General features: G+C 60.1%; 49 protein-coding genes and 1 pseudogene (1 of these 50 cut by a window edge). 23 read left to right on the top strand and 27 right to left on the bottom strand.

All coding sequences use genetic code 11. From position 1 onward, the window contains the following. On the bottom strand, positions 1-452 hold the 5' end (the start) of the coding sequence (locus M9827_RS19225; RefSeq protein ID WP_250606651.1) for an autotransporter assembly complex protein TamA. The gene continues 1,276 nt to the left of window position 1, outside the view; the window shows 452 of its 1,728 coding nt (coding positions 1-452); the start codon lies at positions 450-452; its stop codon lies beyond the left edge, outside the window. 66 nt (positions 453-518) lie between these two features. Beyond that, positions 519-1,169 carry a GNAT family N-acetyltransferase gene (locus tag M9827_RS19220; protein ID WP_250606650.1) on the bottom strand — a complete coding sequence of 217 codons (651 nt, stop codon included), beginning with the start codon at positions 1,167-1,169 and terminating at the stop codon, positions 519-521. Between the two features lie 324 nt (positions 1,170-1,493). On the opposite strand from M9827_RS19220, the gene xthA reads away from it, so the two are divergent. Together xthA and M9827_RS19210 are read left to right on the top strand one after the other, a co-directional pair. Then, a complete protein-coding gene (gene xthA / locus M9827_RS19215; protein WP_150693888.1) occupies positions 1,494-2,306 on the top strand; it encodes an exodeoxyribonuclease III in 813 nt (270 codons plus the stop codon). A 163-nt stretch (positions 2,307-2,469) separates the two neighbouring features. Next, entirely contained in the window at positions 2,470-3,804 is a 1,335-nt protein-coding gene (locus tag M9827_RS19210; protein ID WP_250606649.1) for a substrate-binding domain-containing protein, read from the top strand. A 145-nt stretch (positions 3,805-3,949) separates the two neighbouring features. Here M9827_RS19210 and M9827_RS19205 read toward each other — a convergent pair whose 3' ends face one another. After that, entirely contained in the window at positions 3,950-5,179 is a 1,230-nt protein-coding gene (locus M9827_RS19205; protein ID WP_134178261.1) for an acyl-CoA dehydrogenase, read from the bottom strand. A 172-nt stretch (positions 5,180-5,351) separates the two neighbouring features. Between M9827_RS19205 and M9827_RS19200 the strand changes: the two genes are divergently transcribed. The 3 genes from M9827_RS19200 (at position 5,352) to M9827_RS19190 (ending at position 7,886) form a co-directional block, all read left to right on the top strand. Continuing rightward, a complete protein-coding gene (locus M9827_RS19200; RefSeq protein ID WP_007917233.1) occupies positions 5,352-6,287 on the top strand; it encodes a LysR family transcriptional regulator in 936 nt (311 codons plus the stop codon). A gap of 151 nt (positions 6,288-6,438) precedes the next feature. Further along, positions 6,439-6,840, top strand: coding sequence for a MerR family transcriptional regulator (locus M9827_RS19195; RefSeq protein WP_064117756.1), 402 nt, complete (start codon positions 6,439-6,441; stop codon positions 6,838-6,840). Positions 6,841-6,986: 146 nt separating this feature from the next. Further along, positions 6,987-7,886, top strand: coding sequence for a hydroxymethylglutaryl-CoA lyase (locus tag M9827_RS19190; protein ID WP_250606647.1), 900 nt, complete (start codon positions 6,987-6,989; stop codon positions 7,884-7,886). A 665-nt stretch (positions 7,887-8,551) separates the two neighbouring features. On the opposite strand, the gene M9827_RS19185 is transcribed toward M9827_RS19190, so the two are convergent. Beyond that, complete coding sequence (locus M9827_RS19185; RefSeq protein ID WP_250606645.1) at positions 8,552-10,249, bottom strand: AMP-binding protein; 1,698 nt, start codon at positions 10,247-10,249, stop codon at positions 8,552-8,554. Positions 10,250-10,544: 295 nt separating this feature from the next. Between M9827_RS19185 and M9827_RS19180 the strand changes: the two genes are divergently transcribed. The 4 genes from M9827_RS19180 to M9827_RS19165 are packed head-to-tail and all read left to right on the top strand — an operon-like array spanning position 10,545 to position 16,106. Continuing rightward, positions 10,545-11,708 carry an isovaleryl-CoA dehydrogenase gene (locus M9827_RS19180; RefSeq protein WP_250606643.1) on the top strand — a complete coding sequence of 388 codons (1,164 nt, stop codon included), beginning with the start codon at positions 10,545-10,547 and terminating at the stop codon, positions 11,706-11,708. 12 nt (positions 11,709-11,720) lie between these two features. Further along, positions 11,721-13,328 (top strand): carboxyl transferase domain-containing protein, encoded by a 1,608-nt coding sequence (locus M9827_RS19175; protein WP_250606642.1) that lies wholly within the window; start codon positions 11,721-11,723, stop codon positions 13,326-13,328. A gap of 13 nt (positions 13,329-13,341) precedes the next feature. Then, positions 13,342-14,157, top strand: coding sequence for a gamma-carboxygeranoyl-CoA hydratase (locus tag M9827_RS19170; RefSeq protein ID WP_250606641.1), 816 nt, complete (start codon positions 13,342-13,344; stop codon positions 14,155-14,157). Further along, positions 14,157-16,106, top strand: coding sequence for an acetyl/propionyl/methylcrotonyl-CoA carboxylase subunit alpha (locus M9827_RS19165; RefSeq protein WP_250606640.1), 1,950 nt, complete (start codon positions 14,157-14,159; stop codon positions 16,104-16,106). Before M9827_RS19170 ends, M9827_RS19165 begins: the two co-directional genes overlap by 1 nt. A 39-nt stretch (positions 16,107-16,145) precedes the next feature. On the opposite strand, the gene M9827_RS19160 is transcribed toward M9827_RS19165, so the two are convergent. Further along, positions 16,146-16,805 (bottom strand): LexA family protein, encoded by a 660-nt coding sequence (locus tag M9827_RS19160; protein WP_250606639.1) that lies wholly within the window; start codon positions 16,803-16,805, stop codon positions 16,146-16,148. Positions 16,806-16,934: 129 nt separating this feature from the next. Here M9827_RS19160 and M9827_RS19155 point away from each other — a divergent pair, with 129 nt between their 5' ends. The 3 genes from M9827_RS19155 to M9827_RS19145 all read left to right on the top strand — a co-directional run bounded on the left by M9827_RS19155 (position 16,935) and on the right by M9827_RS19145 (position 20,245). Continuing rightward, positions 16,935-17,273, top strand: coding sequence for a DUF6124 family protein (locus M9827_RS19155; protein WP_250606638.1), 339 nt, complete (start codon positions 16,935-16,937; stop codon positions 17,271-17,273). A gap of 479 nt (positions 17,274-17,752) precedes the next feature. Continuing rightward, positions 17,753-18,904 carry a M14 family metallopeptidase gene (locus M9827_RS19150; protein WP_250606636.1) on the top strand — a complete coding sequence of 384 codons (1,152 nt, stop codon included), beginning with the start codon at positions 17,753-17,755 and terminating at the stop codon, positions 18,902-18,904. 147 nt (positions 18,905-19,051) lie between these two features. Beyond that, complete coding sequence (locus M9827_RS19145) at positions 19,052-20,245, top strand: MFS transporter (protein WP_250606634.1); 1,194 nt, start codon at positions 19,052-19,054, stop codon at positions 20,243-20,245. On the opposite strand, the gene M9827_RS19140 is transcribed toward M9827_RS19145, so the two are convergent. Further along, complete coding sequence (locus M9827_RS19140) at positions 20,242-20,787, bottom strand: cytochrome b (protein ID WP_250606633.1); 546 nt, start codon at positions 20,785-20,787, stop codon at positions 20,242-20,244. The two genes, M9827_RS19145 and M9827_RS19140, sit on opposite strands and share 4 nt — an antisense overlap. Beyond that, on the bottom strand, positions 20,784-21,890 hold the full coding sequence (locus M9827_RS19135) for a catalase family peroxidase (protein ID WP_250606632.1): 1,107 nt from the start codon (positions 21,888-21,890) through the stop codon (positions 20,784-20,786). The genes M9827_RS19140 and M9827_RS19135 overlap by 4 nt, the downstream gene beginning before the upstream one ends. A gap of 157 nt (positions 21,891-22,047) precedes the next feature. On the opposite strand from M9827_RS19135, the gene M9827_RS19130 reads away from it, so the two are divergent. Beyond that, the gene (locus M9827_RS19130; protein WP_250606630.1) at positions 22,048-22,554 is read left to right on the top strand and encodes a sigma-70 family RNA polymerase sigma factor; all 507 of its coding nucleotides are present in this window, start codon (positions 22,048-22,050) and stop codon (positions 22,552-22,554) included. Then, complete coding sequence (locus tag M9827_RS19125; protein WP_250606629.1) at positions 22,551-23,306, top strand: anti-sigma factor family protein; 756 nt, start codon at positions 22,551-22,553, stop codon at positions 23,304-23,306. The genes M9827_RS19130 and M9827_RS19125 overlap by 4 nt, the downstream gene beginning before the upstream one ends. 123 nt (positions 23,307-23,429) lie before the next feature. Here M9827_RS19125 and M9827_RS19120 read toward each other — a convergent pair whose 3' ends face one another. From M9827_RS19120 to M9827_RS19090, 7 genes are all read right to left on the bottom strand, one after another. Beyond that, entirely contained in the window at positions 23,430-24,401 is a 972-nt protein-coding gene (locus M9827_RS19120; protein ID WP_250606628.1) for a Csu type fimbrial protein, read from the bottom strand. Further along, entirely contained in the window at positions 24,398-26,755 is a 2,358-nt protein-coding gene (locus tag M9827_RS19115) for a fimbria/pilus outer membrane usher protein (RefSeq protein WP_250606626.1), read from the bottom strand. Before M9827_RS19115 ends, M9827_RS19120 begins: the two co-directional genes overlap by 4 nt. An 80-nt stretch (positions 26,756-26,835) precedes the next feature. After that, positions 26,836-27,624: a fimbrial biogenesis chaperone gene (locus M9827_RS19110; RefSeq protein WP_250606624.1), complete on the bottom strand. Its 789-nt coding sequence runs from the start codon at positions 27,622-27,624 to the stop codon at positions 26,836-26,838. Positions 27,625-27,657: 33 nt separating this feature from the next. Further along, on the bottom strand, positions 27,658-28,158 hold the full coding sequence (locus tag M9827_RS19105; RefSeq protein WP_250606622.1) for a Csu type fimbrial protein: 501 nt from the start codon (positions 28,156-28,158) through the stop codon (positions 27,658-27,660). Positions 28,159-28,162: 4 nt separating this feature from the next. Continuing rightward, entirely contained in the window at positions 28,163-28,699 is a 537-nt protein-coding gene (locus tag M9827_RS19100) for a Csu type fimbrial protein (protein ID WP_250606621.1), read from the bottom strand. Between the two features lie 20 nt (positions 28,700-28,719). Next, positions 28,720-29,253 carry a Csu type fimbrial protein gene (locus M9827_RS19095; RefSeq protein ID WP_250606620.1) on the bottom strand — a complete coding sequence of 178 codons (534 nt, stop codon included), beginning with the start codon at positions 29,251-29,253 and terminating at the stop codon, positions 28,720-28,722. Between the two features lie 99 nt (positions 29,254-29,352). Next, positions 29,353-29,874 carry a Csu type fimbrial protein gene (locus tag M9827_RS19090; protein WP_250606619.1) on the bottom strand — a complete coding sequence of 174 codons (522 nt, stop codon included), beginning with the start codon at positions 29,872-29,874 and terminating at the stop codon, positions 29,353-29,355. 287 nt (positions 29,875-30,161) lie between these two features. Between M9827_RS19090 and zapE the strand changes: the two genes are divergently transcribed. Both zapE and M9827_RS19080 read left to right on the top strand, forming a co-directional pair. After that, positions 30,162-31,292, top strand: coding sequence for a cell division protein ZapE (gene zapE, locus M9827_RS19085; protein WP_250606618.1), 1,131 nt, complete (start codon positions 30,162-30,164; stop codon positions 31,290-31,292). Between the two features lie 216 nt (positions 31,293-31,508). Next, complete coding sequence (locus tag M9827_RS19080) at positions 31,509-32,822, top strand: leucine-rich repeat-containing protein kinase family protein (RefSeq protein ID WP_250606616.1); 1,314 nt, start codon at positions 31,509-31,511, stop codon at positions 32,820-32,822. Between the two features lie 112 nt (positions 32,823-32,934). On the opposite strand, the gene M9827_RS19075 is transcribed toward M9827_RS19080, so the two are convergent. Next, entirely contained in the window at positions 32,935-33,639 is a 705-nt protein-coding gene (locus M9827_RS19075; RefSeq protein WP_123450896.1) for a YebC/PmpR family DNA-binding transcriptional regulator, read from the bottom strand. 221 nt (positions 33,640-33,860) lie between these two features. On the opposite strand from M9827_RS19075, the gene M9827_RS19070 reads away from it, so the two are divergent. Continuing rightward, a complete protein-coding gene (locus tag M9827_RS19070) occupies positions 33,861-35,252 on the top strand; it encodes a type VI secretion system Vgr family protein (RefSeq protein WP_250606615.1) in 1,392 nt (463 codons plus the stop codon). Between the two features lie 91 nt (positions 35,253-35,343). Here the strand turns inward: M9827_RS19070 and M9827_RS19065 are convergent, their stop codons facing one another. Together M9827_RS19065 and M9827_RS19060 are read right to left on the bottom strand one after the other, a co-directional pair. After that, positions 35,344-36,735 (bottom strand): FAD-dependent oxidoreductase, encoded by a 1,392-nt coding sequence (locus M9827_RS19065; RefSeq protein WP_250606614.1) that lies wholly within the window; start codon positions 36,733-36,735, stop codon positions 35,344-35,346. Positions 36,736-36,807: 72 nt separating this feature from the next. Beyond that, positions 36,808-38,133, bottom strand: coding sequence for an MFS transporter (locus M9827_RS19060; protein ID WP_250606613.1), 1,326 nt, complete (start codon positions 38,131-38,133; stop codon positions 36,808-36,810). Between the two features lie 281 nt (positions 38,134-38,414). Between M9827_RS19060 and M9827_RS19055 the strand changes: the two genes are divergently transcribed. Further along, positions 38,415-39,287, top strand: a complete 873-nt coding sequence (locus M9827_RS19055) for a LysR family transcriptional regulator (protein WP_250606612.1) — start codon at positions 38,415-38,417, stop codon at positions 39,285-39,287. Between the two features lie 122 nt (positions 39,288-39,409). Here M9827_RS19055 and M9827_RS19050 read toward each other — a convergent pair whose 3' ends face one another. Next, entirely contained in the window at positions 39,410-40,270 is an 861-nt protein-coding gene (locus tag M9827_RS19050) for a LysR substrate-binding domain-containing protein (RefSeq protein WP_250606610.1), read from the bottom strand. Positions 40,271-40,382: 112 nt separating this feature from the next. Here M9827_RS19050 and M9827_RS19045 point away from each other — a divergent pair, with 112 nt between their 5' ends. Next, positions 40,383-41,492 carry a 2-aminoethylphosphonate--pyruvate transaminase gene (locus tag M9827_RS19045; protein ID WP_250606608.1) on the top strand — a complete coding sequence of 370 codons (1,110 nt, stop codon included), beginning with the start codon at positions 40,383-40,385 and terminating at the stop codon, positions 41,490-41,492. Between the two features lie 144 nt (positions 41,493-41,636). Then, positions 41,637-42,464: a phosphonoacetaldehyde hydrolase gene (gene phnX / locus M9827_RS19040; protein ID WP_250606607.1), complete on the top strand. Its 828-nt coding sequence runs from the start codon at positions 41,637-41,639 to the stop codon at positions 42,462-42,464. A gap of 89 nt (positions 42,465-42,553) precedes the next feature. Here phnX and M9827_RS27765 read toward each other — a convergent pair whose 3' ends face one another. Continuing rightward, positions 42,554-43,210, bottom strand: coding sequence for a hypothetical protein (locus M9827_RS27765; RefSeq protein ID WP_284676931.1), 657 nt, complete (start codon positions 43,208-43,210; stop codon positions 42,554-42,556). A 386-nt stretch (positions 43,211-43,596) separates the two neighbouring features. Between M9827_RS27765 and M9827_RS19025 the strand changes: the two genes are divergently transcribed. Then, on the top strand, positions 43,597-44,145 hold the full coding sequence (locus tag M9827_RS19025; protein WP_250606605.1) for a cytochrome b: 549 nt from the start codon (positions 43,597-43,599) through the stop codon (positions 44,143-44,145). A 3-nt stretch (positions 44,146-44,148) separates the two neighbouring features. Here M9827_RS19025 and M9827_RS19020 read toward each other — a convergent pair whose 3' ends face one another. Further along, the gene (locus M9827_RS19020; RefSeq protein WP_250606604.1) at positions 44,149-45,075 is read right to left on the bottom strand and encodes a 1-aminocyclopropane-1-carboxylate deaminase/D-cysteine desulfhydrase; all 927 of its coding nucleotides are present in this window, start codon (positions 45,073-45,075) and stop codon (positions 44,149-44,151) included. A 221-nt stretch (positions 45,076-45,296) separates the two neighbouring features. Continuing rightward, entirely contained in the window at positions 45,297-47,336 is a 2,040-nt protein-coding gene (locus M9827_RS19015) for an NADPH-dependent 2,4-dienoyl-CoA reductase (protein ID WP_250606603.1), read from the bottom strand. A gap of 208 nt (positions 47,337-47,544) precedes the next feature. Between M9827_RS19015 and M9827_RS19010 the strand changes: the two genes are divergently transcribed. Next, positions 47,545-48,675 (top strand): carbon-nitrogen hydrolase family protein, encoded by a 1,131-nt coding sequence (locus tag M9827_RS19010; protein ID WP_250606602.1) that lies wholly within the window; start codon positions 47,545-47,547, stop codon positions 48,673-48,675. A gap of 3 nt (positions 48,676-48,678) precedes the next feature. Beyond that, entirely contained in the window at positions 48,679-49,719 is a 1,041-nt protein-coding gene (locus M9827_RS19005; protein ID WP_250606601.1) for an AraC family transcriptional regulator, read from the top strand. Positions 49,720-50,130: 411 nt separating this feature from the next. Here the strand turns inward: M9827_RS19005 and M9827_RS19000 are convergent, their stop codons facing one another. The 6 genes and pseudogenes from M9827_RS19000 to clpX all read right to left on the bottom strand — a co-directional run bounded on the left by M9827_RS19000 (position 50,131) and on the right by clpX (position 57,671). Next, positions 50,131-51,009: a DUF2242 domain-containing protein gene (locus tag M9827_RS19000; RefSeq protein ID WP_250606600.1), complete on the bottom strand. Its 879-nt coding sequence runs from the start codon at positions 51,007-51,009 to the stop codon at positions 50,131-50,133. A 92-nt stretch (positions 51,010-51,101) separates the two neighbouring features. Further along, positions 51,102-51,200: pseudogene (locus M9827_RS28015) on the bottom strand (LysR family transcriptional regulator); the annotation flags it as partial. A gap of 106 nt (positions 51,201-51,306) precedes the next feature. Next, positions 51,307-53,178, bottom strand: a complete 1,872-nt coding sequence (locus tag M9827_RS18995) for a SurA N-terminal domain-containing protein (protein ID WP_250606599.1) — start codon at positions 53,176-53,178, stop codon at positions 51,307-51,309. Between the two features lie 228 nt (positions 53,179-53,406). Next, entirely contained in the window at positions 53,407-53,679 is a 273-nt protein-coding gene (locus tag M9827_RS18990) for an HU family DNA-binding protein (RefSeq protein ID WP_003183171.1), read from the bottom strand. 148 nt (positions 53,680-53,827) lie between these two features. Further along, the gene (gene lon, locus M9827_RS18985) at positions 53,828-56,224 is read right to left on the bottom strand and encodes an endopeptidase La (RefSeq protein WP_007917325.1); all 2,397 of its coding nucleotides are present in this window, start codon (positions 56,222-56,224) and stop codon (positions 53,828-53,830) included. A 163-nt stretch (positions 56,225-56,387) separates the two neighbouring features. Further along, positions 56,388-57,671: an ATP-dependent Clp protease ATP-binding subunit ClpX gene (clpX, locus tag M9827_RS18980; protein WP_016775335.1), complete on the bottom strand. Its 1,284-nt coding sequence runs from the start codon at positions 57,669-57,671 to the stop codon at positions 56,388-56,390.

The raw sequence follows: 57,671 nt of genomic DNA, 5'->3' as shown, positions 1-57,671 counted from the left end.
TGATTCTGAATAAGTCTTTTGGCGTCTTCGTAACGGCCATGGTTGAGCACCGCGCCGGACTTGAGCGCGTCGCTTCTCGGTACACGAAAGGATTTGAGGGAGGCCGCCGGGCCGTCGACACGGATGGTGACGTTGCGCAGGTGAATCGGCTCGCCGGGATCGATGTTCAACACCAGGCGCGGTTTGTCGCCGCCCTTGACGTCACTTTCGATCTGCGGCTGGTAGTAGCCCAACGCCTGCGCCGCTTTGCGCGCCTGCTCTTCAGCACCGCGACTGAAGCGCTGCAGGGCTTCTTCGTCACGGTCGCCGAGGCTGCCGATATAGCCTTCTATATTGGCTTTAAGTTCATCGTTGGACGGTTTGATCCGCACGTCCAATTCACTTTGCGCCAGCGCCGCGCAGCTGGTTAACAGCATGAGCACGCCACTGGTAAATCTTCCTGGAAACTTCATAGGCGCGGATGCTATCACGGGCTTGGGAGCGTGATAGAACAGGAAATTTCCCAAGAAGTTCGATTGTTATGCTGTTGCAGTTTGTAACACCTGCGGATTGGCGTGGAAAAACACGTGTTCGCGCACCGGCCCGACCGCAACTTCGCCGATCTCTTCGTATCCCTGCCTTTTATAGAATTCCAGGTAACGCGGGTTGCCAGTGTCGAGCACCACGCCTTGCGAGGTTTCGTCGACAGCACACCAATTGTGGACCGCCGTGAGCAATTGTTCGCCGAAGTGTTTGCCCTGAAATTGTGGGTGAATGCCCAGCAGCGGCAGCATGTGCACGGAATCGCTGGGCACGCAGGCGGCGACGGCATCGTGGTATTCCAGATAGCGGCGGGTGCAGCGGAAACCGGTGCTGAGCACCATGCGCAGGCGCCACGCCCAACTTTCGGTGATGCCCAGGCGCCGTTGCGGCGGCGCGATCAGGGCGATGCCGATCAGGCGATCGTTGACCAACAAGCCGATGGCGGGCAGGTCCTGGAGAAAATGCTGTTTGACCAGCTCGCGCACCGTGGCGCGTACGCGCTGTTCGTAGCCGGGACGTTCAGCTTCGAACAGGTAGCCGAAGGTCGGCTCGTGGCGATAGGCCTGATACAGCAACGAGCGGGCTTCGCGGGAATAACCGCGGTCGAGCATGTGGATGTCGGCAACGGCGGTCTGGCTTTCAGGCATTGCAGTGATTCTCCCCGGGGGCGCGTTCAAATGGCGGCGCTCTTGTTGGTACGAACCTTGGGCGGATGTGGTGGTTCCCCTGACAGGTTAGACCAGCCTCGGATCTTCATCGACTGGGAGGGCCTCATCGCTGGCAAGCCAGCTCCCACAGTGTCTGCGTCGTTCAAAACATTTACATACACCACAGAAACCTGTGGGAGCTGGCTTGCCAGCGATTGGGGCCGGGACAGGTGCTACAAATCCCACAGGCCAAAATGATTTCTCTCACACTGGCCCATCTCCCCCATGTCAGCTAGCATCGCCCTTTTGCCAGGACTGCCGACCATGAAGATCGTTTCCTTCAACATCAACGGACTGCGGGCCCGTCCGCATCAGCTGGCAGCGCTGATCGAAAAACACCAGCCGGACGTGATCGGCCTGCAGGAAACCAAGGTCCACGACGACCAGTTCCCGCTCGAAGAAGTCCGCGCCCTCGGCTACCACGTGCATTTCCACGGCCAGAAAGGCCATTACGGCGTGGCCATGCTCTCGCGCAAGGAACCCATCGCCATCCACAAAGGTTTCGCCACCGACGAAGAAGACGCCCAGCGTCGCTTTATCTGGGGCACCTTCGCCGACGCCAATGGCGTGCCGGTGACCATCATGAATGGCTATTTCCCCCAGGGTGAAAGCCGCGACCACCCGACCAAATTCCCCGCCAAGCAGCGTTTCTACAGCGATCTGCAAGCGCTGCTGGAAAGCCAGTTCCATAACGAACAACCGCTGGTGGTGATGGGCGATGTGAACATTTCCCCGGAAGACTGCGACATCGGTATCGGCCCGGACAACATGAAGCGCTGGCTGAAAACCGGTAAGTGCAGCTTCCTGCCGGAAGAGCGCGAGTGGATGGCACGCCTGAAGAACTGGGGCCTGACCGACAGCTACCGTCACCTGAATCCGGACGTGACCGATATGTTCAGCTGGTTCGACTACCGCAGCCGTGGCTTTGAAGATGAGCCGAAACGTGGCCTGCGCATCGATGTGATTCTGGCGTCCCATGGTTTGTTGCCGCGAGTGAAGGCCGCCGGTGTCGACTATGAATTGCGCGGAATGGAAAAGCCGTCCGACCATGCGCCGATCTGGCTTGAACTCAGCTGATATCAGCCAGGATCAAAAGATCGCAGCCTTCGGCAGCTCCTACATTTGGAATGCGTTCCCCTGTAGGAGCTGCCGAAGGCTGCGATCTTTTGGCCTGTCATTTTTTGGTCATGCGCCTGACTTAATCTCCCCGGCAATCCCCTTGGCTTGATTCGGTGCCGGCATGATCCTGCGTGTTTTGTGCGTTTTTCTCTTGAGTGCCTGGCTGACGGTTTCTGCCGCCGCCCTGCCCCTTCCTGAAAACGGCCCGGCATTGCGTATTCAGGGTTCCAACACCATCGGCGCCGAACTCGGCCCGGCACTCGTTGAAGGCCTGCTGCAAGCGCAAGGCCTGCTGAAAATCCACCGCGAAACCCCCGACACCGCCAACGAACTGCGCATCGTCGGCCAGACCGGCGAAGGTCAACGCGTGGTCGTTGAAGTCGCCGCCCACGGCTCCAGCACCGGTTTCTCCGCGTTGAAAAATGCCAGCGCCGACCTGGCCGCGTCTTCCCGCGAGATCAAGGACAGTGAGCTGCAGACTCTGCAATCACTGGGCGATCTGAAAAGCCCCGCCGCCGAACAAGTCATCGCCATCGATGGCCTGGCGATCATCCTTCATCCCGACAATCCGCTACAGCAACTCGACACCGAGCAACTGGCGCGGATCTTTGCCGGCGAGGTGAAAACCTGGGAAGACCTCGGCGGTCGTGGCGGTGCGATTCATTTATATGCACGGGATGATCAATCCGGCACCTACGACACGTTTAAGGAATTGGTCCTCAGCCGGCGTGGGAAAAGTCTGAACAGCGCCGCGAAAAGGTTTGAGTCCAGCGAACAATTATCCGACGCCGTCAGCGCGGATCCGCAAGGCATCGGTTTCATCGGTTTGCCTTATGTGCGCCAAGCCAAAGCCGTGGCGATTGCCGATGGCGCATCGCAATCCATGCTGCCGCTCAACAGCCTGATCGCTACCGAAGACTATCCACTGTCGCGACGCTTGTTCTTCTATCTGCCACCCGAAAGCAACAATCCTTGGGCGAAGGCGTTGGTGACGTTCGCGCAAAGTCGTCAGGGCCAGGCGATCGTCGCGGCCAACGGTTTTATCAGTCAGACCGTGCAGGCCATAAGCGTTGCGCCGAATGCGCTGATGCCTGAGGGCTATCAATCCCTCAGCCGTCACGCCCAGCGTCTGACGGTGAATTTCCGCTTCGAGGAAGGCAGTGCGACGCTCGATAACAAGGCACGTCAGGATCTGGCGCGGGTGTTCGACTATATAAAGCGCCACGACAAGACCGAACGGGCGGTGACGCTGGTGGGTTTTGGAGACGCCAAGGACGACCCGGCGCGGGCGGATTTGCTCTCGAAGCTGCGGGCGATGGCGGTACGACGGGAGTTGGTCAAGAACGGCGTGGTGTTGCGTGAGGTTCGTGGCTTCGGCGCGTTGATGCCGGTGGCGGCGAACAATGCGGATGAGGGCAGGATCAAGAATCGGCGGGTTGAGGTTTGGGTGTATTGAGTCTGATGTTGATGTGTTGCACCTGCTGACGCCATCGCTGGCAAGCCAGCTCCCACAGATTTCTCTGGTGTTCACAAAATTTGTGTTCACTGGAGATCCCTGTGGGAGCTGGCTTGCCAGCGATGAACGCTAACGCGGTGCTGAATCAGCGCTCGCTACGCAGCATTTCCTTCGGCACATACTTGCCGATCTCGAATTTACCGATCGCCGCGCGGTGCACTTCGTCCGGGCCGTCGGCCAGGCGCAGGGTGCGCTGCATGGCGTACATGTAGGCCAGCGGGAAATCGTTCGACACCCCGGCCCCGCCATGCATCTGGATGGCCCGGTCGATCACCCGCAGCGCGACGTTCGGCGCAACGACTTTGATCTGCGCGATCTCGCTCTTCGCCACTTTGTTACCGACGGTGTCCATCATGTACGCCGCTTTCAACGTCAGCAGACGCGCCATGTCGATTTCCATCCGCGAGTCGGCGATCTTGTCGACGTTACCGCCCAGACGCGCCAGCGGCTTACCGAACGCCGTGCGGCTCACCGCCCGTTTGCACATCAATTCCAGCGCACGCTCAGCCATGCCGATCGAGCGCATGCAGTGGTGAATCCGGCCCGGGCCAAGACGACCTTGCGCAATTTCAAAGCCGCGTCCTTCACCCAGAAGTACGTTTTCGTACGGCACACGTACGTTGTCGAACAGGACTTCGGCGTGGCCGTGAGGTGCGTCGTCGTAACCGAATACCGGCAATGGACGGACGATTTTCACCCCGGGGGTGTCGACCGGCACAAGGATCATCGAGTGCTGCGCATGGCGCGGTGCATCGGGATTGCTCAGGCCCATGAAAATCAGGATTTTGCAGCGCGGATCGCAGGCGCCGGAGGTCCACCATTTTTTGCCGTTGATGACCCACTCGTCACCATCACGCACGGCGCGGGCGGCCATGTTGGTCGCGTCGGACGAAGCCACATCGGGTTCGGTCATGGCGAATGCCGAGCGGATTTCGCCACGCAACAGCGGTTCGAGCCAGCGCTGTTTCTGTTCTTCGTTGGCGTAGCGCACCAGCACTTCCATGTTGCCGGTATCCGGCGCCGAGCAGTTGAACGGCTCCGGGCCGAGCAGCGAGCGGCCCATGATTTCTGCCAATGGCGCGTATTCGAGGTTGGTCAGGCCGGCACCGAGTTCCGACTCAGGCAGAAACAAATTCCACAAGCCTTCGGCCTTGGCCTTGGCTTTGAGTTCTTCCATGATCGCCGTCGGCTGCCAGCGATCGCCTTCGGCAACCTGGCGTTCGAACACGGCTTCAGCCGGGTAAACGTAAGTGTCCATGAACGCGGTCACGCGCTCACGCAGTTCTTGCACCTTGGGCGAATAAGCGAAATCCATGATCAATTACCTTCTTGGGCAGAGGTTGTTCAAGTCATGCAATCGATGCTAGAACAGCGCTGATAATTTACCTAGCCTATTCTCGGCGTGTATAAACATTCATCACCGATATATGATCGGCTGATTGCCAGCCCTTAAAAACACCGCCCTTAATAACAAGAGAAGCCGCGTTATGAATCTGAGTAAGGTCGACCTCAACCTTTTCATCGTCTTCGACGCGATCTACACCGAAGCCAACCTGACCCGCGCCGGGCAGATTGTCGGCATCACCCAGCCTGCGGTATCCAACGCTCTGGCACGGTTGCGCGAGACTTTCAACGACCCGCTGTTTGTGCGCACGGCTCAGGGCATGGTGCCGACGCCAATGGCGCAGAACATCATCGGCCCGGTGCGCAACGCCCTGTCGTTGCTGCGTGTGTCGGTTCAGGAAAGCCGCATTTTCAACCCGGCGCAAGCGGTCAAGACCTACCGCATCAGCATGACCGACCTCACCGAGGCGGTGATTCTGCCGCCGCTGTTCCAGCGCCTGCGCCGTCTGGCGCCGACGGTGATCATCGAAAGCTTCTTGTCCAAGCGCCGCGAGACCACCAAAGAACTGGCCGCCGGGCGTCTGGATTTCGCCGTGGATGCGCCACTCAACACCGACCCGCAGGTGCGCCACGTCAAGCTGATGGAAGACCGTTACGTATGTGCGATGCGCAAGGGCCATCCGATGGCGGGCAAGGAAAAACTCTCGCTGGATGATTATCTGTCGCTGACCCATATCCATATTTCCAGCCGCCGCAGTGGCCTGGGTTATGTCGATCTGGCGCTGGGCAAAATGGGCATTCAACGCAAGATCGCCCTGCGTTCGCAGCACTATTTGATGGCCTCGCAAGTGATGCAGCAGACCGACATGGTCATGACCGTGCCGGAACGCTTTGCCCGTCGCCATGAACTGCAGGCGTTTAACCTGCCGGTGAATGATGTGCCGCCAGTGGAGACACATCTGTATTGGCATGAAAGCACTGACCAGGATCCGGCGAATCGCTGGATGCGCGAGCAGATGATCGAGTTGTGCCAACAGGTGACGGCGCAGGAGAAGAAGCTGGATAAGCAGGTGGTGTAAGGAAAGATCAAAAGATCGCAGCCTTCGGCAGCTCCTGCATTTGGAATCTATCCCCCCTGTAGGAGCTGCCGAAGGCTGCGATCCTTTTCTTGCTTGACGTAAACGTCAACCTACCATTAGCTTAGCGCCAAGACCTTTTTCGAGCGCTTCCATGAGCAGCCAGACTTACAGCATTTCCGACCTCGCTCGCGAGCTGGACATCACTACCCGGGCGATCCGTTTTTATGAAGAGCAAGGCCTGCTCAGCCCTGAGCGCCGAGGCCAGGAACGCATCTATTCACCGCGCGACAAGGTCAGCCTGAAGTTGATCCTGCGCGGCAAGCGCATCGGTTTCTCGCTGGCCGAATGCCGTGAACTGATCGAACTTTACGACCCGTCCAGCGGTAACACCAAACAGCTCAACAGCATGCTGGCGAAAATCAGCGAACGCCGCGAACAGCTTGAGCAGCAGTTGCTCGACATTGAGCAGATGAAACTCGAGCTCGATACCGCCGAAGAGCGCTGCGTGCAGGCGCTGGAGCAGACGCTCAAGAGCCAGCAGGCCGTTCAGTAACAACCCCATTCCCTGTGGGAGCGAGACTGCTCGCGAATGCAATTTGTCATTCGACATCTATGGTGATTGACCCGGCGCATTCGCGAGCAGGCTCGCTCCCACAGGGGGATATCCGCAGATTTCAGATAACTACAGCAGGTCAGCCCATGTCCCTCCCCTCCCAAGTACGCCTGATCGAAGTTGGCCCGCGCGATGGCCTGCAGAACGAAGCCCAACCGATCAGCGTCGCCGACAAGGTGCAACTGGTCGACGCCCTCAGCGCTGCCGGCCTTGGCTATATAGAAGTCGGCAGTTTCGTTTCACCGAAATGGGTGCCACAGATGGCCGGTTCCGCCGAAGTGTTCGCGCAGATCCAGCGCAAACCCGGCGTGACCTACGGCGCGCTGGCGCCAAATCTGCGTGGCTTTGAAGATGCGATTGCTGCCGGGGTCAAGGAAGTCGCGGTGTTCGCCGCCGCCTCCGAAGCGTTCTCGCAGCGCAACATCAACTGCTCGATCAGCGAAAGCCTGGCGCGCTTCGCACCGATCATGGAAGCGGCGCAACAGCACGGCGTTACCGTGCGCGGTTACGTGTCGTGTGTGCTCGGTTGCCCGTACGAAGGCACGGTCGCGCCGGAGCAAGTGGCGATGGTCGCCCGTGAGCTGTACTCAATGGGCTGTTACGAAGTTTCGTTGGGCGACACCATCGGTACCGGCACCGCAGGCGCGACCCGTCGCTTGTTTGAAGTGGTGTCGGCGCAGGTACCACGGGACAAACTCGCCGGGCACTTTCACGACACCTACGGCCAGGCCATGGCCAATATTTACGCCAGCCTGCTCGAAGGTATTTCGGTCTTCGACAGCTCTATCGCAGGCCTCGGCGGCTGCCCGTACGCCAAAGGCGCGAGCGGTAACGTTGCCACCGAAGACGTGGTGTACCTGCTCAACGGCCTGGGCATCGAGACCGGCATCGACCTGGACGCCTTGATTGCTGCGGGCCAGCAGATCAGCGCGGTGCTCGGTCGCCCGAGCGGTTCGCGCGTGGCCAAGGCTCGCAGCGCACAGTGAGGGGGGAAGGTGTTACCGCTGTGTCCGGAATGTGGGTTCAAGCGAGTAACACGGAAACAAATTGTCTGGTTTCGACAGGGTTGAAATTCGCCTGAATTTTTAAAGCATTGATTTTAAAGGTTTTTTAGAAGTTGGCACGGCTTCTGCTATCTCTATGGCATAACAAGAATAAAAAGCAGCAAACCAATAAAAATAAGACGTACCGACTCTGACATAACAAAAACAACACGGCAGAGACGCAGCTAACAGATTTTTTTGGAGAAGGTGTGCTTTTCAGGGTGCTCTCAGGAGTGACCCGCAACCGGGCAGAGAATAATAAAACTACCTTCAGGTAGCTCCCGAATCGGTTGGATCGCTTGGCGAGAAAGTAGATCAGCGCTCAAAAAAATACGTTTGCTCTTGACCCCGGATGGGGGTCGCCAAAAACAGCGGTAAAGGGCCACGGTTGCCAAAAACAACAACAGACCGACCCTCAATAATAAAAAAGAGCACGCGACGACAAAATTAAAGGGGAGCTTCGGCTCCCCTTTGTGCTTTCTGTGATTCTTCAATTCCCCCGAACCCCTGTGGGAGCTGGCTTGCCAGCGATTGCGGTAGATCATTCAACATTGATGCTGGCTGACCCGACGCCATCGCTGGCAAGCCAGCTCCCACAGTGTTTGTGTTCACCGCTCGATTGTTTTCAGCTCTTCGATGCTAATTTCGCGCATCCTGAATTTCTGGATCTTGCCCGTTACCGTCATCGGAAACTCTTCAACGAATTTGAAGTGCCGTGGCGTCTTGAAGTGCGCGATGCGCTCCTTGCACCAGGTTTGCAACTCCAGTTCGGAGGCGCTGTGGCCGGGGTGGAATTTGATCCAGGCAACAATCTCCTCACCGTAACGCGAACACGGAATGCCGATCACCTGCACATCCGCCACCGCCGGATGGGTGAAGAAAAACTCCTCCAGCTCACGCGGATAAATGTTCTCGCCACCGCGAATGATCATGTCCTTGTTACGCCCGGCGATGTTGACGTAGCCCTCCTCGTTCATGCTCGCCAGGTCGCCGGTGTGCATCCAGCCCGCGTCATCAATCGCTTCGGCGGTGGCCTGCGGATTGTTCCAGTAGCCGAGCATCACACTGTAGCCACGGGTGCACAGTTCGCCGATGGTGCCGCGCGGCACCAGGTTGCCGGCCTCGTCGATGATCTTGCTTTCCAGTTGCGGCTGGGTGCGGCCGACGGTGGTCACGCGCAGTTCCAGCTCATCGTTCGGCCCGGTCTGCAGCGACACAGGACTGGTTTCCGTCATGCCGTAGGCGATCTGCACCTCATTCATGTGCATCTCGCTGATGACCCGACGCATCACTTCGATCGGACACGTCGCGCCGGCCATGATCCCGGTGCGCAGGCTCGACAGATCGAATTCGCCGCGTTGTGGCTGGTCGAGCATGGCGATGAACATGGTCGGCACGCCGTACAGGCCCGTGGCTTTTTCCTCAGCGACGGTTTGCAGGGTCTGCAACGGATCGAAGGCATCGTTGGGGTAAATCATCGTGCTGCCGTGGGTAATGCAACCGAGGTTGCCCATGACCATGCCAAAGCAGTGGTACAGCGGCACCGGGATCACCAGGCGATCGCGCGGGGTCAGGCCGATGCTTTCGCCGACCATGTAACCGTTGTTGAGGATGTTGTAGTGGCTGAGTGTCGCGCCCTTGGGGAAACCGGTGGTGCCGGAGGTGTACTGAATGTTCACCGCTTGGTCGAAGTGCAGGCTGTCGCCGCGTTCGCGCAATTGTTCGGCGGAGATGCTGGTGGCCAGATCGGCCAGTTGCGACCACGGCAGAAAACCTGACGGCGGTTGCGCGTCGAGGCTGATCACCCCGCGCAATTCCGGCAGGCGCTCGCTGCGCAATTGGCCGATGGATTGCTCGGCCAGTTCCGGCACCAATCCTTGCAACATGCCGTGGTAATTGGAGGACTTGAATGCCCCGGCGCAAACCAGCCATTGGCAGCCGGATTGCTTGAGCACGTATTCGAGTTCGGAGCTGCGATAGGCCGGGTTGATGTTGACCAGGATCACGCCGATTTTCGCCGTCGCGACTTGAGTGATGCACCACTGCGCGCAGTTCGGCGCCCAGATCCCGAGCCGATCCCCCGCCTGCAAACCCAGGGCAAGCAGCGCTCTGGCGTGCAGGTCCACCGCATCGGCCAGCTGTCGCCAGGAATAGCGCAGTTGCTGATGGCGCACGACGAGCGCTTCGCCGTCAGGGTATTGCGCGGCGGTGTGATCGAACTGCTGCCCGATGGTCATCGCCAGCAAGGCTTTGTCCTGAGAACCGCGGGTGTAACTGCGCTGCGGGTTTGCACTGGGTTGATCCATGACGACCCCTATTGTCTTTATTAGTGGGTTTGCCGGATTTGACCCTGTGGGAGCGAGCCTGCTCGCGAAGAGGCCAGCGAATTCAACATCCACGTTGACTGATCTGACGCTTTCGCGAGCAGGCTCGCTCCCACGAGGTCTGCTCCGTTTCAATCTTGAACTGCCCCTACTCTCGCTCAAGTTGACGTTAACGTAAAGGGTGATTGACAGCCATTCGTCACAGGCTTACGTTAACGTAAAGGTGAGAGCCGAGTGACCGCTCTCCCCACCCTACAAAAAAGCCAAAAGGTGACCCATGAGCTATCCATCCCTGAACTTCGCCCTCGGTGAAACCATCGACATGCTGCGCGATCAGGTTCAGTCCTTTGTCGCCAAGGAGATTGCCCCGCGCGCGGCGCAGATCGACAGCGACAACCTGTTCCCCGCCGACATGTGGCGCAAATTCGGTGACATGGGCCTGCTTGGCATCACCGTGCCGGAAGAGTACGGCGGCGCGGGCCTGGGTTACCTGGCGCATGTGGTGGCAATGGAGGAAATCAGCCGTGGTTCGGCTTCGGTCGCCCTGTCCTACGGAGCCCACTCCAATCTTTGTGTCAACCAGATCAACCGCAACGGCAACCACGAACAGAAATCCAGATACCTGCCCAAGCTGATCAGCGGCGAACACGTCGGCGCCCTCGCCATGAGCGAGCCGAATGCCGGTTCCGACGTGGTCTCGATGAAACTGCGCGCTGACAAACGCGGCGACCGTTTCGTCCTCAACGGCAGCAAAACCTGGATCACCAACGGCCCCGACGCCAACACCTACGTGATCTACGCCAAGACTGATCTGGAAAAAGGCCCGCACGGCATCACCGCATTCATCGTCGAGCGCGACTGGAAAGGCTTCAGCCGCAGCAACAAGTTCGACAAGCTCGGCATGCGCGGTTCCAACACCTGCGAGCTGTTCTTCGATGACGTCGAAGTGCCGGAAGAAAACATTCTCGGCGTGCTCAATGGCGGCGTGAAAGTGTTGATGAGCGGCCTCGATTACGAGCGCGTGGTGTTGTCCGGCGGCCCGACCGGGATCATGCAGTCGTGCATGGACCTGATTGTGCCGTACATCCACGATCGCAAACAGTTTGGCCAAAGCATCGGCGAGTTCCAGCTGATCCAGGGCAAAGTCGCCGACATGTACACCCAACTCAATGCCAGTCGCGCCTACCTCTACGCGGTGGCCCAGGCTTGCGAACGCGGCGAAACCACTCGCAAGGATGCCGCCGGGGTAATCCTCTACACCGCCGAGCGCGCCACGCAAATGGCCCTCGATGCGATCCAGATTCTCGGTGGTAACGGTTACATCAACGAATTCCCGGCAGGTCGTCTGCTGCGCGACGCCAAGCTGTACGAAATCGGCGCCGGCACCAGTGAGATCCGTCGCATGCTGATCGGTCGCGAACTGTTCAACGAAACCCGCTAAACGGAGCTGGCCATGGCAACCTTGCACACTCAGCTCAACCCGCGTTCAGCGGAGTTCGCCGCCAACAGCGCGGCAATGCTCAAACAGGTCGACGCCCTGCACACCCTGCTCGCCCAAGTGGCCCAGGGTGGTGGCGCGAAAGCTCAGGAACGCCACACGTCACGCGGCAAACTGCTGCCACGTGAGCGCATCAATCGCTTGCTCGACCCCGGCTCGCCGTTTCTGGAAATCAGCCAATTGGCTGCCCACGCCGTTTACGGTGAAGACGTGCCGGCCGCCGGGGTGATTGCCGGGATCGGTCGGGTTGAAGGCGTCGAGTGCATGATCGTCGCCAACGATGCGACGGTGAAAGGGGGTTCGTACTACCCGCTGACCGTGAAAAAACACCTGCGCGCGCAGACCATCGCTCAACAGAATCGTCTGCCGTGCATCTATCTGGTGGACTCGGGCGGCGCCAACCTGCCACGCCAGGACGAGGTGTTCCCGGATCGTGAGCACTTCGGGCGGATCTTCTTCAATCAGGCCAACATGAGTGCGATGGGCATTCCGCAAATCGCCGTCGTTATGGGCTCGTGCACCGCGGGCGGCGCTTATGTGCCGGCGATGGCCGACGAAGCGATCATGGTGCGCAATCAGGCGACGATTTTCCTCGCCGGCCCGCCGCTGGTGAAAGCCGCGACTGGTGAAGTGGTCAGCGCCGAAGATTTGGGCGGTGCCGATGTGCACTGCAAGATTTCCGGGGTCGCCGACCATTACGCCGAGAGCGACGAACACGCCCTCGCCCTCGCCCGCCGCAGCGTTGCCAACCTCAACTGGCGCAAACTAGGTGAAGTGCAACAGCGTGCACCGATTGCTCCGCTCTACAACAGCGATGAGTTGTACGGCGTGGTGTCGGCCGACGCCAAGCAGCCGTTCGATGTGCGCGAAGTGATTGCGCGCCTGGTCGACGGTTCGGTGTTCGATGAATTCAAGGCGCTGTTCGGCACCACATTGGTCTGCGGCTTCGCTCATCTGCACGGTTACCCGATTGCGATTCTGGCGAACAACGGCATCCTTTTCGCCGAAGCCGCGCAGAAAGGCGCGCACTTCATCGAACTGGCCTGCCAGCGCGGCATCCCGCTACTGTTTTTGCAGAACATCACCGGCTTCATGGTCGGCCAGAAATACGAGGCCGGCGGCATCGCCAAGCACGGCGCGAAACTGGTAACGGCTGTGGCTTGCGCGAAAGTGCCGAAATTCACCGTGATCATTGGCGGCAGCTTCGGCGCGGGGAACTACGGCATGTGCGGGCGCGCTTACGATCCGCGCTTCCTGTGGATGTGGCCGAACGCGCGGATCGGCGTGATGGGCGCCGAGCAGGCGGCGGGCGTATTGGTGCAGGTCAAACGCGAACAGGCTGAACGCAGTGGCCAGGGTTTCAGTGCCGAGCAGGAAGCCGAGATCAAGCAACCGATCCTCGACCAGTATGAAGAGCAGGGTCACCCCTACTATTCCAGCGCACGGTTGTGGGACGACGGCGTCATCGACCCGGCGCAAACCCGCGATGTGCTGGCCCTGGCCCTGTCCGCGTCGCTGAACGCGCCAATCGAACCGAGCCGCTTCGGCGTGTTCCGGATGTGATCGGGAGAATCTCATGAGTGATTTCAACACCCTCGAACTGCAAAGCGACCCACGGGGTTTCGCGACGCTGTGGCTCAACCGCGCGGAAAAGAACAACGCCTTCAACGCCGAGATGATCCGCGAGCTGATCCTCGCGCTGGACAAAGTCGCCAGCGACGCCAGCCTGCGTTTTCTGCTGGTGCGTGGCCGTGGCAAGCACTTCAGCGCCGGCGCAGATCTGGCGTGGATGCAGCAATCGGCCGAGCTCGATTACCACACCAACCTCGACGATGCTCGTGAACTGGCGGAGCTGATGTACAACCTCGCCAAGCTGAAAATCCCCACCGTGGCCGTGGTGCAAGGCGCGGCGTTCGGTGGCGCGCTGGGGCTGATCAGTTGCTGTGACATGGCAATTGGTGCCGATGACGCGCAGTTCTGCCTGTCGGAAGTGCGCATCGGTCTGGCGCCGGCGGTGATCAGTCCGTTCGTGGTGCAGGCCATCGGCGAACGCGCTGCGCGTCGGTATGCCCTGACCGCCGAGCGTTTCGGCGGGCAACGTGCGCGGGAAATCGGTTTGTTGTCGGAGAGCTATCCTGCGGCAGAACTCGATCAGCAAATCGAGCAGTGGATCAACAACCTGTTGCTTAACAGCCCCGCGGCGATGCGCGCCAGCAAGGACTTGCTGCGTGAAGTCGGCAACGGCGCATTGACCCCGGCGCTGCGCCGCTACACCGAAAACGCCATCGCCCGCATCCGCGTCAGCCCGGAAGGTCAGGAAGGCTTGCGCGCCTTTCTGCAAAAACGTCCACCGAGCTGGCAAGCCGTAACCACCACCAAGGAGCCGCGTTGATGAGCGCACCTGTTCTCACCACCCTGCTGGTGGCCAACCGTGGCGAAATCGCTTGCCGCGTGATGCGTACTGCCAAAGCCCTGGGCCTGACCACCGTTGCCGTGCACAGCGCCACCGACCGTGAAGCGCGGCACAGCCGTGAAGCGGACATTCGCGTCGACCTCGGTGGCAGCAAAGCGGCTGACAGTTATCTGCAAATCGACAAATTGATCGCGGCGGCCAAGGCCAGTGGCGCGCAAGCGATTCATCCGGGTTACGGGTTTCTCTCGGAAAACGCCGGATTCGCTCGCGCCATCGAAGCCGCCGGACTGATTTTCCTCGGCCCGCCCGCCTCGGCCATCGATGCCATGGGCAGCAAGTCCGCCGCCAAAGCGCTGATGGAAACCGCCGGTGTGCCGCTGGTGCCCGGTTATCACGGCGAAGCGCAGGACCTCGACACCTTCCGCGACGCCTGCGAACGCATCGGTTATCCAGTGTTGCTCAAAGCCACAGCCGGCGGTGGCGGCAAAGGCATGAAAGTGGTCGAGGACGTCAGCCAACTCGCCGAAGCCCTCGCCTCGGCTCAGCGTGAAGCGCAGTCTTCGTTCGGCGATTCACGGATGCTGGTGGAGAAATATCTGCTCAAGCCGCGTCACGTGGAAATCCAGGTGTTCGCCGATCAGCATGGCAATTGCCTGTATCTGAATGAGCGGGATTGCTCGATTCAACGGCGCCATCAGAAAGTCGTCGAAGAAGCGCCGGCACCGGGCCTGTCCCCGGAATTGCGTCGCGCCATGGGCGAAGCGGCCGTGCGCTCGGCGCAGGCGATCGGGTATGTCGGCGCCGGTACGGTGGAGTTCCTGCTGGATGCACGCGGTGAGTTCTTCTTCATGGAGATGAACACTCGGTTACAGGTCGAGCACCCAGTGACGGAAGCGATTACCGGTCTTGATCTGGTGGCCTGGCAGATCCGCGTTGCCCGTGGTGAAGCACTGCCGATCACTCAGGAACAAGTGCCGCTGAACGGCCATGCGATTGAAGTGCGCTTGTACGCCGAGGATCCTGCGAATGACTTCCTGCCGGCGACCGGACGTCTGGCGTTGTATCGCGAGTCGGCCAAAGGGCCTGGGCGCCGGGTGGATAGCGGGGTTGAAGAAGGCGATGAAATTTCGCCGTTCTACGACCCGATGCTCGGCAAGCTGATTGCCTGGGGCGAGGATCGCGAACAGGCCCGGTTGCGTTTGTTGAGCATGCTCGACGAGTTTGCGATTGGCGGTTTGAAAACCAACATCAACTTCTTGCGGCGGATCATTGCGCACCCGGCGTTCGCGGCGTCGGAACTGGATACCGGGTTTATTCCGCGTTATCAGGAGCAACTGCTGCCTGCTCCGGGCACGCTGAGCGATGCGTTCTGGGACGCTGCGGCTCAGGCGGTGGCGCACAGCCTGCCACAATTTGCACGCCAGGATGACGCTGCTTCGCCTTGGTCTCTCAACAGCGGTTTGCGTGCGGGGCTGCCGCCGGAAATCACCTTGCATTTGAGTTGCGAGGGCCAGGATCGCGCCTTGACCCTGAATGCTGCCGGCCACGCCAGACTGTCCGGCGAAGCACTTATAGTCGAGCACGAGGGCGTTCGTCGTACGTTGCGTGCGATTCGCCAGAGCGATGTGCTTTACCTGCAATGGGAAGGCGAGTTGCGCCGTATCGAGACGTACGACCCGATCAGCGCTGTCGAAGCCAGTCACAGCCATCAGAGCGGCTTGACCGCGCCGATGAACGGCAGCATCGTCCGTGTGTTGGTGGAGGCCGGGCAATCGGTTGAGGCCGGCGCGCAACTGGTGGTGCTGGAAGCGATGAAGATGGAACACAGCATCCGTGCGCCGCATGCCGGGGTGATCAAAGCGCTGTATTGCCAGGAAGGTGAAATGGTTGGCGAAGGCAGCGCTTTGGTTGAACTGGAAGCAGTATGAACGGGAGATCGATCCTGCGCATGGCGAGGATCGATCTGACTAGTAACGCGCCGTTGCCTGCACCACAACACCGATGATTCGGCACTCATCGGTCAGCAGGGCTTTCGGCCACGTCGGATTGAGCGGCACCAGGTAACGCTGGCCGCCCTCTTCGTCGAGTTTGCGGAAAATCGCTTCAGTGCTGTCGGGCCACTGCGCGATCACCAGTTTGCCGGGCACCGCTTCGGCGGCCGGGTCGACCAGAATCAGCATGCCTTCGGCAATACTCTGGCCACTGGGTGCGGTCATTGAGTCCCCCGTCACCGTCAACCAGAATGCCGGGCCACGCGCGTGATAATCCGTCAGCTCGAAGCGCTGTTTGCCGGCCGCCTTGGCGTAGGACGCCGGATCGCATTCGCGCACTTCGCACGTCGTCTGCCAATCACTGACCGGGTAACGGAAATACGGGTTGTACTTCTGCGCCAGCGGCATCTCGTCCTCGGGCGTTGGTTGCGGTTCACGGATCACCAGCACCACTTCGAGGAAATCCATGCCCAGCGCTTGCAGCACGCGGTTCATTTCAGTGATACCGGGTTCGCGACGCTTGTTCAGCCAATGGCCGATCCCGCCCTGGGACATGCCGACGCGCTCTCCGAGCTCTGTTTGAGTGATTTTGAGTTCACTCATCTTGGCCTTGACCAACTCAATCCATTTATCCATGTGCAGCACCTTACGTGGACGCCTTCGGCCGGCAAAACACATATTGTAGTATTTAAATTCTCGTCACAACTACACAGAGTACTATCCTGAAGGCACGGATTTTCAATCGACCAAGGAGTGCCCGTCATCATGAATATCAGCAGCAAAGACTTGCCCGATTTGCAAATGGACACCACCTTCACCTCGCCTCAAGGCAGTGCGGCGGCACAGCGAGCGCTCGACTATTACTTGAAACCAGCTGTGTCAGAACCTGAGGTTGACGAACGTTTTTTCGATGTCAGGCGCCATCTCAGTGGCGAAGAAGCCCTGGTGCACGCCTCGGACTTGTTGCGCTGTGCAGCGGCGACTGCATTCAAGGCAGCCGAAAACCTGCAAGGCGCGAGTCGCGATCTGGCCTTTTCAGTGGTGCACATGGTGGATATGGCGCGGGCGATGGTCGACCATTCACTCGATGGTGAGGAAGTCTAAGGAAAGGTAGTACGGACGGACAGGAAAGAATTTTCCAATCGCGCAGGTAAAAACATTTGACTTGCAAATGATAATGATTATTATTGCATGCAGCTGATCGCGAGATCAGTCGATGGACCAGAGACCTTAGGTCGGTCTTCTGGACTATCTCCTCATCAGGCTAATCACGGTTTTTGACCCGGCTTTTTGCCGGGTCTTTTTTTGCCCGTTTTTCGGGCTTATGGCTTCAGGCTAATGAAGTCTTCAGGTGCTGCAAATTCGATGGCGCGGATAATATCAAAAGAATATCGGTTGGCAAGCGAAGCCCGGCCACATTGGGGCAAACTAATGACAATTAGCACTTGAGAATCAATTGCACAGTCTCTAAGCTGCTTGCGCGTCACGGAGGACGCCCCCCGCCAAACCCCGCAATTCCCCTCGGTTTCAGCCCTGCCTGCGTGTACAGTAACGGCCATAAAAATCATATTCAGGAATCGATTATGACCGTGGGCAAATCTTCGTTCGACATCAGTGCCAACTTCGACAGCGGCAACATCCAGGTTATCGACATCAGCAATCCGCTCAATCCGGTTCTGGCCATTCGCCCGGATACCCGCAGCGCCCATTTCCAGTGGTTCCATTTCAAGGCCAGCGGCCTGCATGTCGGCCAGGAACACTGGTTCCGCCTGAACAACGCCAGCCAATCTACCTACAGCAAGGGCTGGCCGGGTTATCAGGCTGTAGCGTCTTACGATCATGTCAACTGGTTCCGCGTGCCGACTATTTACGAAGGCGACTGCCTGCGCTTTTGCCTGGAAGCTACCCAGACCCACGCCTGGTTCGCCTACTTCGAACCCTACAGCCGTGGCCGTCACGACTGGCTGATCGAGCAGGCGCTGACCAAGGCCGGCACGGAATTATTGGCGACCGGTAAAAGTGTCGAAGGTCGCGACATTCAATTGTTGCGCAAAGGCACGGGCGCCGAAGGCCAGCGCAAAATCTGGATCATCGCTCAGCAGCATCCGGGTGAGCACATGGCTGAATGGTTCATGGAGGGCGTGATCGAGCGTCTGGAAAGACGCGATGATCCGGTGCTGAACAAGCTGCTCGCCAGTGCCGATCTGTACCTGGTGCCGAACATGAATCCAGATGGCGCGTTCCATGGCCATCTGCGCACCAACGCCATGGGTCAGGATTTGAACCGGGCCTGGCAGAACGCCAGCCAGGAGATCAGTCCCGAGGTGCTCTTCGTCCAGCAGCAAATGGAAAAGTACGGCGTCGATCTGTTCCTGGACGCCCATGGCGATGAAACCATTCCTCACGTTTTCACCGCCGGCTGCGAAGGCAATCCAGGCTATACGCCGCGCATCGAGAAGCTTGAAGAGCACTTCCGCAATCACCTGAAACACACCACCAAAGAGTTCCAGACCAAGTACGGCTACACCCGCGACGAACCGGGCCAGGCCAACATGACCCTGGCGTGCAACAGCGTCGGACAGAAATATGACTGCCTGTCGCTGACTCTGGAAATGCCGTTCAAGGATCACGACGACCATCCCGACAAAGTCACCGGCTGGTCGGGTAAACGCTCCAAACAGTTGGGTAAAGACGTGCTGACGACCATCGCTGACATGGTTGATACCCTGCGCTGATCCCCTCCTCCGTCCGGTAAAGATCGCAGCTTGTCTGCGATCTTTTGCTTTTTGCCATTCACACTCTCGCGCAAACAGGTTGCAAAATAAAACCTGCACCAATACCGTGACCAAGGTTTTATTTTGAAACCTAAAAGGATGCGGGATATGAAACCTCTCAAAAGCACTGCCGTGTTGCTGTTCTCCGTGGCCTGCGGTCTGGCCGTGGGCAATGTGTATTACGCCCAGCCATTACTGGACGCGATGGCCGAGGCGTTTGCCATGTCGCCGGCGACCATCGGCATCGTCATCACCCTGACGCAAATCGGCTACGGCATCGGCCTGGTGTTATTGGTACCCCTTGGCGACCTGCTTAACCGCCGCAAATTGATCGTCAACCAGACACTGCTGTCGGCTGTGGCGTTGTTGATGATCGCGTTGGCGCCCAACAGTGTCTGGTTGTTGCTCGGCATGACCCTGACAGGGCTGCTCGCAGTAGTGACGCAGGTGTTGGTGGCTTACGCCGCGACGCTGGCCATCCCGGCCCAACGCGGGCGCGTGGTCGGTGTAGTCACCAGCGGTATCGTCGTCGGCATCTTGCTGGCGCGAACGGTCGCCGGCGGTATGGCCGATCTGGCCGGATGGCGAGCGATTTACTTCCTGTCAGCCGGGCTGACACTATTGATGGCGTTGCTACTGTTTCGCATTCTTCCCAAACATGAAGCCCCACAGCCGACAACTCGCTACCTTGCACTGATCGCTTCGGTATTCAGCCTGTTCAGAGAAGAACCGGTGCTGCGCCAACGCGCGATCCTCGCGTTGCTGACTTTCGCCAGTGCGATGGTGCTGTGGACGCCGATGGTGTTGCCACTGGCCGCCCCGCCACTGTCCCTGTCGCACAGTGAAATCGGACTGTTCGGACTGGCTGGCGCCGCCGGCGCGCTGGCTGCCGCACGGGCCGGGCATCTGGCTGATCGCGGACTCGGGCAATGGGTCAGCGGTCTTTCGCTGTTGCTGATGCTTGCTTCGTGGCTGCCGATTGCCCTGACTCAATCCTCGCTGTGGGCATTGCTGCTCGGCGTAATCACCCTTGATCTGGGTCTGCAAGCCGTGCACGTCACCAGCCAGAGCATGATCTACAGCGTGCGCCCCGAAGCGCAAAGCCGTCTCACCGCCGGATACATGCTGTTCTATTCGATCGGCAGCGCGCTCGGTTCCATCGGCTCGACCGCGATGTACGCGTGGGCCGGCTGGATCGGCGTGTGCCTGCTCGGTGCGGGCATCAACGCCGTGGCGCTGGCGTACTGGTGGCTGACCCTGAAACGCGGCGCACCGGTACGATGCGCCACGCAAACGGGTTAGCTGCGTTCGCGACCACGCAACATGCTGTCGAGCACCTCGTCGCGGCGGATCCAGCCATGAAACAACGCCGCCGCCAGGTGCAGCAGCACCGTCAGGAACAGCAGATAGGCCAGATACCCGTGAGCCTTGCGCAGAAACGCAAACAACTGCGCATCGGCCGGAACAATCGCTGGCAACTGCAACGTTGTGCTGAGCATCACCGGCTCACCCGAAGCGCTGATCATCGCCCAACCGAGCAACGGCAACACCAGCATCAATGCGTACAACAGCAAATGCGAAGCCTTGGCCGCCAGCACCTGCCAGCCCGGCAGATCGGCTGGCAGCGGCGGCTGGCGCGTGGTGAGCCGCACCAGCAAACGCACAATCACCAGCGCCAGAATCGCGATGCCCAGCGGTTTGTGCAGATGGATCAGCCATTCATGCCGCTCGGACACCGAGGTGACCATGCCGGCGCCGATAAACAGCATGGCGATGATCATCAGCGCCATCAGCCAGTGCAGCAGCCGCGCCAACAGGGCGAAATGCGTCGGTTGGGTGCTCATGGGCGAGCCTCCTGTTTGGCGGCGGGCAACTGGCTGACTTCGCTGGTGCGGCGCAGGTAGGAATTGGCGTAACCGGCGGAACGGGCCGCGAGCAACGGGTCGTCGGAACCCTGAATGCCGGCTGGCAGTACCAGCGGGTCATAGTTGATGTCACGGCATTCGCCGCTCAATTGCGGCTGGGTCTTTTCCAGCACCAGCGTGCCGGCGTTCAACACTTTGCGCCCCTCGGGCCAGGTCTTGCTGGCGTCGTTCACTGGATCTTCAGGGTTGGCCAGGGTGATATTCAACTGAAAACGCAGCGGCGCCGCCGCCAATCGTTGCACCAGATCCTTCTCGAGAAAATCGCCGCCCTCCGGCGCACTGGCGCCCGCAGCATCGTGCGCCAACGGGGTCATGCTCCAGCGCACGGCCTGCTTTTTACCGCTGGCATCGACCAGATAAAACGCGTTGACGCTGTTATAGGTTTCAGTGGCGTAACTGGCCGACGGTTTGGCCGTCTTCACCCAGGTCAGAAACGGCACGGTTTCCGGGTGCGCGGCGAAAAACGCCGGGACTTTGGCCGGGTCAGGTTTACCGGTGGCAGGGTCTGGCGATTGCGCCTGCTGCAATTGATAAAACGCTTCAGGCGTACCGACCGGGAACACCGGCATGCTGTTCATCCCGGTGCGCCACTGCTGCCCGTTGGCCTGGGTAAAACGCAACGCCAGACTGCGAATCGGCACGCTGCTGTCCGGTGCGTACGGATTGCCTGCCGGCAGGGCAAAACGCCCCACCACCGGAGTCCGCGGCTCGTTGAACACCTGCGCGGTGGAGAATACTCGTGCCTCACCACTGCTTTCGAAATGCCCGATCACGCACACGCCTTTGGCGTGGTTACGGCGAAACCCAGGATGCACGCCGTTGTTCTTCTCCAGCACATCGACCAGCGCTTTCGGCGTCAGACGTTGTGGGTCGAAGTTACCGTGAACGTAGGCAAACGCCCCCGCCACTGCGGCGACTACCACGGCAATGCCGCCCAGACGCAATATCAGGCTCGCGGCACTCAGTGGCGGGCGCTGCGGCCCGCCGGGCGGTGAAGCGTTGGGTGATGAACGATCAACCATGAAAAACTCCAGGGCCATCGGCCACAAGTAGGAAGAATCAGCAAGACGCGCCTCGTCCGGGTTTATTCCACGCGACGGTATTTATTTTTCCGAACGTGGAATAACCTCCAACGGCGGGCGTCTCCCTAGTCCACAGCGTAGTGACTAGTAGAATTTCATGAGCGAATTCGACGAACAGTTGAGAGAAATCATTCCCAGATTGCGCCGCTTTGCCGTGTCACTGACACGCAACAGCAGCAGCGCCGACGATCTGGTGCAGGCGTGCCTTGAGCGGGCCCTGTCGAGTTGGGGCGATAAACGTGCCGACGGCGACTTGCGTGCCTGGCTGTTTGCGATTCTGTATCGGCAGTTTCTCGACGCCCATCGCCGCGCCCGGCGCTATGCGCGCATGCTCGAATTCTTCACCGGTCGCGACGATGCCGAACCGTCGGTGGAGCGTACCGTCATCGCCCAGTCGACCCTGCAAGCCTTCGACCGCCTGCCCACCGAGCAGCGTGCCCTGCTGCTGATGGTCTCGGTGGAAGGCCTTTCCTATAAAGAGGTCGCCGAGATTCTCGGCGCCCCGATCGGCACCGTGATGTCGCGCCTGTCCCGCGCCCGCCAGGCCTTGCGCCAACTCAGCGACGGCGAAATCAGCAGCCCTTCTTTGCGGATACTCAAATGATCAGCCTGCCTCCCAACGAGCGTGACCTGCACGCCTATGTCGACCACCAGCTCAGCGACGCCGACAGGCGTGTGCTGGACACCTGGCTGGCCAGTCACCCCGACGAAGCGGCGCAGGTTCGCGCCTGGCAACAGGATGCCCAGCAACTGCGCGCGGCACTCAGCGGCGCACTACAGCAACCGGCCAATCCGGCGCTTGACCCGGCGATGATTCGCCAGCGCCGCCAACGCCAGGCACGGCGGCATCTGGCCAGTGCCGCGGTGCTGCTGATCGCGGTCAGCGTCGGCGGCTTCAGTGGCTGGCAGGCGCGGGAAATGACCCTCGTGCGCCCGCCCATGCTGCCAATGACCGACGCCTTGCAGGCCTATCGCCTGATTGCCCAGCAAGGCATGTTGCCGGCTGATTACAAGGTCGACAGCGATGGCGACATGCAGCGCTGGCTCGACCGCTATTTCAACCGGGCCAGTCGCTTGCCCGATCTGAAGGCGGCCGGGTTTGAACCGGTCAGCGGGCGCCTGCTCAGCACCGACGAGGGGCCGGCGGCGATGGTCATGTATGAGGATGGCAGCGGCCATAAAGTGAGTTTCTACGTGCGCCCGCCGGGGCCGAAGAACACCTTTTTGCCGCGTGGCACGCGCAGTGACGGAGATTTGCAGGCCGAGTACTGGTCGGGCGGTGGCTACAACTACGCGATGGTCAGCCCGGTCAATACACCGGCGGCGCAACAGCTCAGGCAATCGCTGCCATTCTGAAAACACCGCTGTTCTATGTAGGAGCTGCGGCACGCTGCGATCTTTTGATCTTGTTCTTAAGGGCAAGATCAAAAGATCGCAGCCTCGTTTCACTCGACAGCTCCTAAAAAGGATCGTGTCAGCTCAGAAACCCACGTCCAAAACCACATTGTCCAGATACGTGCCCGCCGGCGGTGTGGACTGGTCGGTGTAGATCTTCGCGTTGTAGTTGAAGATCTGACTGCCTGTGCCCAGCCCGTTACCCGGATTGACCTCGGCATCGGTACTCGCCCGCCGCGCCGCGCCGACACTGCCCCAGCGCGTGGTGCCGGCACTTTTGAAAATGTCGTAGGCCAGATAATTGCTTCCGGAAATCATCCTTCGCCGGCCGCCGACACTCACAGCGTTCTGCCCGTCACTCAGCCCCACGGTGTAGGCACTGCCCTTGGTGCAGGCCAGATTGATCGTCTGTCCGGTCACCGGCGTAAAAGCGCTGACCACCGGCGCGCTGCCGAAAGCAATGTTCGGCGCAGTAATCGTGCAGTCATTGGACACCGTCAGGTTCACCGTCAACGAAGTCGTGCCGCTGGCGATATCGCGCCCGAGGCAGATGGAGCCGATGCCGATCCCCGAGCAGTAATTCCAGTTCCAGAAAATGCTCAGGGTCTCGGTGTAGATCCCGGCGGCGACGTTGCTGCCGATGGTTGTACCGAGGTAGAGCGGCACCGTTTTCGGCGTCGTACCGTTGAGCAGGCCGAGGGCATCGATGATGCCGTTGCGCGCAAAGTCGAAGGCCGTGCCGCGAGTCAGCGGGTAGCTGGTGCTGTTGTTGGCGTAGACCGTGTAACTGATGACATCACCGCTCGGCCCGACCAGACCACTTTGAGTCGAAGACACCGTGCCCCAGAAATGGTCGTTGCTGGTCAGCAAGGACAGCAGCGAACCGGTGCAACTCAAACCTGCGTTCAGGGTGGAACTGGGCTGCGACGTCGTGCGCACGGCAATCGAACTGAGCGTACCGAACGCCGCCGGCGTAGTGCTGACCACCGAACACGCGGCCTGCACCGCCGCAGGCAGCATCAGCGCCAGCAACAGAAACCAGCGTGCGCCGATCATTGGCACACCAACGGGCCAATCAACGGCACCTGGTCATGATTCAGATCGACGCTGAACTGCGCCTGACACGTCTTACCGTCGGCCAGCGTCACCTGCAGCGAGTTCTGCGCCTGCAGGTTTTCCAGATACACCAGCCCGTCCCAGCCGACCACCGTCCGCGTACCGCTCTGCTCATGCAGCACGCCCGCGCCCAGCGGCAGTTCGCGCTGTTGCGTGTCGACCAGTACGATGCTCGCGGCAATCACCCGGGTCAGTGGAAACTCCAGCAGATAACCGCTGCCGCGCCTTACCGCGATGCGTTGTTCGACATTGGGACTGCGTACGTTGGCCGGCAGATTCAGTGGATCGATTTCATACTTGCCACGGTAATAGGCGCTGCTCCACGGCACCAGCAGATGACCGTTCTTGTCGGTCTGACCGACCTGCTGGTTTTCGTAGCGCACTGGAATGTCGGCAAAACCGTCGGTGCTGACTACTACAAACGCGTCGTCGATACGATTTGCCGCGAACACCTGACGGTCCATCCATACCAGCGAGCCACTGGCATCGGCCCAACGGGTTTCGGCGTCGGAAGTGCCGTAGACACCAGCCTGCAACTGCACCGATTGCAGACGCCAGGTGACGTCGGCCTGACGATAATCAGCGCCGTCACCCTTGGCGTAACCGAGGTTGAAACCCACGCCGCCTTCGCTGGGCACCGCGCGACTGTAGTTGATCCGTTGCTGGCTCTGCCCGGTTTTACTGCGATCACTGCTGATCGCCAGACTGCCGCGCAGATCGAACGGGATCACCAGTTGCGCCTGCATCGCCCAGTTGCTGTCACCGATTTCGCGGTTGGCCGACAGGTAGAAGCTGCTGTTGCGCCACAGCGGTTTGCTCCAGCTGAGGTTGAGCAGCCGCGTGCGCGAGTCGTCCGCCGCGCGTACATCGAAATAACCGGCGCCGAGGCTGCCCCAGCGGTCGAGGTTGAGGCTCAGGGTCGCCTGTTCGCTGCGCCGACTCAGGCTGATGTAGGGGCTATCGACCACGCTGAGGTCGGCGTATTGATCGTGGCGTTGCAAGCGTTGGTACGAAAAGCTGAAGCGCTGATTGCTGTACTGATAGCCCAGGCTCAATTGCTGACCGCCCTCGCCATCGAAGCGGCTTTGACTCAGGGCGCTGTTGAGTACGCCAAAATTGCCCAGCCGCAGGTTGCCGCCGAGGCCGCCCAGTGTCAGCGAATCGGCCGCTTCGGCATGGCTTTCCAGGGTGAAACTGTCGCTGACGCCATAACGCAGGCTGCCGGAGGTGACACCCGGGCCGTAACTGAAATCCTTCAAACCGTAGTCGCGACGTAACGTACCGGCGGCCACGGAAAAATCGCTCAAGCCTTTTTGCAGCAAAGTGCTGGTGACGTAGAACGGCACCGTGGTCGACACCTGCCGACCCAATGCATCGGTGGTCACCACCACCGCTTCGCCTGCGCCGTTGATGAACGGAATATTGGTCAGCGTGTAAGGCCCCGGCTGCAAATCTGCGCTGCTGGACTTGTAGCCATTGATGAACAGGTCCACCGATGACGGCACCGCCGCTTCGCCGGCAAATTGCGGCAATGGATACGTGACCAGATCCGGGCGCACGGCAAAGTCTCGCGAGAACTGCACGCCGCCCAGCCGCACCGAACTGCTCCACGGCAGCGCTCCGCTGATCACGTCACCGGCCTCGTAGGTGAGCATTCGCTCGTCGTCGGAGTAACGCCATGTGGTGTCGTAACGCAGGTAACCGTTGTCCAGCGTGTTGAACGAGTCAGCGGACAACGTACGCCGGTATTGCCCGGTGTTGGACAACGTGCCCCAGCTGTCGAACAGCCGCACTTCGTTCCACGCCGCCAGATACGTACCGGCATCGTCGGTGTCATTGAGGTAGAGGTCGTAGTTGAACAGCGCGCCGAAGCTGCTCAGCGCCGGGGTGCGCGGGTAAGCCTGGCGATTGCCGATGAACTGTTCCGGCAGCCAGTCCGGCGGCACGTCCAGCAGCAAGCGCTGGCCGACGCTGTCGTATTCACTGTGCAACCCCGCCAGACTGTCCAGATCGACCTCGGCGCCGAGGCTGTCGGGCAACTTCATGCCGGTTTCGCGCAACGCGGTCGCCGGCACGAACAAGCGCCCGTCGCGCTGCTGCACCGCCACCACGCGACCGGTATTCATCTGGTTGACCACCAGTTCCAGAAACAACTGTGCATCACTCACGGCCTCCATGCCGCTCGGTGGCGGAGGCAGATCGCCGGCCCCGGATGGTTGAACGAACATCAGGCAACACGCGCCGGTGATGAGCCACAACGGACGCTGAATACGGCGAACCCGTCCCGGGTTCATACGCGTTTTACGTCCGTCAATGGACTGAATCCTCCCTGATTCCGCTTTAGCCGACGTCAGATGCCTGTGCTACGACTGACTCAATTGGCAGGTGTAATGCTCTGCACCTGCGGCGCGCCGTTCACCCGCACCTGCAACGCCGAATCACCGGCCAACGGCCCCGGTGCCGGCCAGCGCATCACCGCGCCCGGCAACACATAACCCAACAATCCTTCGGCCAGCGGTCTGCTCTGCCCTGCCTGCTTGATTGCCACGTCGGTCAGTCGCGCATGCACCGCGCCCTGATTACGCACTTCGACATAGGGCTTGCCGTCGACTGCAACTGTGCGCCAGCTCAATTGCGGCAGGCCGACACCCTTGGGATCACGCACGCGGCTGCTGTCTTCCTTGCTCCACAGCCCGGCGCCGTAGGCAAACAGCGGCACCGAGTAGCGCATCTGGAAGCGGATCGCTGCTGCTGTTTTACCGCCGTCGGCAGTCGCGGGTTGTGCGGAGGGAATTTCGTCAATGATGATCCGGTAGGCCAGTTCCTGCCCCGGCGGCACTTCCTTGGTCCGGGTCAGGCGGACCAGTTGTTTTTGCCCCGGCTCGATTTTCGCCACCGGCGGGCTGCCGATCACGTCGCGCTGGTTCTGGTATTGCTCGGTGAACCCACTCTGGCTCCAGCCGAACACACGGATCTGCAGATTGGCGGTTTCGCTGCCGCGGTTTTCCAGCCACAGCGCACTGGCCTGTTGATCAGCCTCCAGCACCGGATCGATCGGCCAGATCAGCACCGAACTGGCCGCGTGTGCATTGCTGGCCCCAAGCATGACCAACGCCCACATCGCGCAACGCACGCGCGAGTGCCGTGACGTAACTGACCCCATAAACCTGCTCCTTGTCGGCCATTCAACTTCGCCTTACCACGACAGCTGCACCTGCAACACGTCGCTGTACGTCCCCCCAGGCTGATTGCCCGGCAATTGCACCTGACCGTAAATCGGCAGGCTGATGTTGTTCGCATCGCTGTAGGCCACCGCCACACTCTGGCCGATGCCCAGGCTCTGGCTGTAGGCCGCATCGCTGAACAGCGCATACGCCACCCGCGCGCTGCCGCTGTTGACCTGCATGTGCCGGCCACTGCTGTTGTACTGACCGCCATCGACGCTCATGCTCAGCGTCACGCCCGGCGTGCATTGCAGTTGCACCCCGCCGGTCAGCGCGACCTGCACGGTGCCGGTGGCCAGTGCCGAACGCGAACCGAAATTCAGCCCGCCATAGTTCGACACCCCGCCCACCACCAGACACCCCGCGGTGACCGTTGCGCTCACCTGAAAAGTCTGGCTCGTCGCGGCGGTCAGCGGCAGCGGCGCACTGCCCGCACAGAGCAGAACCAGCGCGGCACAGCCATGGCGGCGCATGGCATCAGAACGTCAGTTCAACAGCGACGGTGTCGGTGTACGTCCCCGCTGGCAAACCGGCCTTGCCCACCGCCTGCCCGTAAATATTCACCGTTTGCGCGACACCGGTACTGGCGGCGAGGTTGATCGTCCCGTCAATCGCCAACAGTTGTGAGTGCCCGGCATCGGTGTACAAGTCGTACGGCACATAATTGGCGACACCGTCGTACAACGCTCGTGTGCCGCCCGGTGACATGCCGTCGTGGGCACCGGCACGCACCTTGACCGTCGGCGTGGTACCGCTGGAGCAGAGAATCGACAAGGCCCCGCCACCGCCGCCCAACACTTGCCCGGTGGCCGTGGTGAACAGGCTGTTGGCGGTACCGAAGTTCAACGCACCGAAGTTCAGCCCGGTGGAGCCGCCAGCGCCGTTGACCTCACAACTGCTGATCAGAATCAGACTGGAGGTGATCTGGCCGGTGACCGTGGTGGCGGCGTTGGCACCGGAAACCAGCGCCAGGCCGAGCAGCGACAAACCTATCCTTGATGCAAACGTACGCATGGTGTCCGTCCTCTACGGGGTTACCAGTCGAGCGTCACCGTCAGGGTGTCGGTATAAACCCCTGCCGGTACCGCGCGGGTGTTCGCCACCACCGAGCCAAATACCGGAATGGGTATCTGCGCACCGCTGGTGACAGCGAAATTATGTTGCTGGCCGATGCTGTAACTGCGGACACCGGAGGGATCGACGAACAGCTGATAGGGGATGGTCTGGCGGCCGTTGCTCAGGCGCCGGGTATTGCCGTCACCATGGGTGCCGCCGTCGATGGTGACAGTGAAACCGGTGACCGAAGGGTTGCAGGCGACATTGAGCTTGCCGCTGCTGTCGCCATCCAGACTGGCCTTGATCGGTGCGTTCCAGGTAGGCCCCTGAAGACCGAAATCAAGGGTGCCGAGGGCACTGACCGGACTGTCGGGCGTGCTGGTATTGGTGACTTCGCAGCCGGCAATCAGGATCAACCGCGCATTGATTTGCCCGCTCATCGCCGCTTGCGCGTCTTCGGCGAGCAAGGCCAGCGTACCTGCCGCCACCACCATCCAGTGTTTGCCTGTCATTGCGCCCGTCCCTGCTCCTTTACGCTGACTCCATAACCGCGCTCATCCTTGAACGCCTTCCTTGCGCACCCGCGTCCATCGGTTGCCTTGAAACTGTGATCACCAGGTGACCGTCACCTTGACCAGATCCGTATAACGGCTGACCCGTGGCACCTCAGCCAAACGCTCGATCCGCGCATACAGCGGCAACTCCACCGTGCCACTGTCCGGCACCCGCCCGCTGACCGGCACATCTACCTCCAGCGGTACCCGGCGCGCCGCGTCCTGATACAAGCGGTACGGAATCGGTTTGCTGCCGGCCGAACCGGCCATGTAGCGGACTTCACCGACACCCCCATGCAAGCCGCCATCGACGCGCATCTGGTACGGCGTGTCCGGGTTGCACTCCAGCCGTGGCAGGCGCTGATTGGTCAACGCGGCGGCCAACGGCCCGGCCAGGTCATCGAGGCGCGCGGTGCTGCCGAAGTCGAGCACGCCCAGTTGCTCAATGCCGGCGCTTCGTTGCTGGCCGATCAACTGACAGCCGCGCTGCACGTCGACACGCACTTCAACCTGAAGATCCGCCGCGCAGACGGGCGCAACCAGTACGCCCAGCAGCGCGATGCCCCCATGTACATTCACTGCGCCGTTCCTTGTCAGTAATCACTTGCGACGTCGTTTCTGTGATTGAGGTTAGCAACGGTCAACGATTCCGCCAGTCGATTGGATCCACAAATCGCCCAGAAGATGTTTCGAAAGGTTGGCAGCAGGTCGGGCCAAGTCACTAGAAATAGCTATACGTGCCACACAAATTTGTTCAATTACCGCCCTCTCTCAACGCATCGCGGTGGCTGGCCAAGTCAGTGTCTGGTTACACTAAATCGCCGCGCTCTCGGGCGCCGGTTTTGACGAACACGGAGACGCCGACAGTGCCTGCCCACCCGCCGAAACGATCGCGACTGATCCAGCGCTGGCCAGCGTTGCGCCGCTGGTTCGGCAAGGGTCTGCCGGCCAGCGCCGGGCATGACGCCAGTGCCCAGTCGATCCGCGATTACTTCCGGCACAAGGCCGGCGGCCAGGGTTACACCCTCAGCCACAGCCAGCAGCGCGTCATCGAGTGCATGGCGCAGCAGGCCAGCCTGTTGTTTGGCGCCAGCAGCCGAACAGCGCCAAGCCTGTATCTGTTCGGCGCGGTCGGGCGTGGCAAGAGCTGGCTGCTCGACGGCTTCTTTCAGGCCCTGCCGATCACCCAGAAACGGCGTCTGCATTTCCATCAGTTCTTCGCGCAATTGCATCAGGGCATGTTCAGCCATCGCCAGCAGGACAATGCCCTCGAAGTGACCCTCGACGAACTGCTGCAGGATTGTCGGGTGCTGTGTTTCGACGAGTTTCATGTGCACGACATCGGCGATGCCATGCTCATCACCCGGTTGTTCAAGGCGTTGTTCAAACGGCGGATTCTGCTGTTGGTCACTTCCAACTATGCCCCTGAAGGTTTGCTGCCCAATCCGCTCTATCACGCCCGCTTCAAACCGGTGATCGAACTGATCAATACCCACATGCAGGTGATGGAAGTCGGCGGCCCGCACGATTACCGCAGCCAGACGCGCCACGCTGCGCACCAGATATTCACTCAAGGGCATTACGTATGGCCGGCCACGCCAGCACAACGCGCCGCCCTGGATCTGCCGCCTGCCGAGGCACCGGCCGTTACGCTAACGGTCGGCACCCGGCAGATTCAGGCGCGCTTGTGTGAAGAGCGGCGTGTCGGTTTTACCTTCGACGACCTGTGTGAACAGCCAACGGCGGTCATGGATTATCTGGAACTGTGTCGCCGTTTCGACCGCTGGATCATCGAAGATCTGCCGGAACTGGGCAAATGCTCGATCGCCGCGCAACAGCGCTTCATCAACCTGATCGACGTGCTGTACGACCAGGACAAGCACCTGACGCTGCTCGGCCGGCTGCCTTTGTGCACGAGCCTGGATGGCCAGGCCATTGACCTGGCGCGCACGCGCAGTCGGTTGGGGCAGTTGCAGGAAGTGCACGAACCGACCTGAGCACGCCATTCCCCTGTGGGAGCGAGCCTGCTCGCGAAAGCGCCCTATCAGTCAAAACATCAGCTTCTGACACTCCGCCTTCGCGAGCAGGCTCGCTCCCACCAAGGGCAACTGAAGTTTCGCCGCCTATCCAATTCAAACCCGGGCTTTGCCGTTATCATGTCGCCCATTCCCAGCGCCCCAGCGTCGCTCCACCGATCAATAGCGAACACCAACATGCACACCCTTGCTCAATTACGCGCCGGCGAGTTGTCGGGCATTACGCGTCTGGATCTGTCCTGTGGCCTGAGCGAATTCCCGCGGGAGATTTTCGACCTGGCCGACACCCTGGAAATCCTCAACCTCAGCGGCAACGCCCTGAGCAGCCTGCCGGATGACTTGCACCGTCTGACGCGCTTGCGGGTGCTGTTCTGTTCCGACAACCCGTTCACCGAACTGCCGGTCTGCCTCGGCCAATGCGCTGCGTTGACGATGGTCGGTTTCAGGGCCAACCGCATCGTCAACGTACCGGGAGCCGCCCTGCCGCCGCAGCTGCGCTGGCTGATCCTCACCGACAACTGCATCGAAAGCCTGCCGAGCGAACTCGGTGAGCGCCCTGCCCTGCAAAAACTCATGCTGTCCGGCAACCGCCTGCAAGCGCTGCCGCCCTCGCTGAGCAACTGCCATCGTCTGGAGCTGTTGCGCATCTCCGCCAACCGTCTGACCGAGCTGCCACAGTGGCTGCTCGCGCTGCCGAGCCTGACCTGGCTGGCCTACGCCGGTAACCCGCTGGAAACCGAGGCGGACGCCGCCGCACTCGAGGCGACGGCGCAAATCGCCTGGTCGGCGCTGCGTCTGGAGCAACGCCTGGGCGAAGGCGCTTCGGGGGTGATTTCCCGGGCGAGCTGGCAACGCGACGATGGCTCAGTCACGCCGGTTGCGGTGAAGTTGTACAAAGGTGAAATGACCAGCGACGGCTCGCCGCTGCACGAAATGAATGCCTGCATCACCGCAGGCCTGCATCCCAATCTGATCCGTGTCGAGGGTCGCATCAGCGGTCACCCCGACGGCCAGCAAGGATTGGTGATGCAATTGATCGATCCGTCGTTCCGCAACCTCGCCGACCTGCCCAGCCTGGCGTCCTGCTCGCGGGATGTGTACGCCGATGATTGCCGGTTCAGTGCCGAGGTCGCGCTGAACATTGCCAAAGGCATCGCTTCGGCAGCCGAACACCTGCATCGGCAAGGCATCACCCACGGTGATCTCTACGGGCACAACATTCTGTTGAACGAGCGCGGCGATTGCCTGCTCGGGGATTTTGGCGGGGCTTCGTTCCATGCGGTCGTCGACACAGCAGAAACGCGCGCGTTGCAACGCATCGAAGTGCGCGCGTTCGGGATTTTGCTGGGGGAATTGCTGGCGCGCATCGACTCAGGGTTGAGTGATGAGCAGCGTACGGTGCTTGAAGAGCTGGAGCGGCGTTGCTGTCAGGCGGATGTGCTGGCGCGGCCTGGGTTCGGAGAGGTTATCAAGCAACTTGAAGGTCTGTGACCGCAGCGCGGTCAATTGCTGGCAGGCTAGCGCCTACAGGGGATTTGTGAACGCCACAGATCCGGTGTGGGAGCTAGCCTGCCAGCGATGAGGCTATCACTGACGCAGTCGATCAGCCCGCCAGACCAACAAACATGTCCTGCACGTCATCATGGTTGTCGAGGCCTTCGAGGAACGCTTCAACTTCAGCCATCTGCTCGTCGCTCAAACCGCTGACCGGGTTTTTCGGCTGGTAGCCGAGCTTGGCCGACAGCACGGTAAAACCCTGCTCTGGCAGTGCTTTCTGCACCGAATCGAGGTCAGTCGGGTCGGTCAGGAACAGCGTCGCGCCGTCTTCACCGGCTTCGAAATCCTGCGCACCGGCTTCGATCGCGGCCATTTCCGGATCGGCGTCCGGGGTATCCGGCGAAGCCTCGATCATGCCGACGTGGTTGAAGTCCCACGCCACGGAGCCGGAAGCCCCCAGTTGGCCTTTACGGAACGCGACACGGATTTCCGCGACGGTACGGTTGATGTTGTCGGTCACGCACTCAACGATCAGCGGCACCTGGTGCGGGGCGAACCCTTCGTAGGTCACGCGATGGTATTGCACGGTTTCACCCAGCAGACCTGCACCTTTCTTGATCGCGCGGTCCAGGGTTTCCTTTGGCATCGAGGCTTTCTTGGCCTGTTCGACCACCAGACGCAGGTGTGCGTTGGTGGCGGTATCGGCACCGTTGCGGGCAGCGATGGTGATTTCCTTCACCAGTTTGCCGAAGATCTTGCCCTTGGCGTTGGCTGCCGCTTCTTTGTGTTTAACCTTCCACTGTGCGCCCATTACTCACTCTCTTGATCTGTGGCGCCGAGACATCTATTGGCCGACGCGTGGCGCCAAGTTTATACGGCCTAAAGTCGGCAATCGACCAAAAAAACACAATGCAGAATCGACATCTTCACCAGGGGTTGTAGGGCGATTCTGAAAAACGGCTTTGACATGACCATTCAGCGCTGCGGTTTCGTACCCTCTCAGGCCCGTATTGCCTGACAGAGCCTGTCCGAATGCTCAATGACAAGGAAAGTCCTTTTACCCTGACCCTGACCGACAGCGGTCTGTGCCTGCCGGTGGTGCGCTTTCACGGCGAGGAAGCACTCAACCAGCCCTACCGTTTCGACATCGAACTGATCGGTTTGGCCCCCGCCGTGGCGCCGGGTACATTCCTGCACCAACGGGCCTTTCTGCGTCTGGACGACCATCATGGAATCCACGGCGTGATCGACAGTGCCAGTTGCGAACATCGCGGTACGCACCGGATCGGCTATCGACTGACTGTTGTGCCGCGCTTGCAAAGCCTTGCCGAGCCGAGCAAACGGCGAGTGTTTGTGCATCGGAGTGTGCCGCAGATTCTCCAGCAGTTGCTCACGGAAAATGCCCTGCCCGTTGACAGCTACCGGATCGAAATGACCGTCGGCCAATACCCGATCCGGCCTTTTTGCATCCAGTACGAAGAAAGCGATCTGGCGCTGCTGCACAGGCTTTGCGAAGAGGAAGGTATTCACTATCACTTTGAACACCGGGTGGACGAGCACGTTGTCGTGTTTGCCGATGACAGCCTCAGTCTGCCGCAAACGCCAGTACTGGTTGCGTTCAAGGCCTGCGAGCAAACGCCTTCACCCTGCATCAGCTCGCTGTACCAGCATCATCACGCCGCCCCCATCGCCACGCTGCATGCCGTGCGTAACCGAGGGCAGCGGGCGATCAGCGACGAGGCCGCCAACCACATCACGGCCAGTCCCCTGCCGCAGGCATCTTCCCTCGAACAACGACACCACGAACAACGCTGCCGTCGACATCTGGAACGGCAACGCTGTCAGCATCGAACGATCAACGGCCGCAGCGACCGGGTTGGTCTGCTCAGTGGGCACTTGCTGCAAGTGTCGGAACATCCGATCAGTCACTTCAACGAACAATGGCGGCTCACCGCGACAAGTCATCACGGGCAACATCCGTCGATTCTCGACCCGACCCCGCCCCTGCACCGCTATCACAACGATTTTACCGCCCAGCCGTGGTCCAGCGATTTTCGTCCGGCGCTCAAACAGGCTCGCCCAAGTATTGCCGGGTATCACCTGGCGCAGGTACTCGGACCTGCCGGACAACCGGCGCAGCTCGATGAACAGGGTCGAGTTGCCGTCCGGCTGTGGCCCTCGGAACCTCTGCAATCGCCTGATGACGACGCGGTCTGGCTGCCCATCGCCATGACCCGGGCCAATGGTCGCATCGCCTGCGATGAACTGCCCTGCGCCGGCAGTGAAGTGTGGGTGAGTTTCCTTGACAGCGACCCCGACCGGCCGATTCTGTGTCTGGGCAACTCACGCAAGCCCACACCTCGCGAAGCGCCCGCACGTGACAACCTATTGCTCGACTGGCTACTCGACAGCGGCGCACGCTGATCCCGTTGCAGGAGCTGCCGCAGGCTGCGATCTTTTGATTTTGATCTTAAGATCGCAGTCTGCGGCAGCTCCTACATCAACACGCCGTGCTTCAGGCTTTGTCAGCCTTACCCGCCGCTGCGGCGAATTTCGCCAGACGCACATCCAGATGCCGGGGCCGCCGCCCATGGTCCTCGGCGCGTTCCTTGCGGCGAATGGCGTTGCGCACCATTAAAGAACCGAGATAGCGAATCGGTTCCGGCGGAAAATAACCCAGCGGCCCGTTGACCAGCGGCGAGCGCGTCCACGGGTTGTCCAGTCCTTGCACCAGCGAAGCGAGAATCTGCCCGCCCATATGACACGGGCCGACGCCGCTGCCCGAATAGCCGAAACCGTAAAACACATTGCCGGCGCCGCTCATCTGGCCGAAGAACGGCAAACCGGTGACCGAGCGATCCGACGGGCCGTTCCAGGTGGCATCGACTTTGACATCGGCAAATGCCGGGAAAAAGTCCGCGAGGCTGTTTTTCAGCAGGCCCGCATAAGGCGATGGCTGATCGAACACCGGCAGCATTCGCCCGCCAAAGGCGAAGGTGTTGCCGCCCTTGCCGAGCATGATGCGGCCGTCCGGGGTGTTGTGGTAGTAGTGCACGAAAATCCGCGAATCAAGCACGCTGATGCCGCTGGTCAGGCCGATCTGCTGCAACAGATCCGGGCGCGGTTCGGTGATCAGCATGTCGCTGGAAACAATCGCCACGCTGCGCTCGAATTGCGGAAAAGCACGGGCCATCCACGCATTCATCGCCAGCACCACGCGATCGGCCACGACGCTGCCATTCGGTGTTTGCAGGCGTGCCGGGCGCCCTTCTTCCAGCCCGGTCATCGCCGTGCCTTCGTAAATCTTCACGCCCAGTTGCAACGCCACCCGACGCAAGCCTCGCACCAGTTTGCCCGGTTGCACGCTGGCCGCCGCCGGCGAAAACCAGCCTTCCAGATGCTTGCTCGAACCGGCCATACGCTGCACGTCGGCGACCGGACGCTGGGTGAACGAGTTGATGCCGTTGCGCTCCAGTGCGGCGATCACCGCGTCGGTCGAACCGACTTGCGCGCGGTTGGTCGCGGTGTACAGCGTGCCATCGAGGCGGTAATCGGCATCGACGCCGTACTGTTCACAGAACTCGCCGATCGCATGGATGCTGCGCTCCGACTCCTTGACCAGGCGCACCGCTTCCTCGACGCCAAACAGGCGCTCAAGGGTGAAATACTTCGCCGACCATGACAGCGCGCATCCGCCATTGCGGCCACTGGCGCCGGCGCCGCAGATGTCCGCTTCGATCAGCAAGACATCGAGTTCGGGGTTCTGTTGCTTGAGCATGATCGCCGTCCACAACCCGGTGTAGCCGCCACCGACGATGCACACATCGGCGCGGACTTCGCCCTGCAACGGCGGGCAAGTTTGCGCGGTGTCGGCCAGCAAGGCCTGCTCCAGCCAAAACGGTCTCATGGGGTTTCTCCAGTCAGTAGGCCACAACACAGCCTGCCGCAAGCGCCGCAGCAGGCCGCGAGGCAAGAGGGTTCAGGAACGCAGGGGTTTGATCGTCAGCGGGCAATTGGGGATTGAGGCGCGCGGTTCCATCACGCCAACCGGACGGCTGTTCCAGTGCGGAATCAGCACCAGCGCCGAGAACAGCGCACAACCGGCGAAAACAATGAACACCGTCACCGAATCGAAGTAGCCCGGCAACAAACCGCCAAGCACCGCGCCAACCGAGCCGCAGCCGTTGACGAAACCGGCCGCCGTGGCGCCGGCCTTGGCTTTGCCGAAATCGATCGCGGCGGCACCGCTGATCATCGAATCCGGGCCGTACAGGGTCAGGCCCATGACAAACAACAATGCGACCACCAGCAAGACACTGCCGGTGTGCAGCGCGGCCATGAACAGCGCCAGCGTCACGGTCAGCGCCAGCAGGCTCAACACGCAGGCCGGCATGCGCCGGGCACCGAACAGTTTGTCCGAGGCCAGGCCGATCAGGATCGGCCCGAGCAACCCGGCCAGTTCAAACGAAGTGGGAATGATCGCCGCGCCGACCTTGCCGACACTGGGCATCTGTTCAAAGACAATCACCGGCCCCCACAACAGAATCGCGTAACGCGCCGGTTTCAACATGAAATACGCCAGGCCCAGTACCAGCACCGTGCGGTTACGCAGGATTTCCTTCAACGGCTCCCAGACGCTGAGCTTGCTGTTGGCTTCGGTTTCTTCTGCGGTCAGCTCAGGTTCTGGCTCGACCGCCGGCAAGCCGACGTCTTCCGGTTTGTTGCGCTGGAAGACAAAGAACAACACCGCCACCACGGCAACCACCACCGCGCTGGAAATGAACGCCGCGTGCCAACTGCCGACCAGCGTGTACGCCCACCAACCGGCGAACGGCGACGCCACCAGACCACCGAACGCGTAGCAGGAACTCCATAGGCCGAGCACCCGTCCGCGCTGCTGGGAGGGGAAAAAACTGCCGAGGTTTTTGCACAATCCCGACCAACCGGTGGACTGCGCCAACCCCTGAATCAACATACAAGTGGCGAAGATCGGTAGCGTGGCGTAACTGCCCATCACCAGCGCTGCGGCGGCGGAAATCAACAACCCGCCGAGTACCACGACCCTCGGACCAAAGCGGTCGGCGAGCATGCCCCAGGTGAATTGGCCGATGGCGTAAGCCGCCAGATAGATCGCATCGAGGTTGGCCATGGCCATCTTGTCGAGCATGAAGGTGGGGTCTTCGGCGATACCGAGTTTGGCCACCGAAAACGCTTTGCGGGTGAAGTAGAAAGCCGCGTACGCCAGCCAGGTAATCGCGAAAATCTGCACGCGCCAACGCGCAATGGTGCCGATGTGCTTGTTCATGGTGGTTCTGACCTCAGGGTGTGAGTGTGCCGGCAGAATCGTTAAGAAAAACGCCTGTGTTTTTATTGTTGAGCACTGCGATATCACCCCGTCCCTACGGCGATATCGGTCAGATGAGTCCTGCGGTTGCACGCACAGGCTCATGGCCACCGTGCGGCCCGAGAAGGCAGTCAGCGATGGCGTGAGCCGATCAAAGCAATTACTGTTTAATAAATAAAATCGATTTATCGTATTTCACACATAAGCTCAGCTTGTTACTGACTGAGCGATCAGGTGACTTCATGTCGGTGTCCCACGCCCAACTCAAAGCCTTCCACGCCGTGGCCGTGCATGGAAGCTTCACCAAAGCCGCCGAGCGTCTTTTTCTCACGCAACCGGCGATATCCGACCAAGTGCGCAAGCTCGAAGAGCGTTTTGGCGTTTTGCTGTTTCATCGCAATAAACGTTCCGTACGCCTGACTGACTTGGGCGAACGCTTGCTGGCGATCACGCAACGGCTGTTCGTGATTGATGCCGAAGCCCAGGAATTGCTGCAGGAGTCCCAGGCCCTGCAGACCGGCAGCCTGATTCTCGCAGTGGATGCGCCGGTGCACGTGCTGCCGCAGATCGCGCGGTTCTGCGAGCGCTATCCGGGGATCAGCGTGAAGATCGAGACCGGCAACACCGATGAATCGTTGTTTCGCCTGTTCAACTATCAGGCCGATCTGGCGTTGCTCGGGCGTGATGTCAGCGATGAGCGCTTGCTGTGTGTGCCGCTGCGCAATGATCCAATGGTGGCATTTGTTTCGCGCAATCATCCGTGGGCCACGCGTGAATCGATCTGCCTGGCAGACCTGGATGACACGCCGCTGGTGTTGCGTGAACACGGTTCGGTAACCCGGCAGACGCTGGAAGAGGAAATGGCCAGGGCGGGGTTTCGCATTCGCCCGGCGATTCAGGTGGAAGGCCGGGAAGCGGCGCGTGAGGCGGTGGTGGTCGGGATTGGCGTTGGCGTGGTGTCGGCGGCGGAATTTGGCGCAGATTCGCGGGTGTGTGCGTTACCGATCGTCGACTGCACCCGTCGATTGACGGAGACACTGGTGTGTTTGCGCGAGCAAAGCAATCGACGGGTAGTGGCGACCTTCCTCGAAATGGTTCGCGACAGCCTTGTGTAAGTAATATCGGCCCCATCGCTGGCAAGCCAGCTCCCACAGGTTTCCTGGCTGTACACAGCACCTTTGAACGACCGAGAACACTGTGGGAGCTGGCTTGCCAGCGATTGGGGCGACTCGGTGTATCAGACTGGCGCAAGACCAAAGAACGCCTGAATCAAACGCAACTCCCGCCGCCGCTCCATGCAGCCGATCATGTGCCGATTGACCAGCCCTTCGCCGGCAATCGGAATCGCCACCACGCGCGGGTCATGGCTGACCTCAACCGATGAAACCACGCCAACGCCCAGCTCGGCCGCCACCGCTTCGGTCACCGCCTCACGGCTGTCCAGTTCCAGCAACACCCGCGGTTGGATCGACGCCTGCGCACAGGCCTGATCAAACGTGCGCCGGGTGATCGAACTCGGCTCACGGAGCACCATGATCACCTGATCCAGTTCCTTGAGTTTCACTTCCCCGGCGCGCATCGCCCACGGGTGCCCTGCCGGCACCAACGCGCAAATCCGCGACTCGCTCAGTGCTTGCAGATGCAGGCCTTTGCGCGGTTCGACCTCGGTCAACACCGCCACGTCCGCGTGTTCCGACAACAACGCCGCCAGGGTTTCCTGGGCATTGCCCAAACGCAGATTCACCGTGATTCCCGGATACCGCGTGCGCAGGCTGGCGAGCATCGGCATGACCATGTGCGGCCCGTCCGCCGCCACCTCCAACCGCCCGGTGAGCAATTGCCGGTTGGCCTCGAGCATTGTCTGCGCCTCTTCTGCGAGGCCAAACATCGCTCGGGTAATCGCCGCGAGTTTGGTGCCCTCCTCGGTCAGTTCCACCCGTCGCGCGGTGCGCCGCAACAGGGTGATCTGGTAGTGCTCCTCCAGCGCCTTGATGTGCCCGGTGACCGCCGGCTGACTGATGAACAAACGCGCGGCGGCGCGGGTGAAGCTGCCTTCACGGGCCACGGCGTCGAAGGCGCGGAGCTGGAACAGGTTCATGAATAACTCTCGCTGATGGCTGGCATAACAACAAACAATTTGATTGATGCAACGGCGAATTGCAACGTATGCCCCGTAGCTTCATCCCACAGCGCTATCCGAGGACACACGAATGAGTATCGCCGAACCCATCCTGCTCACTCCCGGCCCGTTGACCACTTCGGCCCGCACCCGCCAGGCGATGATGGTCGACTGGGGGTCATGGGATGACCGTTTCAATCAACTGACCGCCAGCCTTTGCGAACAATTGCTGGCGATCCTCAACGGCGCCGCGACTCACCACTGCGTGCCATTACAGGGCAGCGGCACGTTCGCTGTCGAAGCGGCCATCGGCACTTTGGTGCCGCGTGACGGCAAAGTCCTGGTGCTGATCAATGGCGCCTATGGCAAGCGTCTGGCGAAGATCTGCGAAGTGCTCGGGCGTTCGTTCAGCACCTTCGAAACCGCCGAAGATGAACCGACCACCGCTGCCGACGTTGACCGTCTGTTGCGCGCCGACAGCACCATCACCCACGTCGCCCTGATCCACTGCGAAACCAGCACCGGCATTCTCAACCCGCTGCCGGAGATTGCCGAGGTGGTCCAGCAACACGGCAAACGCTTGATCATCGACGCCATGAGTTCCTTCGGCGCACTGCCGGTGGACGCGCAGCAAGTGCCGTTCGACGCGCTGATCGCCGCGTCCGGCAAATGCCTGGAAGGTGTACCGGGGATGGGGTTTGTCTTCGCTCGCAAAGAATCCCTGGCCGCTGCCGCCGGTAATTCACATTCGCTGGCAATGGACCTGTATGACCAGCACACCTACATGAAGAAGACCGGGCAATGGCGCTTCACCCCGCCGACCCACGTGGTCGCGGCGCTGCACGAAGCGCTGCTGCAATACAACGAAGAAGGTGGCCTGCCGGCGCGGCATGCGCGCTACGCCGCCAACTGTCAGGCGCTGATGGACGAGATGGGCAAACTGGGTTTGCGCAGCTTCCTGCCGGCGGCGATTCAGGCGCCGATCATTGCCACGTTCCATGCGCCGCAAGATCCGCGTTATCAGTTCAAGGACTTCTATGAACGCGTGAAGGCCAAGGGTTACATCCTTTATCCCGGCAAATTGACTCAGGTCGAGACCTTCCGTGTCGGCTGCATTGGCCATGTCAGCCCGGACGAAATGCGCCAGGCCGTTGCAGCGATCGGCGAAGTGCTGCGCGAGATGGAAGTCCTCGACATCTAAACCCCATCCTAAATCCCCTGTGGGAGCGAGCCTGCTCGCGAAAGCGGTCGAACACTCAACATTGATATCGACTGATATCGACGCCTTCGCGAGCAGGCTCGCTCCAACATTTGAACTGCATTTCAACTCAGGAATTTGATTGCCATGAACTATGTAAACCCAAACAAACTTCAAGCCGCGATCCTCGACTGGGCCGGCACCGTGGTCGATTTCGGCTCGTTCGCACCGACGCAGATCTTCGTCGAAGCCTTCGCCGAGTTCGACGTGCAGGTCTCCATCGAAGAAGCCCGTGGCCCGATGGGGATGGGCAAGTGGGACCACATCCGTACCCTCTGCGATCAGCCGCAAGTGGCCGAGCGTTATCGCAAGGCGTTCGGCCGCACGCCGACCGACGATGACGTCACCGCAATCTACAACCGCTTCATGCCGCTGCAGATCGAAAAGATCGCCGAGCACTCGGCGCTGATTCCCGGTGCACTGGAAACCATCGCCAATCTGCGTCAGCAAGGGATCAAGATCGGTTCCTGCTCCGGCTATCCGAAGCAAGTGATGGACAAGGTCGTCGAACTTGCCGCCAGCAACGGCTACGTCGCTGATCATGTGGTTGCCACCGACGAAGTGCCAAATGGCCGTCCGTGGCCGGCCCAGGCGCTGGCCAACGTGATCGCGCTGGGCATCGACGATGTCGCAGCGTGCGTGAAGATCGATGACACCGTGCCGGGCATTCTGGAAGGCCGCCGCGCCGGAATGTGGACCGTGGCGCTGATCTGCTCGGGCAACGCACTGGGTCTGGATTACGCCGGTTTCCGCGCCTTGGGCAGCGATGAACTGGCCAGCGAACGCAAGCGCATTCACGCGCTGTTCGAAGGTTCGCGCCCGCACTACATGATCGACACCATCACCGATCTGCCGGAAGTCATCGCTGACATCAACAAGCGCCTGGCCAACGGTGAGATGCCGCAAAACGCTTGAAGCTGAAAATGAAAAACACCGCTGATCCATGACAATCAGCGGTGTTTTTTTTCGCCGTATAAAAAACCAGCACAAGTCTCGGTAATCAATTACTCCGAAACAAGATTGCCTTCTGCATCGTAGGTCCGGCCGTCGGGATGTTTAACACTTCCATCCGGTAACTGTTCAGTTCCGTCTTCCCAGACAATACGTCCATCCGGATATTCAACGGTATTATCCGGCCAGATAATCCGCCCGTCCGGATACTCGACCCGGCCATCTTCATATTGAATGATGCCATCGGGACGCTTGATTGAAGTTGTATCGGCGTTAATCAAACTGCCATCAGGCAGTGTGGTCGAACCATCGACATTGACTGTCGCACCAAGTGTCTGGATTAGCGCAATCAAGGCCACCGGATCGACGTTGACGTTAATGGTCGGCCATGGCATTGGCGGGCGCTTGGTCTCGGTTGGCGTGGCAGGACTGGTCGGCCGCACCGGCTGGGTCGGCGCTACCGGCTGGGTCGGCGCTACCGGTTTGGTCGGAGCCACCGGCTTGGTCGGGGCCACTGGCTTGGTCGGGGCCACTGGCTTGGTCGGGGCCACTGGCTTGGTCGGTGCCACTGGTTTGGTCGGGGCCACTGGCTTGGTAGGGGCCACTGGCTTGGTCGGTGCCACCGGTTTGGTCGGCGCCACCGGTTTGGTCGGCGCCACTGGCTTGGTCGGTGCCACTGGCTTGGTCGGTGCCACCGGTTTGGTCGGCACAACCGGCCTGGTTGGAGCTACTGGCGTTGGCGCTGTAGTAGATGGGCGAGGCTTCGAAATCGGACGTTTCATATTTATACTCAACTTAAAATAATAAACTTTTAATCTTCAACAACTCACTAAAGATTCGACCCGACAATAACCATCCAAAACAAACCATTCAAACCAAAAGAAAACACAAGATATAAACAACACAAAGTTACGCTTGGCCAGACCACATACAAAACCGAGTTTCAAGTAACGAGCAAATCAAAATCGGGTATTGAATACTTTTCTTTCTTGCAAAAAACATCACGAACTCCGGGCAAAAACATCGCGGCAGGTTTACAGTGACAAGAGTGCCGTCACGACGGCCTGATTGCACATCGATCCCGAGGAAACCGCTTATGCCGTGGACAAGCTCAGAATCGCGTTACAGCACCGTTTCAGTCCTGCTGCACTGGCTGATGCTGGTGTTGTTGGTGCTGGTTTACGCCAGCATGGAACTGCGTGGCCTGTTCCCCAAGGGCAGTGGCGGGCGCACACTGATCCGCGAAGTGCACTACATGCTCGGCCTGACCGTGTTTGTACTCGTGTGGTTTCGCCTCCTCGCACGCAGCCTCGGTCCGGCGCCGAAAATTTTCCCTGCTTCGCCACAATGGCAGACTGTGCTGGCGCGGCTGATGCACTGGGCGTTGTACCTGTTCATGATCAGCATGCCGATTCTGGGCTGGCTGATTACCAGCGCCGAGGGACATCAGGTGATGTTCTATGGTTTTGACCTGCCGCTGCTGGTCGCGGAGAACAAGGATTTCGCCAAACAAGTTGAGGGCTGGCATGTACTGATCGCCACTGTGGGTTACTGGCTGATCGGGCTGCATGCGCTGGCGGGGATCTATCACCATTACGTGGTGGGCGATAACACGCTGCTGCGGATGATGCCCAAGCGCGGCTGAATATCAGGGGCTGGCGATAAAACCGCGCCTCCCCTGCAAGCCTCCGGTGTGGATGAAGATCAGCCGCGTTCCGGGCGCGAACCGGCCTGCCTCGACCTGTTGCTTGAGTGCCAGCAACGCCTTGCCGGTGTACAACGGCTCCAGAGCTATGCCGCAGGCCTGCTCGGTCTGCTCGATGAACGCGAGCAGCAGCGGATCGACCTTGGCAAAACCGCCACGGCTGGCATCGATCAACTCATAGTCAACACTGGCCAGTCCGGCTGACTGAATAATCGACTCGACCTGCGGCGCAACGCCGTGATCTCCAGGTACCGCCAACGCGCCATAGACCCGATGCGAACCCGCCTCGGCGAGAACCAGCCCGGCCAGCGTGGTGCCGGTGCCGCAGGCCACCCACCAACCGTGATAATCAGTCCAGCCCAGCGTAGGCAATTGTGCTTGCGCCTGTTCCTTGATCGCTGCACAACCGCGCGCCCCTGCTAACCCGCCGCCGCCCTCCGGCACCGCATACAGCTGCGGATACTGCTCATGCCAGGGCGCCCAGAAGCCCGGTTCATTGCGCGCGCGATAACCGCCATAACCCAACCAATGCAACTGCATGCCGAACGCCTGCAAATCCAGCACCGTCGGTGTGTCCTGCGCATGCCCGCGCAACAGTCCCACGGTTTTGCAGCCCAGCCGTTTCCCTGCCGCCGCCAACGCATGCAGATGATTGGAATGCGCACCACCGAGGCTGATGATGCCCTCGGCACCCGCGCGGTCGGCGGCTTTGAGGTGTTCGACGAGTTTGAACCATTTGTTGCCGCTGATCAGCGGGTCGATCTGGTCGAGGCGCAGGATGGCGACTTCAATGCCGGCGGTTGCGAGCCAGTCGAGGTGAAGGCGTTCGAGAGGGGCTTGGGGTAGCCAATCGGAGGGTGGCAAATGCATGGGCGGCGATTCGATCTGAACAGAGCCGGCATTCTAGTCGCTCACGAGCAGGCATCGCGAGCAGGCTCACTCCTCGATTGGTTGGTGCTCACCGAATCTGTGAACAACAAAACACTTGTGGGAGAGAGCCTGCTCGCGAAGGCGTCGTGTCAGTCGACAGGTGTATTGGCTGACACTCCGCTTTCGCGAGCAGGCTCGCTCCACAGCTCAAGCGGCGTTGTTTATAGCTCAGCCGCCAGACGCGAACCTTGGTTGATCGCACGCTTGGCATCCAGCTCAGCCGCGACATCCGCGCCGCCGATCAGGTGCACGTTCTGCCCCGCAGCCACCAGACCGTCGTGCAATTCGCGCAACGGATCCTGCCCTGCGCAAATCACAATGTTGTCCACCGCCAAGACTTGCGGCTCGCCGGTTTCGCCGATGCGGATATGCAGGCCCTGATCGTCAATGCTCAGGTATTCAACGCTGTTGAGCATCTGCACTTGCTTGTTCTTCAGACCGGTACGGTGAATCCAGCCAGTGGTTTTGCCGAGGCCATCGCCGACCTTGGTTTTCTTGCGCTGCAACAGAAACACTTCGCGTGCCGGCGCGTGCGGTTCGGCTTTGATCCCGGCCACGCCACCACGGGCTTCCAGTTGCGTGTCGATGCCCCATTCTTTCCAGAACGCGGCGCGATCCTGGCTGGTCGCTATACCTTGGTGAACGAGGAATTCCGAGACGTCAAAACCGATACCGCCGGCGCCAATCACCGCCACGCGCTTGCCCACCGGTTTGCGCTCGAGGATCACGTCCAGGTAGCTCAGCACCTTGGCATTGTCGACACCCGGAATTGCCGGCACACGCGGCGCAATACCAGTGGCGAGGATGATCTCGTCATACCCGCCTTCAACCAGTTTCGCCACGTCGACGCGGGTGTTCAGGCACACCTCAACATTAGTGGTCTGCAGCTTGCGCTTGAAGTAACGCAAGGTTTCGAAAAACTCTTCCTTGCCCGGCACGCGCTTGGCGATGTTGAACTGGCCGCCGATTTCACTGGCCGAATCGAACAGGGTCACCTGATGGCCACGCTCGGCAGCCACGGTCGCGGCGGACAATCCGGCAGGGCCGGCGCCAACCACGGCGATTTTCTTGATCTGCTGCACCGGCAGGTAGTTGAGTTCGGTTTCGTGGCAGGCACGCGGGTTGACCAGGCAACTGGTCAGCTTGCCACCAAAGGTGTGATCGAGGCACGCCTGGTTGCAACCGATGCAGGTGTTGATTTCGTCCGCACGACCTTCAGCGGCCTTGTTGACGAAGTCCGGGTCGGCGAGGAACGGCCGCGCCATCGAGACCATGTCGGCATCGCCTTCAGCCAGAATCTGCTCGGCGATTTCCGGCGTGTTGATGCGGTTGGTGGTGATCAGCGGAATCTTCACCGAGCCGCGCAGTTTGGCCGTGACCTTGCTGAATGCCGCACGCGGCACTTTTGTGGCGATGGTCGGGATCCGCGCTTCGTGCCAGCCGATGCCGGTGTTGATAATGGTCGCACCGGCCTGCTCGATGGCTTTGGCCAGGGTGACGATCTCGCCCCAGGTGCTGCCGCCCTCGACCAGGTCGAGCATCGACAGACGGAAAATAATGATGAAGTTCGGGCCAACCGCTTCGCGTACACGGCGAACGATTTCCACCGGCAGGCGCATACGGTTTTCGTAGCTGCCGCCCCAGCGGTCGGTGCGGTGGTTGGTGTGCGCGGCGAGGAACTGGTTAATGAAATAACCTTCCGAACCCATGATCTCGACGCCGTCATACTCGGCGCTCTGCGCCAGTATCGAACAGGTGACGAAATCGCTGATCTGCTTCTCGATGCCTTCTTCGTCCAGCTCTTTGGGCTTGAACGGGTTGATCGGTGCCTGAATCGCACTCGGCGCCACTTGTTTCGGGCTGTAGGCGTAACGCCCGGCGTGGAGAATCTGCATGCAGATCTTGCCGCCCGCCTCGTGCACCGCGCGGGTGACGATGCGGTGTTTGAGTGCTTCTTCCTCGGTGGTCAGCTTAGCCGCGCCGGAATACACGCCGCCCTCGTCGTTCGGGCCGATACCACCGGTGACCATCAGGCCGACACCGCCACGCGCACGTTCAGCGAAGTACGCCGCCATGCGCTCGAAGCCCCCCGGTTTTTCTTCCAGACCGGTGTGCATCGACCCCATCAGGGTGCGGTTGCGCAGCGTGGTGAATCCCAGGTCCAGCGGGGCCAACAGGTGCGGGTAATGAGCGGCGGTCATCGGTAACTCCACAACGAGCGATCACGGAAAAGTTGCGGGCGCTCTGCGGCTCCCGTCAGTCATGTTCGACAGACTAAGAGTCGCATCGCTGTCACTCAATGACCGTAACTGACAACTTATTGATCCAAATGCGCAGCGCCCCTTGGCAATCAGGTCCATGGGCCCTACCCTAGTCGCCATACCCTGTACCCGGTAGTTGTTGGTTTTCATGCGCAAACTTTTGTACCTGTTTTTTTCCATGGCCCTCGTTGCCGCCCTGACCACCTACGCCATGTGGGCGGCGGACCGGCCGGCGGGCCACTACCTGTCGGACCTGCGCATCAACGTGGCGGTCGATCAGGGCACCCCCGCCGATCGCGGCAATCTGCTGGGCATCCAGCCCGAGCTGTTTCCCACGGACTATCAAAACCCCGAGCGCTTGCACCGCAAACTCGCAGCCTATCTGCAGCAAGCGCAGGATCAAGGCCTGCTGAACGACAAAACCGTCGTGGTGCTGCCGGAGAACATCGGCACCTGGTTGCTGCTCAGCGGCGAAAAAGACGAGCTGTATCAGGCCCCGAGCCTCGCCGAGGCAATGAACTGGCTGGCCGCGAGCAATCCGTTGTTGTTCGCCCGCGCCTGGCTCAGCGCCAACGGCAGCGACCGCCTCAACGACGCCTACCTGCGCATGAAAGCCAAAGCGATGGCCAAGGATTACCAGGCGCTGTTCGGGGGGCTGGCCAAAGAATTTCACGTGACCCTGGTGGCCGGCTCGATCGTGCTGCCGGAGCCGAGTGTCCGCGACGGCCAGCTCAAACCCGGTAGCGGTGCCCTGTTCAACAGCAGCGTGGTGTTCGGCCGCGATGGCGTGCCGCTTGGCCAGCCGCAACGGCAGATGCATCCGGTGTTCGATCAGCGCGAGGTGCTCGAAAGCGCAGACAAACACGCGCTAAACGTGGTCGACACCCCGGCCGGGCGCCTTGGCGTGTTGATTGGCAGCGACAGTTGGTACCCGGACAACTACCGCAAACTTGACGAGCAAAACACACAATTGATCGCGGTACCGGCGCAGGTATTCGGCCAGGGTGCCTGGAATCAGCCATGGCGCGGTTACAAAGGTTCAAGCACGCCGGGGTCGGTCAGCCTCAAACCCGGTGAAGTCACCGAAGGACAGGCCTGGCATCGACTGACACTGACCGCGCAACCGCCGAGCAGCCGAGCGATCGCCGGCATCAGTGTGTTCCTGCGCGGGCAGTTCTGGGACAAGGCCAGTGCCGGTCAGAGTTTCCTCAGCAGCGACGGTCAGCAGTTCGCCGATGGCGAGGCCCGTGGCGCGCGTTTGCTGAACATCTGGTTGTAAGCCATGAAGCCGCTGCCGATGCGCCTCGGGGATCTGTCGGTGGGCTTTGTTCACAGCCTCGCCGACGCCGTACGCAGTCATGGGGCGGATCCGCAGCCGTTGCTGGAGCAATATGGACTGGACGCCGCGCGACTGGCCGAGGCCGGGGCGCGTTTGTCGATTCCGCGCTATATGCGCCTGGGCCACGCCGCGATTCAGTTGACCGGCGATTCGGCGCTGGGCCTGCGCATGGGCCAGCTCAGTCGCCTCAGCCAGGCCGGGCTGGCCGGCGTCACCGCCGCACAAGCGCCGACGGTGCGTGAAGCCGCGCGCTGTCTGATCCGTTTCGAGGCGTTGTACGGCTCCAACTATCGCGGCCAATCCAGCTTCCACGAGGACGCCAATGGCGCGTGGCTGCGTTTCTATTCGATCAGCCCGTACAACGCCTATAACCGCTTTGTCGTGGACTCGATCATCGCCGGATGGCTGCATCAGCTCTCCAGTGTCAGCCGCGAAGCGCTGCGCGCTGAACGCATCGACATCGAGTTCGAGGAGCCGGATTACCGCGAGGCCTACAGCGTGCTGGGTGATTGCCCGATCCAGTTTGGCGCCGATGGCAATCAGCTGCGCCTGAACCTCAACAGCCTCGCGCAGCGCAACCCGGAGCACTGCCCGAGTACCTGGCGGCATCTGCTGCAACTGTGTGAACGCGAACTGGAGCAATTGACCCGCACCCGCAGTCTGCGCGAACGCATCACGCAGTTGCTTGGGCCGTTGCTCAATGGTGGCCGGGAACCCGACCTGGAAGAAGTGGCGTCGCGCCTGAAGCTGCCGACCTGGACATTGCGCCGCAAACTGGCCGAGGAAGGCACGCAGTTTCGCGCGATCCTCAACGACACCCGGCGCGATCTGGCGATGACTTACATCCGCGATACCGAACTGGCATTCGGCGAAATCGCCTACCTGCTGGGTTTTGCTTCAGCCGAAGCGTTCCAGCGAGCCTTTAAACGCTGGAGCGGTCAGACGCCCGGCGAATTCCGCCGCAGTCACCGCAAAACGGCATAAAAGCAGCTGCGAGCTTCAAGCTTCAAGTCAAAGCTCGGTGGCGTCTTCGGCGGGCTCGGGTTGATCCAGTTCAAAGGCCTGGTATTCGAGCAGCTCTTCTTGATATTCATCCATCGTGTAATCCCCCTGCTGCTCTCTTGAATGGGCCTGAGCAAATGCCCAGTGCCTCGAGCTTAACGCGCTCGTATGAAGGAAAAGTGAAACCCGGCCTTCATGAATAAAACGTAGCAGGTGGTCAGGAATTTATCGTGGGAATTTTGTCAGGGGAATGTAACGAAATTTAAGCCACCCCAAAAACCACTGTGGGAGCGAGCCTGCTCGCGAAGGCGGACTCTCAGTCACATAAGTGCTGAATGTACCGACACTTTCGCGAGCAGGCTCGCTCCCACAGGGGGTTGCGGTGAGGCTGGATTATTGGCCGGACGCAGGCATCGCCGGAATCGGCTCGGATGGCGGCGGAATATCCGGGTTGGCCGGAGGCGTGATGGTTTCGGTCGCCGGCGCAGCTGCAGGTGCCGGCGCAGGTTCAGCGCTCGGGGCCGGAGTGATTGGCGCAGCGTCTGCCGGTGGTGCAACCGGTTCCGACGTCACTGGAGCGGCCTCAGCAGGTGCGGGCGCCGGTTCTGCAGCAGGCGTAGGTTCAACCTTCGGCGCAGGCGTTGGCGTTGGCGTTGGCGTTGGCGCCAACGCTGCCGGAGCCGCCTTCGCCTCAGGCATACCGAGATCGGTCTTGGGCTTCTCTTCGATATGCGCTGCCTTCTTCGCATCCGCCGGCAGGAACAACTCCACCAACGTAAAGAAACGCTCGTAGAACTTCTGCGACGTCACCGTCTCGCTGGCGACCTTGACCATCGAATCGTCCGACGAGCCGATCGGCATCGACACCGAGCCCAGCACACCCACACCGAGGCTGGCCGAGTTGTTGGTCTTCTTCAGCGCGTAGCGATCCTGCAAGGCGTTGGCGAACATCGTTGCATGGTGCCCGGCACTGCCGTCATCGGCGCAGACCACATTGAAGCTGATCTCCATGTGGGTGTCGCCGGTTTGCTGGAAGCTCTTGTGGCCGCTGACCAGTTTCGGGTCGCTGCTGGTGATGATGTAGCCCTGGCTGAGCAACGCACGGCGCGCCGCTTCGCAACTGGCCGCGTCGGTCACCGGGTAATTGCGCGAAAACGTACCGGAGTCATCGAAGTTCTCATGCTCATACATCGGCTTGTCTTTCGAACAGCCGGCAACAGCGGTCAACAACAGCGCCAACCCGACAACACGCATGGGAGTGGAAATCAACATTGAACATCCTGAAAGAAAACAGTCCGGGGCGTATTGTGCAACAGATCACGCCCCCGCGGCGCATGGATTAGTGTCTTAAAGCAGTTACAACTCTATCGACCGTCAGTTGCGGGAAAAAGTCGCAACACCCGATGATCGATGAACACGCGCAATTTTGCCGTAGCGTGGCGACTGGGGATATCCCCCCAAAACCCCAAAAGCATGGCAGGCCCAAAGGCTGCCACGCCGCACCGCGCGCGCAAAAAAAAGCCCCGACCTTCTCAGGCCGGGGCTTTCACATCACATCTCAGTCAACCATCAAAACCGCTTGATGTCCGCCTGAGCTTCCAACTGCTTGCGATACGCAGCAAAGTCCTGCTGCCCCTCACGCGAAGCAAGGAAGCGACGGTACTGAAGCTTCTCTTCATCCGTCGGCGCAGCCGCTTCGTTAACGCCGTTCAGGCGCACGATCATCAGGCTGCCATCCGGCAACGTCACGCTGGTGAACGTCGGTTTATCCTTGGCAGCCGGCTTCGGCATACGGAACAACGCTTGCAGCACCGCCGGATCAACACCTTCCTGACCACGGGTGGCCGCTTCAGTGGTTTTCCAGTTCTGGCCATCAACCGCCTTGTCCAACGGCGCCTTGCCATCACGCAGATCAGCAATCAGCTTCTCGGCCTTGGTCTTGGCAGCCGCGCTGGCGTGCTCTTTGGTCAACTGAGTGCGGATCGCCGCACTCACGCTTTCCAGCGGCAGTTGCGCAGGCTTGAGGTGTTCCTTGGAGCGCAGCACGATCACGGTTTCCGGATCCAGTTCGATAGCGGTGCTGTTGGCACCTTCATCGATCACTTCGGTGCTGAACGCAGCAGTGACCACGGCACGGTTGGCCGTAACACCTTCGCCACCCTCACGGCCAAACGGCTTGGAGGTGTGCACGGTCAGCTTCAGATCCGCCGCTGGCTGAGCCAGGTCAGACGCTTCGAACGCGGAGTCTTCCAGTTGCTTGGTCGCCTCGACGAAACGCTGCTCGACCTGCGCAGCTTTCAGCTCGCGGGTCAGCTTGTCTTTCAGGCTGGCCAGGGTCGGTACTTCAGGCGCTTCCACACCCAACAGCTTGATCAAGTGGTAGCCGAAGTCGGTACGAACCGGCTCGGACACCTGGTCTTTCGACAGCGAGTACAAAGCTTTTTCAAACGCTGGGTCGTAAACGCCCGGACCTGCGTAACCAAGGTCACCGCCATTGTTGGCCGAACCCGGGTCCTGCGAGAACTCTTTGGCCAGCGCTTCGAACTTCTCGCCCTTGGCCAGACGCGCCTGGACTTCGTCGATCTTCGCCTTGGCCTGAGCTTCGGTGGTCTTGTCGTTCACTTCGATCAGGATGTGCGCGGCACGACGCTGTTCAGACAGGTTGGCGATCTCTTTCTGATACGCCGCCTGCAGGTCTTCGTCCTTGACCGCAACCTGATCGAAGAACGAGGACTTCTTCAGCTCTACATAATCGATGATCACTTGATCCGGAGTCATGAACTCCTTGGCGTGTTCGTCGTAGTACGCCTTGACTTCGTCGTCAGTCAGTTTAACTGCCGCCGGGTCAGCCTTGACGTTCAGGGTAGCGAAATCGCGGGTCTGTTTTTCCAGACGGGCGAATGCCAGCACTTCGGCGTCGGTGACGAAACCGCTGCCCGCCACACCGGCGCGCAGTTGGCCGATGAGCATTTCCTGAGCCAGCATCTGGCGGAATTGCATACGGCTGTAACCCAGTTGACGGATCACCTGGTCAAAGCGCTCGGAGCTGAACTTGCCGTCCACCTGGAATTCAGGTGTCTGCAGGATCACTTGATCCAGCGCGGCTTCGGAGAAAGCGAATTTCGCTTGTTCGGCGCCTTGCAGCAGCAACTTGCGATCGATCAGGCCCTTGAGCGCCGATTCACGCAGCATTTTCTCGTCAAGCAAAGAAGCATCGAAGTCTTTGCCCAACTGTTGCATCAGCTGACGGCGTTGCATATCAACGGCCTGGCTCAGCTCGTTCTGGCTGATTTCTTCACCGTTGACCTTGGCCGCCTCATTCTTGTGAGTCGTGGCCTGGAAAATGGCGTCGAAACCGGTCAGAGCCATCAGTGCAACGATAACCCCGATAATGGTCTTGGCAATCCAGCCTTGTGAATTGTCCCTGATATTCTGCAGCATGCGTCCCCCAGAAACGGTTGAACTTCAAAATTAGGCAACCGTGGAGCGTGGGTAGAATCCGGATAGAAGAAAGGCGCATCCGAGGATGCGCCTTCTCGTAACTGGCGGAGCGGACAGGGCTCGAACCCTCGATCCCGGCGTTACAGGCAACTGTTTCAGCTACCTGCTCTACCGCTCCGCTGCCAAGTCAGGCATGACCCCGACCCGGATGGGTAAAAACCTGAAAACTTAGTTAACAGCTTCTTTCAGTGCTTTACCGGCTTTGAAACCTGGCTTCTTGGCAGCCGGGATTTCCAGAGTCTTGCCGGTTTGAGGGTTACGACCGGTACGAGCCGGACGGTCCGTCACGGAGAAAGTACCGAAACCAACCAGAACAACGGAGTCGCCAGCCTTCAGAGCGCCAGTGACGGATTCGATTACAGCGTCCAGCGCACGGCCAGCAGCAGCTTTCGGGATATCAGCGGATGCAGCGATAGCATCAATCAGTTCCGACTTGTTCACTCTAAGTCCCCTTATATCTATTTTGAGATGATTCTAAGTTTTTTGGTGAAAGCAAAAACGAGTGCTGAATGGCCTACAGACACTTAAGAGCCGCTTTATAACAAGGGCTCTAAAAAACTGTCAAGGAAGCCCCCCAGGCAAAAGCGTATTAATGCGTGCTAATTCTTTCCTTAGAGTCAGACTCACGTTTTTCGTCCTTGGCAACTATCTCGGGAGCCACATCCGGCAAGGGCTCCGGCGCGTATTGCAGCGCAATTTGCAGGACCTCGTCAATCCATTTAACCGGTTTAATCTGCAGATCCTGCTTGATATTGTCAGGAATCTCCTTCAGATCACGCACGTTCTCTTCCGGAATAATCACGATCTTGATTCCGCCGCGGTGAGCCGCCAGCAGTTTTTCCTTCAGACCACCAATCGCCAGCACTTGACCACGCAAAGTAATTTCACCGGTCATGGCGACATCGGCGCGCACCGGAATACCGGTCAATGCCGACACCAGCGCCGTGCACATGCCTACACCAGCGCTAGGGCCGTCCTTCGGCGTCGCCCCTTCCGGCATGTGGATGTGCGTGTCGCGCTTCTCGTGGAAGTCCAGAGGAATGCCCAGGCTCTTGGCGCGGCTGCGTACTACGGTGAGCGCGGCAGTGATCGATTCGACCATCACATCGCCCAGCGAACCGGTCTTGATCAACTGACCTTTACCCGGCACTACAGCGGCTTCGATAGTCAGCAATTCACCGCCCACCTGAGTCCAGGCAAGGCCGGTGACCTGACCGATCTGATCCTGCTGCTCGGCCAGACCGTAGCGGAACTTGCGCACACCGAGGAAGTGTTCCAGCAGATCAGCTGTCACTTTCACCGAGAAGCGTTTTTCCAGTGCATGTTCTTTAACGGCCTTGCGGCAGACCTTGGCGATCTGACGTTCGAGGCCACGCACACCGGCTTCACGGGTGTAGTAACGGATGATGTCGCGGATCGCTTCAGCGTCGAATTCCAGCTCGCCTTTCTTCAGACCATTGGCGGCAATCTGCTTTGGCGAGAGGTATTTGACGGCGATGTTGATCTTCTCGTCTTCGGTGTAGCCCGGCAGACGGATGACTTCCATCCGGTCGAGCAGCGCCGGCGGGATATTCATCGAGTTCGAGGTGCACAGGAACATCACATCCGAGAGGTCGTAATCGACTTCCAGATAATGGTCGTTGAAGTTGTGGTTCTGCTCTGGATCGAGCACTTCCAGCAACGCCGACGCCGGGTCGCCACGCATGTCGCTGCCCATTTTGTCGATTTCATCGAGGAGGAACAGCGGGTTGCGCACGCCCACCTTTGTCATCTTTTGAATCAATCTTCCTGGCATCGAACCGATGTAAGTCCGACGGTGACCACGGATTTCCGCTTCATCACGCACGCCACCGAGGGCCATGCGCACGAATTTACGGTTGGTGGCATGGGCAATCGACTCGGCCAGCGAGGTTTTACCTACGCCCGGAGGACCGACCAGGCACAACACCGGGCCACGGATTTTCTTCACGCGTTTTTGCACGGCGAGGTATTCAAGGATACGTTCCTTGACCTCTTCGAGACCGTAGTGGTCGGCATCGAGAATGTCTTCTGCGCGCGCCAGGTCCAGACGTACCTTGCTCTGGGCCTTCCACGGCACTTGCACCAGCCAGTCGATGTAAGAGCGCACCACGGTGGCCTCAGCAGACATCGGCGACATCTGCTTGAGCTTGTTCAGCTCGGCAGTGGCCTTGGCCAACGCGTCTTTCGGCAGACCGGCAGCGTCGATACGCTTTTTCAGGTCTTCGATTTCGTTGTGGCCTTCGTCGCTGTCGCCGAGTTCTTTCTGAATGGCCTTCATCTGCTCATTCAGGTAGTACTCGCGCTGACTGCGCTCCATTTGCTTTTTGACACGACCGCGAATGCGTTTTTCGACTTGCAGCAGATCGATCTCGGCATCCAGTAACGCCAGAACGTGCTCGACCCGGGCCGACAAATCGATGATTTCGAGAATTTCCTGCTTCTGCTCGATTTTCAGCGCCATGTGCGCCGCCATGGTGTCAACCAAGCGACCCGGCTCATCGATGCTGTTGAGCGACGACAGGACTTCAGCCGGGACCTTCTTGCCCAACTGTACATATTGTTCGAACTGCGACAGCAGTGTGCGCACGAACACTTCGGATTCGCGCTCGGCAGCGTCGACTTCTTCGATCAGCGAGACTTCGGCACGGCAATGGCCGTCGACTTCGCTGAAGCGTTCGACGGTGCCACGCTGCTCACCCTCGACCAGAACCTTGACGGTGCCGTCAGGCAGCTTGAGCAGCTGTAGAACAGTGGCGATGGTACCTACGCGATAGAGAGCGTCTTCACCGGGATCGTCGTCAGCCGGGTTTCTCTGGGCCAGCAGCAGGATCTGCTTGTCGCCCGTCATCGCGGCCTCGAGGGCTTCGATGGATTTCTCGCGCCCCACGAACAGCGGGATAACCATGTGCGGATAAACCACGACATCACGCAATGGCAGGAGAGGCAATTCGATGGTTGTCTTCATGATTTCGCCTCTACGGCGGCCATATGGCCGTAATCAGATGGAATTGAGCTTGAAACCAAGATGGGGGCTGCCTTGAAAAAAAACAAGCGCAAAGCGGATGTAAAAAACGACATAAAAAAAAAGAGGCCCGAAGGCCCCTTCTTTATTGCAGCAGACTGGGCGCTTACGCGTCCGGCGCTGCCTTGGCCGTCGGCTCACTGTTTTCGTAGATATACAGTGGCTTGGACTTGCCTTCGATCACGCTTTCATCGATCACGACTTTGCTCACCTCGGACTGCGAGGGGATTTCATACATCGTGTCGAGCAGTACACCTTCGAGAATCGAGCGCAGGCCACGGGCACCGGTTTTACGTTCCAGGGCACGCTTGGCGACCGATTTCAGCGCGTCGGAACGGAATTCCAGATCCACGCCTTCCATCTCGAACAGCTTGGCATACTGTTTGGTCAGAGCATTTTTCGGCTCGGTGAGGATCTGCATCAGCGCAGCCTCATCAAGCTCGTCCAGCGTCGCGAGGACCGGCAGACGACCGACGAACTCCGGGATCAGACCGAACTTGACCAGATCGTCAGGCTCGACTTCACGCAGGGATTCACCGACTTTCTTGCCTTCTTCCTTGCTGCGCACTTCTGCGTTGAAACCGATGCCGCCCTTGGTGGAACGGTTTTGAATAACCTTTTCCAGACCGGAGAACGCACCACCGCAGATGAACAGGATGTTACGGGTGTCGACCTGCAGGAATTCCTGCTGCGGGTGCTTGCGACCACCTTGCGGCGGTACGGAAGCGACCGTGCCTTCGATCAACTTCAACAAGGCCTGTTGCACGCCTTCACCGGAAACGTCCCGGGTGATCGACGGGTTGTCGGACTTGCGGGAAATCTTGTCGATTTCGTCGATGTAGACAATACCCATCTGGGCCTTCTCTACGTCGTAATCGCACTTCTGCAGCAGCTTCTGAATGATGTTCTCGACATCTTCACCCACGTAACCCGCCTCGGTGAGAGTGGTTGCGTCGGCAATGGTGAACGGAACGTTCAGCAAGCGGGCCAGTGTTTCGGCCAGCAGGGTTTTACCGGAGCCTGTCGGGCCGATCAGCAGGATGTTGCTCTTGCCGAGTTCGACGTCGTCAGCCTTTTTGTCACGCTGGTTCAGGCGCTTGTAGTGGTTGTACACCGCTACGGCCAAAACCTTTTTCGCACGCTCCTGACCAATGACGTACTGGTCAAGGATGCCGCTGATTTCTTTAGGCGAAGGCAATTTATGCGCGCTGCTTTCGGCCTGGGCTTCCTGCACCTCCTCGCGGATGATGTCATTGCACAGGTCGACGCACTCGTCGCAGATAAAGACCGAGGGGCCGGCAATCAATTTGCGCACTTCATGCTGGCTTTTGCCACAGAAGGAGCAATAGAGCAGCTTGCCGTTGTCCTCGCCGTTGCGGGTGTCAGTCAT

The organism is Pseudomonas sp. AKS31, from assembly GCF_023634765.1.
Taxonomy (GTDB): Bacteria; Pseudomonadota; Gammaproteobacteria; order Pseudomonadales; family Pseudomonadaceae; genus Aquipseudomonas.
Note: the sequence above shows the minus strand (reverse complement) of the source record. Positions and strands in the feature narration are given on the sequence as shown.

What these genes read in the sequence shown, in the direction of transcription:
- M9827_RS19220 (WP_250606650.1), bottom strand. Translation starts at nt 1,169, where the DNA reads ATGCCTGAAAGCCAGACCGCCGTTGCCGACATCCACATGCTCGACCGC.
- xthA (WP_150693888.1), top strand. Translation starts at nt 1,494, where the DNA reads ATGAAGATCGTTTCCTTCAACATCAACGGACTGCGGGCCCGTCCGCAT.
- M9827_RS19210 (WP_250606649.1), top strand. Translation starts at nt 2,470, where the DNA reads ATGATCCTGCGTGTTTTGTGCGTTTTTCTCTTGAGTGCCTGGCTGACG.
- M9827_RS19205 (WP_134178261.1), bottom strand. Translation starts at nt 5,179, where the DNA reads ATGGATTTCGCTTATTCGCCCAAGGTGCAAGAACTGCGTGAGCGCGTG.
- M9827_RS19200 (WP_007917233.1), top strand. Translation starts at nt 5,352, where the DNA reads ATGAATCTGAGTAAGGTCGACCTCAACCTTTTCATCGTCTTCGACGCG.
- M9827_RS19195 (WP_064117756.1), top strand. Translation starts at nt 6,439, where the DNA reads ATGAGCAGCCAGACTTACAGCATTTCCGACCTCGCTCGCGAGCTGGAC.
- M9827_RS19190 (WP_250606647.1), top strand. Translation starts at nt 6,987, where the DNA reads ATGTCCCTCCCCTCCCAAGTACGCCTGATCGAAGTTGGCCCGCGCGAT.
- M9827_RS19185 (WP_250606645.1), bottom strand. Translation starts at nt 10,249, where the DNA reads ATGGATCAACCCAGTGCAAACCCGCAGCGCAGTTACACCCGCGGTTCT.
- M9827_RS19180 (WP_250606643.1), top strand. Translation starts at nt 10,545, where the DNA reads ATGAGCTATCCATCCCTGAACTTCGCCCTCGGTGAAACCATCGACATG.
- M9827_RS19175 (WP_250606642.1), top strand. Translation starts at nt 11,721, where the DNA reads ATGGCAACCTTGCACACTCAGCTCAACCCGCGTTCAGCGGAGTTCGCC.
- M9827_RS19170 (WP_250606641.1), top strand. Translation starts at nt 13,342, where the DNA reads ATGAGTGATTTCAACACCCTCGAACTGCAAAGCGACCCACGGGGTTTC.
- M9827_RS19165 (WP_250606640.1), top strand. Translation starts at nt 14,157, where the DNA reads ATGAGCGCACCTGTTCTCACCACCCTGCTGGTGGCCAACCGTGGCGAA.
- M9827_RS19160 (WP_250606639.1), bottom strand. Translation starts at nt 16,805, where the DNA reads ATGGATAAATGGATTGAGTTGGTCAAGGCCAAGATGAGTGAACTCAAA.
- M9827_RS19155 (WP_250606638.1), top strand. Translation starts at nt 16,935, where the DNA reads ATGAATATCAGCAGCAAAGACTTGCCCGATTTGCAAATGGACACCACC.
- M9827_RS19150 (WP_250606636.1), top strand. Translation starts at nt 17,753, where the DNA reads ATGACCGTGGGCAAATCTTCGTTCGACATCAGTGCCAACTTCGACAGC.
- M9827_RS19145 (WP_250606634.1), top strand. Translation starts at nt 19,052, where the DNA reads ATGAAACCTCTCAAAAGCACTGCCGTGTTGCTGTTCTCCGTGGCCTGC.
- M9827_RS19140 (WP_250606633.1), bottom strand. Translation starts at nt 20,787, where the DNA reads ATGAGCACCCAACCGACGCATTTCGCCCTGTTGGCGCGGCTGCTGCAC.
- M9827_RS19135 (WP_250606632.1), bottom strand. Translation starts at nt 21,890, where the DNA reads ATGGTTGATCGTTCATCACCCAACGCTTCACCGCCCGGCGGGCCGCAG.
- M9827_RS19130 (WP_250606630.1), top strand. Translation starts at nt 22,048, where the DNA reads ATGAGCGAATTCGACGAACAGTTGAGAGAAATCATTCCCAGATTGCGC.
- M9827_RS19125 (WP_250606629.1), top strand. Translation starts at nt 22,551, where the DNA reads ATGATCAGCCTGCCTCCCAACGAGCGTGACCTGCACGCCTATGTCGAC.
- M9827_RS19120 (WP_250606628.1), bottom strand. Translation starts at nt 24,401, where the DNA reads ATGATCGGCGCACGCTGGTTTCTGTTGCTGGCGCTGATGCTGCCTGCG.
- M9827_RS19115 (WP_250606626.1), bottom strand. Translation starts at nt 26,755, where the DNA reads ATGAACCCGGGACGGGTTCGCCGTATTCAGCGTCCGTTGTGGCTCATC.
- M9827_RS19110 (WP_250606624.1), bottom strand. Translation starts at nt 27,624, where the DNA reads ATGGGGTCAGTTACGTCACGGCACTCGCGCGTGCGTTGCGCGATGTGG.
- M9827_RS19105 (WP_250606622.1), bottom strand. Translation starts at nt 28,158, where the DNA reads ATGCGCCGCCATGGCTGTGCCGCGCTGGTTCTGCTCTGTGCGGGCAGT.
- M9827_RS19100 (WP_250606621.1), bottom strand. Translation starts at nt 28,699, where the DNA reads ATGCGTACGTTTGCATCAAGGATAGGTTTGTCGCTGCTCGGCCTGGCG.
- M9827_RS19095 (WP_250606620.1), bottom strand. Translation starts at nt 29,253, where the DNA reads ATGACAGGCAAACACTGGATGGTGGTGGCGGCAGGTACGCTGGCCTTG.
- M9827_RS19080 (WP_250606616.1), top strand. Translation starts at nt 31,509, where the DNA reads ATGCACACCCTTGCTCAATTACGCGCCGGCGAGTTGTCGGGCATTACG.
- M9827_RS19075 (WP_123450896.1), bottom strand. Translation starts at nt 33,639, where the DNA reads ATGGGCGCACAGTGGAAGGTTAAACACAAAGAAGCGGCAGCCAACGCC.
- M9827_RS19070 (WP_250606615.1), top strand. Translation starts at nt 33,861, where the DNA reads ATGCTCAATGACAAGGAAAGTCCTTTTACCCTGACCCTGACCGACAGC.
- M9827_RS19065 (WP_250606614.1), bottom strand. Translation starts at nt 36,735, where the DNA reads ATGAGACCGTTTTGGCTGGAGCAGGCCTTGCTGGCCGACACCGCGCAA.
- M9827_RS19060 (WP_250606613.1), bottom strand. Translation starts at nt 38,133, where the DNA reads ATGAACAAGCACATCGGCACCATTGCGCGTTGGCGCGTGCAGATTTTC.
- M9827_RS19055 (WP_250606612.1), top strand. Translation starts at nt 38,415, where the DNA reads ATGTCGGTGTCCCACGCCCAACTCAAAGCCTTCCACGCCGTGGCCGTG.
- M9827_RS19050 (WP_250606610.1), bottom strand. Translation starts at nt 40,270, where the DNA reads ATGAACCTGTTCCAGCTCCGCGCCTTCGACGCCGTGGCCCGTGAAGGC.
- M9827_RS19045 (WP_250606608.1), top strand. Translation starts at nt 40,383, where the DNA reads ATGAGTATCGCCGAACCCATCCTGCTCACTCCCGGCCCGTTGACCACT.
- phnX (WP_250606607.1), top strand. Translation starts at nt 41,637, where the DNA reads ATGAACTATGTAAACCCAAACAAACTTCAAGCCGCGATCCTCGACTGG.
- M9827_RS19025 (WP_250606605.1), top strand. Translation starts at nt 43,597, where the DNA reads ATGCCGTGGACAAGCTCAGAATCGCGTTACAGCACCGTTTCAGTCCTG.
- M9827_RS19020 (WP_250606604.1), bottom strand. Translation starts at nt 45,075, where the DNA reads ATGCATTTGCCACCCTCCGATTGGCTACCCCAAGCCCCTCTCGAACGC.
- M9827_RS19015 (WP_250606603.1), bottom strand. Translation starts at nt 47,336, where the DNA reads ATGACCGCCGCTCATTACCCGCACCTGTTGGCCCCGCTGGACCTGGGA.
- M9827_RS19010 (WP_250606602.1), top strand. Translation starts at nt 47,545, where the DNA reads ATGCGCAAACTTTTGTACCTGTTTTTTTCCATGGCCCTCGTTGCCGCC.
- M9827_RS19005 (WP_250606601.1), top strand. Translation starts at nt 48,679, where the DNA reads ATGAAGCCGCTGCCGATGCGCCTCGGGGATCTGTCGGTGGGCTTTGTT.
- M9827_RS19000 (WP_250606600.1), bottom strand. Translation starts at nt 51,009, where the DNA reads ATGTTGATTTCCACTCCCATGCGTGTTGTCGGGTTGGCGCTGTTGTTG.
- M9827_RS18995 (WP_250606599.1), bottom strand. Translation starts at nt 53,178, where the DNA reads ATGCTGCAGAATATCAGGGACAATTCACAAGGCTGGATTGCCAAGACC.
- lon (WP_007917325.1), bottom strand. Translation starts at nt 56,224, where the DNA reads ATGAAGACAACCATCGAATTGCCTCTCCTGCCATTGCGTGATGTCGTG.
- clpX (WP_016775335.1), bottom strand. Translation starts at nt 57,671, where the DNA reads ATGACTGACACCCGCAACGGCGAGGACAACGGCAAGCTGCTCTATTGC.